Raw genomic sequence first — 57,300 nt, 5'->3', positions numbered from 1 at the left:
TGGCTGGTGGTGAGGCATCCGGTGCGGGCCGGGGTTGGCTCATGCCGGGTCGAGCAGATGCTCGCGGAACCATCCCGTCGCGGCGGCTTCTGCCTGCGGGAACTGGGCGAGATAGGGATCGAAATGCCCGCCCGGCAGCAGGGTGAGCCGCTTGGGCTGAAGCGCGCGCTCATAGGCGGCCAGCGCCAGGTCGGCGACGGTCAGCCTGTCGTCGCGGGCGACCACCAGCAGCAGCGGCGTCGGCGACACGCGGGCAATCCAGCGGCCGGGCTCATACATCCGTGCCGCCCGGGTCGAGCGCAGGGTGATCTCGTTCTCCCACAGGCCGGCAGGGAGGGGCTGCTGGTAGAACTCGACGGCATCCCGGGAGCGATAGGCGGCGGGAACCGCAGGATCGGCGCTGACCACCGCCTGCCGGCGCGGCGGCTCTCCCCGCAGCTGGGCCCTCTCATCCTCGTCGAAGGCCTGCTCCAGCGCGGGCGCGGCATCCGGCGAAACCCGGCGCAGCCCCTGCTCGTGGCCGCTGATGGTCGGAACCTGCGCCACAATGCAGCGCAGGCGGCGGTCGGTGGCGCCGAGCACGATGGCGTGGCCGCCGGCATAGCTCGACCCCCACAGGCCGAGGCGCGCCGGGTCGACCTCCGGCCGGGCCTCCAGCCAGGAGATCGCGCGCCGCCAATCCGCGATCTGCCGCCACGGATCGATGTCCCCGCGGAGGTCGCCGCCGCTGGTCCCGAAGTTGCGATGGTCGTGGACCAGCACGACGAACCCGGCCGCGGCAAACGCCCGGGCCATGCGCTCGAGGCCGTGTTCCTTGGTCCCGGCGAAGCCGTGGGCCATGGTGATGGCCGGGCAGGCCCCGGCCGTGTCCGGCAGGAACAGCCAGGCGCCCAGTTCGACGCCGCCTTCCGCCGGAATCCTGACATCGGTCTTCGAAACCAAACGGCCTCCTGGACAATAATCCGCTGTCGCCGGACCGCGACGTAGTGCGTGTGCTTGACAGCGGTTTCCGGTGCGTCGATAAATACCATATGACCGGTCGTCTTGAATTAGTCAATGAGGTTTGACGTGGACTCTCGCCCGGCCCGACGGGGCCCGAAGCCGAAGCCCGACACCCGGGCCAACCTGGTGCAGGCGGGCCTGCGGATGATCCATGCCGAGGGATACGCGGCGACCGGGATCCAGGGCATCGTCGAAGGGGCCGATGTGCCCAAGGGCTCCTTCTACAACCACTTCCCGAGCAAGGAAGCGTTCGGGGCAGCGGTGATCGATGCCTATTCCGCTCGCGGCCAGGACAAGCTGCGCGCCTTCCTGTGCGATCCCGACGTCGCGCCCCGCGCCCGGCTGGAAGCCTATTTCGACGACCGGATCGAGGCGTTCCGGGCGTCCGGCTTTGTCCGCGGCTGCCTGATGGGGAATTTCAGCGCCGAAGCGGCGGACCACAGCCCCCTCATCCGCGAGCGGCTGGCCGAGCATTTCGGGGCCTGGAGCCGGCTGTTCGAGGCCTGCATCGCCGAGGCGCAGGGGCAGGGGACGATCGGCGGCCAGTTCCCCGCGGCGCTGCTGGCCAGGTTCGTCATGAACAGCTGGGAAGGCGCGCTGCTGCGGATGCGCGTCGAGAAGAGCGACGGCCCGCTGATCGAGTTCAAGCAACTGGTCTTTGGCAGGCTTCTCGACTGAGGAGGGACGGGCGACGGATCTCCGTTGCCCGTCCACTCGACCCTCAGCGCCGGCCGAACAGGTTCCTGGTAACGGAATCGAAGAAGCTGAACAGCGCGTCGCCGGCGATGATCCCGGCGGCGACCACCTCCATCTCGCTGCGCCCCGCTTCGCCGCGCCAGCGGGTCCACAAGGCCCGGATCAGGATGCCGGCCAGCACCGCCCAGCCGGCGAGCGGCGCCGCCAGCAGCAGGCCGGTGGCGAACAGGATGCCCATCTGCCGCTTCGATCCGCCGAGGAACTGGATCAGCGCGCCGGGGATGGCCCACAGGGCGAGCGACCGGGCCACGTCGGGCGACACGCCGGCGCCGATGGTGGCGGCATAGACCCGGTCGACCGGCGGCAGCATGTCCTGGGCGAAGAAGGTCTCCCAGGAGAAGAACACCACCACGATCGCCACCAGGAAGGCGACCATCGCCGCCAGCAGCTGCTGCTGCCGGCCGTCGCGCTCGAACTCCGGGTCGGCGCCGTGGCCGCGCAGGATGTAGCCGGCCTTGAGGTCGTAGCCCATGTCGGCGAAGGCCGGGCCGGTGGCGGCGGAGAAGGCGACGAGCGCCGCCAGCGCCGTCGGTGGGAAGCCGACCAGCATGCCGATCACCAGGGTGATCAGCGCCACGGCGAAGGCCGGGAACCAGCCGGAATGCATCGCCGCCAGCCCGACGATCAGCTCATGCACGAAGGCAGCGAAGGCGGCGTAGAGGATGAAGGCGACCAGCATGCCCCAGGACAGCTCGGCCCACACCCCGCCGGCGATGGCGATCACCACCGCCAGGGCGATGTAGGCGACCGTGCCGAAGCCGAGCGCCCGCCGCAGCGAGGCATCCGACTGGGTGCGTGACGCGCTGTCGGTATCCTTGCGCAGGATGGTCTGCACCACCTGCAGCAGCGCCACCAGCCCCGCGCCGATCATCACGCCATGCGGGATATAGGCCTTGGCCAGGTCGCCGCCCGGGATGATGCCGGCAAAGGTGTCGCCGCCGAAGATCTGGGTGGAATAGCCGCGCAGCAGCAGGCCGACGCCGAACATCGCCAGCGCCCAGATGTTGCCGATGAAGGCGATGCCGAAGGCCGACATCGGGATCTTGAAGAAGGAGCCGATGGCGCCGATGGCGACGCCGAGGCCGAGCAGCACCGCCTTGCGGCCGCCCTGGTCGCCGGCCTTGATCGCCTCGGCCGCGGCCACGCCGGGCGGCCAGGCGCCGCTGGCCGGGAAAATCTTGCTGTCGAACATCCGGTACAGCATGTAGGCGTCCAGCAGCATGGCCAGGGCGATGCCGCCGAACATCGGCAGCACCAGATCCGGCCGGCCCAGCGCATAGGGGATGCCGATCGGCAGCAGCAGGCTGTTGGCGGCGCCGAAGGTGCTGGCCGAGATCGCGCTCTGCGCCAGGTTCTGGACATGGATCGAGCGGTAGCGGGCGAACAGGCCCAGCGGCACGCGCGCCAGCACCATGGCCGCCAGGGCGCCGATCAGCGAGGTGTTGGCCGAGACGCCGAGGCTGACCAGGATCTGCATGCCGATGATGGCGCCGAAGACGCAGAGCAGGATGATCAGCGCCAGCGTCGCCGGTTCGAACACGCTGGGATGCCGGCGCGGGCCGGCGGGTCGCGCGCCAGGGGAAGGGGCCGCGGCCGGATCCGCGGTCAGATCGTGCTGCATGAAACCTCCTGGAGGGGCCGCTTGTGCGCGGCCTTGATCTCGTGATCGGGTCTTGGGCGCGCCCTGTCGAGACGGGCCGCGCATTCCGGAAAATGCACGGCCCTGGTGGTCAGGCAGCCTTGGCGGCCGCTTCTGCATCCTTGGCGTCGGGCGCCGAGACCATGCCGTCGCCGATGTCGCGGTCCAGCGTGGCGCGAGGCCGTTTGGCGGGATCGCCGAAACCGGCGCCGCCGGCCAGGGTGACCTCGACGATCTCGCTTTGGCGACTCAACTGCACCAGCTCGCCGGTGCCGCAGTCGTGCAGGATCTGGCCGTCGGCGTCGCGCACGAGGCCGCGGGCCGACCCGCCCGGGGCGCCGCCGAACAGGCCGGGACTGGTCTTGCCGACGCCTTCAGGGTAGACCGCGACGAAGGTGGCCAGCCCGTCATCCGCCAGCTTGCGCAGGGACACGCGCTGGCCCAGGCCGCCGCGATGGCGGCCCGGCCCGCCGGAATCGGTGACATAGGTCTTCTCCAGCACCAGCACCGGCACCCGGGTCTCGAACAGCTCGATCGAGGTGTTGGCGGCCGAGGTCGGCCACAGCAGGCCGGACTTGCCGTCGCCATGGGACGAGGCGCCCTGGCCGCCGCCCATGAACAGCATGTCGGAATAGGTGCCGCCCTCGGCGTCGCGGCCGTAGATCGTGGCCGCCACCGGCAGGCCGGTGTTGGCCTGCACCTTGTCCGGGGCCGCCTCGGACAGCGCCCGGAAGATGTTCGGCGCGATGTACCAGCCGGTGCGGGTGCGCAGGTTCACCGCCATCGGCCGGCTGGCGTTCAGGATCGACCCTTCCGGCGCCTTGACCTGGAACGGCCGGTAGCAGCCGGCGTTGCCGCGGACATTCGGCGTCAGCATGCATTTCAGCGGATAGGTCGCATGCGCCTCGGTGTAGTTCAGGGTGCAGTTCAGCCCGCCCTGCGGCAGTTGCGCCGGGGCGCCGGCGAAGTCGAGGGTGATGCTGTCGCCCGCGATGGTCAGTGCCAGCGGATAGCGCAGCCGCTCGCCCAGCGGGTTGTTCTCGATCTCGGAGCGGTAGACGCCGTCCGGCAGCGCCGCGATCGCCTCGCGCATCGCCTTTTCCGACCGGCCCTGCACCACGGCGGCCAGGGCGCGGAGGTCCTGCATGCCGTATTCCTGCATGAAGGCGACCAGCCGTTCGGCCCCCAGCGCGTTGGCGGCGACGAAGGAGTGGACGTCGCCGGTCACCTGCCCGGGGTTGCGCACATTCTCGGCCAGCAGGCGGAACAGCGTCTGGTTGGGCCGCCCGGCCTCGACCAGCTTCATCGGCGGGATCTGGAACCCCTCCTCGAAGATCTCGCGCGCCCGCAGGCTGTCCTTGGTGCCGCCGATGTCGGAGACATGGCCGACCGTGCCCATCAGCCCGACCAGCCGCCCGTCATGGAACACCGGCGTGACCACGGCGATGTCGAACAGATGGCCAGCGCACAGCCAGGGGTCGTTGGTGATCAGCACGTCGCCGGGCTGCAGCGTCTCGGCCGGATACTCCGCCAGCAGTGCCTTCACTGCCCGTGGCAGGGTCAGGTTGAACACCGGCATCGCCCGCGGCGAATGGGCCAGGGTCTCGCCGTCAGGGTCCAAAAGCTCGCAGGCGAAATCCTGGGCCTCGGAGATCACCAGCGAGAAGGCGGTGCGGCACACCGTCAGCCACATCTCCTCGACCACGGTGACCAGCCGGCTCCACATGATCTCCAGCGCGATCGGGTCGGCCTCGATCCGGGCCACCGCCTCGGGCAGCGTCATCTCGGCCGTGACCAGCGCCTGGACCGGGGCGGCGACGCCGATGGCGATGCGCAGGTTCAGCGTCTCGTCGACCCGGACGATGTCGCCCGGCGGCACGATGGTGGTGGATTCCCGCTCCTCGATGATCGCCGGGCCCTCGATCCGGTCGCCCGGCACCAGGGCGTAGCGGTCATAGACCACGGCCTCGACGACACCATCGGCGAAGCGTGCCGAACGCGTGCCCTTGCGCTTGGCTGCGGCGTCGCCGCCGCCGGTGGCGCCGGCCAGCGACAGGGTCGGCGTCGGGCCCAGGCAGCGGACGCGGAAGTTGATCGCCTCGATCTCGGCGCCGCCATACAGTGAGGTGTAGCGGGCGGTGTAGACCGCGGCGAAGGCGGTGCGGATCGCCTCCAGGCTGCCGGCATCGATCGCGCCGGCCGGCAGCGGCACCGCGATCTCGTGCATCTGGCCGGTCAGCCGCATGTCGGCGCTGCGCTCGACCGTGACGGCCGCCGCCTCCACGCCCGCCTCGACCAGCCGGCGACGGCCTTCGTTCTCCAGCTCCGCCAGCACGCCATTGACCGCGCCAGCGTCGAACGCGCCGGAGAACCGAACGGGGAGCGACCGCACCAGCTCGAAGGACAGCGGTGCCGCCAGGAAGCCCAGCGCCGAGGCGGCGCCGGAGGCCGGCGGGATGATCACCTCGGCCACGCCCAGCACCCGTGCCACGCCGGCGGCATGGGCCGGCCCGGCGCCGCCGAAGCCGACCATGGCGTAGCGGCGCGGATCCTTGCCCTTCTCCACCAGATGGACGCGGGCGGCGGCGGCCATGCTCTCGGTCACCACCTTGTGGATGCCCCAGGCCGCATCCTCGACCGACAGGCCGAGCGGCTGCGCGACCCGGGCGACCGCGGCCTCGGCCGCCGCCTTGTCCAGCGCCATGCGCCCGCCGAGGAAGAAGCCGGGGTCGTAATAGCCGAGCACCAGATTGGCGTCGGTCACCGTCGGCTGCTCGCCGCCCTTGCCGTAGCAGGCCGGGCCGGGGTCGGAGCCGGCGGAGTGCGGGCCGACGCGCAGGAGGCCGACCTCGTCGATCGAGGCGATCGAGCCGCCGCCGGCGCCGATCTCGATCATGTCGATGACCGGCGCCTTGATCGGCAGGCCGGAGCCCTTCTTGAAGCGGTGCATGCGGCCCGCCTCCATCATCGGCGCGATCTCGGCGCGGCCGTCCTCGATCATGCACGCCTTGGCGGTGGTGCCGCCCATGTCGAAGGAGATGACGTCGGGCTTGCCGGCCAGGGCGCCGAACAGCGCCGTGGCCAGGCCGCCGCCGGCCGGGCCGGATTCGAGCAGCCGGATCGGGAAGGCGCGCGCCGTCTCCGGCGCCACCAGCCCGCCGGCCGAATGCATCAGCCGCAGCACGCCGGTGAAGCCGCGCGCCGCCAGCTCGCGCTCCAGCCGTTGCAGGTAGCGGTCCATCAGCGGCTGGACATAGGCGTTGGCGCAGGTGGTGACGCAGCGCTGGTACTCCCACAGCTCCGCCACCACCTCGGAGGACAACGACACCGCCAGCTCCGGGAACTCGGCGCGGGCGATCTCGCCGACGATCCGCTCATGCTCCGGGTTGCGGTAGGAATGCAGGAAGCAGACCGCCACCGCCTCCGCCCCCTCGGCCACCAGCCGGCGCAGCGCGGCGCGCACCGCGTCGCGGTCCAGCGGCGTGACCACGGCGCCGTCGCGGTCCACCCGCTCCGGCACCTCCAGCCGCAGCCGGCGCGCCACCAGCGGCTCCGGGTACTGCAGGAACAGGTCGTAGATGTCGTAGCGCTGCTCTGTCCCGATCTCGAGGATGTCGCGGAAGCCCTGGGTGGTGATCAGGCCCAGCTTGGCGCCCTTGCGCTCGATCACCGCGTTGGTGACCAGGGTGGTGCCGTGCACCATCTCGCCGATATCGGCCAGGCCGATGCCGGCCATCGCCACCAGCTCCTCGATTCCGATCAGCGCCGCCTCGGACGGGTCGTGCGGCGTGGTCAGCCGCTTGTGCAGCTTCACCGTCCGCCCCTCGCCGTCATAGAGGATGAAGTCGGTGAAGGTGCCGCCGATGTCGAAGCCGATGCGCCAGCGGGTGGTGAGCGACATGATGCGTCCGTTCCTTATTGTGCGGTCGGGGCCTCGGCCCCGCTGGTCCAGCTCGTGTCGCCGACCAGGGCGGCGACCTCCCTTGCCCCGGCCAGCAGCCGGGCGATGATGTCGTCCCGCTCGTCCGCCGAGACGGTGGCGATCGGATAGGCGATGCACAGGCTGACCGCCTCGCCGGTCTCGGGCGACCCGACCGCGGTGGCGATGGCGCCGACGCCGCGATTGGCCTCGTCATGGGATTCGGCGAAGCCGCGCCGGCGCACCGCTTCCAGCCGCTCGAACAGGTCCGCCATCGATTGCGGCGCGGTCGGCGACACCGGCTGCCAGGGGGCGGCGAACAGCTCGCGGATCGTCTCGTCGGGCAGCCGCGCCAGCAGCGACCGGCCGGTGGCGCTGGAATGGGCGGCCAGCGGCCGGCCGACCGGGGTGGCGACGCGCAGCGCATTGGTGCCCGGGTGATAGGTCAGGCCGGTGACCTCGCCGCCGTCGCGGATCGAGACATAGCCGGTGTGGCCGACGGCAGTGACGATCCGCGCCACCACCGCATCGGCCCGGCCGATCAGCGAGGACGATGTCCGGAACAGCTCCCCGACCGCCAGGATCAGTGCCCCCGGCCGGTAGCGCTTGCTGTCGCCCACGGTCTCCAGCAGCCCGGCGTCGCGCATCGCCCGCAGCAGGCGTGAGGTGTTGCTTTTGGGCAGCGACAGCAGCGCCGCGGCTTCCGTCACCGTGATCTCGGTGCAGGTGGTGGAGAAGCAGCGCAGGACGCCGGCGGCGGTGTCGAGTGTGGTCATCGCACCATCTGGAAAAGTTCCATTTTATGGAACACTAGTTTTATTTAATGGAAAAACTAGCATTGCGCTTGAGGAGCCTCAAGCGCGAATTATCGGGATGGCCCGAATAGGGGCTGCGATATTGGGGGCAGAGAACTGGACAACGGTTTCGACCAACCCCAGGTATCGGTCAGCGGAAGCCGGATGCCGCGACCATCCGCCCGTCGAAGGCCATAGGACATAGAACGGCCGTACCGCAGCCGCGCCGGCTCGGCCGGCCGGACACGTGGATGGAGCAGCGCATGCCAGATTATCGCAGGACCCCCGAGGCCGTCGCCGCTTTGACCGCGGAGCAATATCGCGTCACCCAGGAAAGCGGCACGGAGCGCCCCGGAACCGGCCCCCTTCTGAACAACAAGGAGCCGGGGATCTATGTGGATATCGTCTCCGGCGAGCCGCTCTTCGCGTCGTCGGACAAGTTCGAATCCGGCTGCGGGTGGCCCAGCTTCACCAAGCCGATCGAGCCTGCCCATGTGGAGGAGTTGAAAGACACCAGCCACGGCATGACCCGCATCGAAGTGCGTTCGAAATTCGGCGACAGCCATCTCGGCCACGTCTTCCCCGACGGCCCCATGGACCGTGGGGGATTGCGCTATTGCATCAACTCGGCTTCGCTCCGGTTCGTCCATCGCGACCAGATGGAGGCGCAGGGCTATGGGGCCTATCTCGACCAGGTGGAGGATATCCGATGACACAGGAACGCGCGGTTCTGGCCGGCGGCTGCTTCTGGGGGATGCAGGATCTCATCCGCCGCTATGACGGGGTGATCTCCACCCGCGTCGGATATTCCGGCGGCGACGTGCCCAACGCCACCTATCGGAATCACGGCACCCACGCCGAAGCGATCGAGATCGTCTTCGATCCGGCGATCATCACCTATCGCCGGTTGCTGGAGTTCTTCTTCCAGATCCATGACCCGACGACGCTGAACCGCCAGGGCAACGACCGCGGCTTGAGCTATCGCTCGGCGATCTACTACACCACTCCCGAACAGAAGCGGGTGGCGGAAGACACTATCGCCGATGTCGACGCCTCGGGGCTGTGGCCGGGACCTGCGGTGACGGAGGTTGCGCCGGTGGGGCCCTTCTGGGAGGCCGAAGCCGAGCACCAGGATTATCTGGAGCGCATCCCCAACGGCTACACCTGCCACTTCATCCGGCCGAACTGGGTGCTGCCGGTGCGGAAGGCTGCAGAGGAGTCGAACGCCGCGGCGTAGAGCGGCTCGATTTGCGCCGGAAGCGGCGGCTGCAGGCTCGGACACGACCCGACCTGATCGGGTCGTGTCCCTACGCCGCGCGGACGAAGTGGTTGCCGGCGATCTGGCGGATGCCGCCGGTGAGGCGGGCGGCGTCACGGGCCCGGCCGACCAGGCCGGTGTCCAGCTGCGAGGCCGCGCCGTGGAACGGCCGCTCCGGGTCCGGCACCGCCGACAGCAGCAGCTGGGTGTAGGGGTGCTGCGGCGCGTCGACCACGGCGCCGGTGTCGCCCCATTCCACGATGCGGCCGGCATACATCACCGCGATCTCCTCGGCGACGTAGCGCGCCGTGGCGATGTCGTGGGTGATGTACAGGAAGGCCATGCCGCGCTCGCGCTTCATCCGCTCCAGCAGGTTCAAGACGCCGAGCCGGATCGAGACGTCGAGCATCGAGGTCGGCTCGTCCGCCAGCACCACCTCGGCGCCGACCGCCAGGGTGCGGGCGATGTTGACCCGCTGGCGCTGGCCGCCGGACAGCTGGTGCGGGTATTTCGGCGCCGTGCTCTCGGGATCCAGCTCGACCGCCGCCAGCAGCTCCATCACCCGGCCGCGCAGCGCCCGGCGGTCGGCCAGGCCGGCATGCAGGGCCAGGGGGCGGGCGATGTGGTGGAAGATGGTGTGGGTCGGGTTCAGCGACCCGAACGGGTCCTGGAACACCATCTGCACCGCGCGGCGATAGGCCAGGGTCTCGGCCGTGCCGTGCAGCTTGGCGACATCCTCGCCCTTGAACAGCACCCGGCCCTCACTGGGCTTGTGCTGCAGCATCAGGATGCGGGCGCAGGTGGTCTTGCCGCTGCCGGATTCGCCGACCAGCGCCAACGCCCGGCCGGGATGCAGCTCGATCGACACGTCGTCCAGCGCGCGGACCGAGCCGAAGCTCTTGCCGACGCGTTCGAGGGCCAGGATCGGTTCGGCGGTCATCGGGCGGCCTCCGCGACATCCTGCAGCGCGGTGCGCCCGGCGCCGTGCAGCGAGGGGAAGGACGCCCACAGCTTGCGGGTGTAGTCATGGGCCGGGGCGCGGAAGATCTGCTGCGCCGCCCCGACCTCGACCAGCTTGCCCTTCAGCATCACCCCGATGCGGTCGCAGAACTGCACCATCAGGCTCAGGTCGTGGGTGATGAACAGGATCGAGAAGCCCAGCGTGCGGCGCAGCCCGTCGATCTGCTGCAGGATCTCGCGCTGGACCACCACGTCCAGCGCCGTGGTCGGTTCGTCCATCACGATCAGCTTCGGGTTCAGGGCCAGGCAGATGGCGATGACGATGCGCTGGCGCATGCCGCCGGAGAACTGGTGGGGATAGTCGCGCAGCCGCGCCGGGTCGATGTCGACCATGCGCATCAGCTCGACCGCCCGGTCATGTGCCACCGCCCGGCTGCAGCCGGTGTGGGTGACCAGCACGTCGCGGAACTGGGTCTCGATGGTGAGCACCGGGTTCAGCGCGTTCATCGCGCTCTGGAACACCATGCCGACCTCGCGCCAGCGGAAGCGGCGCAGCGCCTCGCCGTCCAGCCGCAGCACGTCCTGGCCGTCGAAATTGATCTCGCCCTCGCTGATCAGGGCTGGCGGCTTGTGCAGCCGGGTGATGGCGAAGGCGATGGTGCTCTTGCCGCAGCCGGATTCCCCGGCCAGGCCGAACACCTCGCCACGGCCGATGTCGAAGCTGACATCGTCGACCGCCCGGAAGTCGCCGCGGTCGCCGACATAGTCGACGGCGAGGTTGCGCACCGACAGCAGCGGGGCGCCGGGCTGAGGGGAGGGAGCGTTCACGACCGCGCCTCCCGCGCCCGGGACAGGCGCTTCCACCGCGTCATCGACCGGCCGAAGCGCAGCTGCGGGTTGGCGACCTCGTCGATCGCGAAGTTCATCAGCGACAGCCCGGCGCCCAGCAGGGCCAGGGCGGCGCAGGGGGCCAGCACCTCCCACCACGCTCCGACCACCATGGCCGAGGCGTTCTGCGCGTTGTACAGCATCATGCCCCAGGAGATGGTCTGCGGGTCGCCCAGGCCGAGGAACTCCAGCGTCGCCTCGGTGATCACGGCGTAGATCACGCTGCCGATGAAGTTGATGCCGACGATCGACACCAGGTTGGGCAGCAGCTCGACCAGCATGATCCGCCAGCGCGGCTCGCCGATCATCTCGGCCGAGCGCACGAACTCCTTCTCCCTGAGCGAGAAGGTCTGGGCCCTGGTCACCCGCGCACCCCAGGCCCAGGAGGTGGCGCCGATGATCACCGCGATCACCAGCGGGCTGGCCTGCCCGATGAAGGCGGCCAGCACCAGCAGCAGCGGCAGGTTGGGAATGACAAGGATGACATTGGTGGCGAAGTTCAGCGCCTCGTCGGTCTTGCCGCCGAGATAGCCGCCGGCGATGCCGACCGCGGTGCCGATCACGGTGATGATCAGCCCGGCGCCGAAGCCGACCGCCAGCGAGGTGCGGGCGCCATGGGTCAGCTGGGCGAACACGTCGTAGCCGTTGCGGGTGGTGCCCATCAGATGGGTGGCCGACGGCTCCTCATGCGGCCGGCCGACCCGGCGCGCCGGGTTGTAGTCGGTCAAGAGCGGCGCGATCAGGCCCATGACCACGATGATGACGACGATGGCCAGGCCGATGGCGGCCTTGCGGTTCGACAGGGCGGCGAGGATCATCCGCATGGGTCAGCTCCTGCGCAGCCGGGGGTCGAGATAGGCGTAGGCGACGTCGGCCGCGAAGTTGGCCAGCAGCATCGCCAGCGTCATGATCAACAGCTGGCCCTGGATCACCGGGTAGTCGCGCCCGAGGATCGCCTTGTAGAGGATGTTGCCGAGGCCGGGGTAGTTAAACACCACCTCGGTCACCAGCGACCCGCCCAGGATCTTGCCGATGGCGATGGCCAGGCTGGTGACGCCGGGCAGCAGGGCATTGCGGGCGCCGTACATCAGCATCACCCGCCGGTCCGACAGGCCCTTGGCCCGGCCCATGGTGACGTAGTCCTCGCCCAGCAGGTTGATCATGTTGTTGCGCATGGTGACCAGGAAGTCCCCGGTCAGCACCAGCGACAGCGTCGCGATCGGCAGGATCGCGTGGTACAGCACGCTGCCGATGAATTCGAGCGACAGGGCGGGGTCGAGGCCGGTGTCGGCGGCGTAGCCGATCGGGAACCACTTCAGGGTGAAGCCGAACACGAACAGCCCGAACAGCGACACCACCACCGCCGGGGTGGCGGTCGAGACCACCGCCGCGGTCGACACGGTGACGTCGAAGCGGCTGCCGCGGCGCCAGGCGGCGAGGATGCCCAGCAGCGTGCCCATGGTGAAGCTCAGCAGCGTCGCCCCGCCCATCAGGAACAGGGTCCAGGGCAGGGCGCGGCCCAGCACGTCGACCACGCTGATCGGGAAATACTTCACCGACACGCCGAGGTCGCCGGTGAAGACGCTGCCGAGATAGGTCAGGTACTGTTGCCACAAGGGCCCGTCGACGAAGCCGAAGGTGGCCTTCAGCGCCGCGATGTTCTCGACCGACAGGCGCGTGCCCGACTGCGAGAACATGATGTCGACCGGATCGCCCGGCATCAGCCGGGGGATCAGGAAGTTGATGCTGGCGGCGACCAGGAAGGCGACCAGGTAGAAGAACAGGCGTCGGGCGACAAAGGCCATTCCCGGTCCTCGGATGCGGGGGCAGGGACGGCGCGGGCCCGGCTTCGGCCCGCGCCGCGGCTAGGGTTACTGGACCGGGCGCAGCGCCAGCAGGTGCAGCAGCCGGTCGTGGTTCGGGTCGTAGTTCTGCGGGCTGACGAACGGGTTGTCGGCGGTGGCCCAGCCGGTGAACCGCTTCGAGTTGTATTCGTACCACAGCGGGTTGTTGTAGACCGGCACCACCGCCATGGCCTCGGCCAGGATCATCTGCGCGCCGTTCAGGATCTCCTTGCGCTTGGCGTCGTCGACGGTCTGGGTGTAGGCGTCCAGCAGCTGGTCCAGCTTCGGGTCGAAGAAGCGCTGCGCCGCGAACCGGGTCTTGCCCTTGTTGCGCGAGTTGAAGCCATCGTCGATCTGGTAGTAGGGCGTGGCGCCGACGTACCAGGAGTTCAGCGCCATGTCGAAGCTGCCGTCCAGCAGCCCCTGGCGCCACACCGCGCCCTCCGGCGTCGCCAGCTTGACGTCGATGCCGATCTGGTTCAGCCCCTCGATCGCGATCTGGGCGGTGCTGATCCAGTCGGTCCAGCCATTCGGCACGATCAGGTCGAAGGACAGCTTCTCGCCGTCCGGCGTGTCGCGGAAGCCGTCGCCGTCCTTGTCCTTGAATCCGGCCTTGTCGAGCAGGGCCTTGGCCGCCTCCAGATCATACTTGGTGTACTGCCCGAATTTCTCCCGCACCTGCGGGTCGGCCCAGCTCTCGAAGCGCTTGCCCAGCGTGCCGGGGTCGTCGTTCAGGGTGGGGTAGCCGTAGCCGGCGACGTTGACCATGGCGTCGCGGTCCATCGCCATGCTGACCGCGCGGCGGAAGTCGACATTGTCGAAGGCCTTGCGGTTGGCCGGCTTCGGGCTCTCGAAATTCATGACCACCGCGACCAGGCTGCCCGGCGGGAACCAGTAGCCGTGATGGTCCTTGTCGCTGGCGACATAGGTCTTGTCGATGTCCGGCAGGAACGATGCGAACCAGTCCAGCTCGCCGGCGTTGGCGGCGGCCAGGGCCTGGTCGTTGGTGCCGATCTGCGGGAAGCGCAGGCAGTCGACCTTCAGCGACGCCGCGTCCCAGTAATGCGGGTTGCGGCACTGCTCGTAGACCTGGGTGGTGAAGCGGGTGACCTCGGTCATCGGCCCGGTGCCGACCGGGGTCTCGTTCAGATAGGTCACCGGGTCGGCGATGTCCTTCCAGGCATGCTGCGCCACGATCGGCATCTCGACGATCTTCTCCGGCCCCAGCGCGGTCGGGGCCTGGAAGGTGAACTTGACCTGGGTCGGGCTCGTCACCTCGACGCTGCTGACCACGCCCCAGATGCTGTTGAAGTCCAGCGCCGGGAATTTCTTCACCAGGTCGAAGCTGAACTTGACGTCGTCGGCGGTGAAGGGCTTGCCGTCCGACCACAGCACGCCGTCGCGCAGGTCGAAGGTCACGCTCTTCAGGTCGTCGGCCAGGGTCATGCCCTTGGCCAGCCGGTAGTAGACCTTGTTGTCCTGCATCTTGTTGAACACGACCAGCGGCTCGTAGATGAAATCCATCGTGCTCTGGCGGTACGAGGTGCGGTTGAACGGGTTGAAGTTCCGCACCCAGCTCGACTCCTCCTCGATGTGCATCGACAGGACCGACTGGGCCAGGGCGGCGGTGCCCGACGCGCCGAGCAGGGCGGCGGCCAGCAGCGTGGCCGATATGCGGTGCCTCATCAGATTGGCCTCCATGTGTTTGATTTGTTTGTTGGTTGCGCGCCGGCCCGCGGTGGTGCGGGCCGGCGGTCGGTTCGGTCAGGCGGCGGCGAGCAGGGATTCGACCTCGGCATGCAGCGCCGGCACATCGGCCGCGGCCGATCCCAGCCGGCGCTCCGCCGCGTCCAGCCGGGCGACGGCGATGTCGCTCAGCGGCCGCGCCCGGGCGACGGCGCGCTGCATCTCCGGCAGCTCGCCATGGCAGTGCAGGGCGATGTCGCAGCCGCCGTCCAGCACCTGGGCGACGCGGTCATGCACCTCGCCGCGCAGCGAATTCATGAACACGCAGTCGGAGATCAGCACGCCGTCGAAGCCGATGCGGCGGCGGATCACCTCGTCGATCACCACCGGCGAGATCGAGGCCGGCCGGTCCGGGTCGAAGGCGCTGTAGACGACGTGGCTGACCATCGCCCAGGGCGTGTCCTTCAGCGCGGCGAAGGGCAGGAAGTCGGTGGCGTCGAGCGTCGCCGCATCGGCCTCGACCACCGGCCGGGTCTTGTGGCTGTCCTCGGTGGCGCGGCCATGGCCGGGGATGTGCTTCATCACCGGCATCAGCCCGACCTCGAGGAAGCCCTCGACCACCTCGCGGCCCAGCGCCGTCACCACGGCCGGGTCGCCGCCGAAGGAGCGTTCGCCGATCACCGCGTCGGCGCCGGGCAGCAGCAGGTCCAGCACCGGCGAACAGGCGCTGTTCAGCCCGACCTCGCGCATCATCCGGCCCATGGCGATGGAGGACAGGCGGACGGCGCGCTTGGCCGCGTCCAGGTCCTTCTCGGCCAGCCGGCCGAAGGAGCGGAAGCTGCGGAACATCGGCCAGGCGCCGGAATCGAGATGCGAGACCCGGCCGCCCTCCTGGTCGGTCAGAACCGGCGCATCGGGCCGGCCCACCGCCTCGCGGAAGGCGGTGCACAGGGCGCGCAGCTGGGCCGGGTCCTTCATGTTGCGGCGGCCGAGGAACAGGCCGTAGGGATTCGCCTCGCGGAAGAACGCCAGCTCGTCGGCCGACAGCGTCGGGCGCTGGATGCCGAGGACGAGCGCGAGCGGCCGGCCGGGCCTGGACGCAGGGGCTGCGGTCACGTCTGAGAACCTCCCGTGTTGCGGTGGGCGGGCCCGGTGCGATGCCGGCCGCGTCCCCTCCCGATCAATCCGTCTTGGACCGTATCATGCCGTGGTATAGACCACCTGTGGAACCCGGAATCTGCGTCGCGCCGACGATTTTCTCGTAGAAGGCGATCGGGCCGGCGGCACCGATGATGGCGTAGGCGTGGCCCTGGTGGCGCATCGCCTCCAGCGTCTCGCGCAGCAGCGCCTCGCCGATGCCCTTGCCGCGGTGGTCGGGGTCGACGGCGGTGGGGCCGAAGAAGCCGCGGGCGGTGGCGTCGTAGCAGCCGAAGCCCAGCAGCGCGCCGTCGCGCACCGCCACCAGGCAGCTCACCGGCAGGCGGGCGAAGGCGACCTCGACCTCGCTGGCCCAGCCGTCGCCGAAGCGCTCCGCCACCCAGTTGGCGACGGCGCGCTTCTCCGGCCCGATGGCGGGGCGGATGGTGACGCCGGCCGCGGCCATGGCGGCGCGCGAGGCCGTCGGCGCCTCGAGCGCGTAGAGCTTGACCAGCAGATCGGTCATATCGCCTCCCTTATTCCGCAATTGCGATACATGTACCGTTATTGCGTTCCGGCAGCTAAGGCCGAGAACGCGGCGGCGTCAATATGAAAGGAGGGGAGGGGGCGGCGCCAAGACCCCAGCGCTGCTCCGCCGCTCGATCAGCGCGAAGGGCAGGGTGATGTCGCCGCCGGTGCCGGGTTCGCCGGCGATGCGGCGGCCCAGCAGGGCGGCGGCCTCGGCCCCCATGCGGCGGCGCGGCTGGCGGATGGTGGTCAGCGGCGGCTCGTAGGTGCCGGCGAACTGGATGTCGTCGAAGCCGACCACCGCCATGTCCCGCGGGGCGTCGCGCCCGGCGGCTCGCAGCGCCCGGATGGTGCCGATCGCCATCTCGTCGTTGCTGCAGAACACCGCCGTGGGCGGGTCGGCCAGGGCCAGCAGCGCCGCCATCGCCGACTCGCCGCTCGGGATGGTGAAGTCGCCGCTGCGGATCAGCGCCGGATCCTCGGCCAGGCCCGCCGTCCGCAGCCCGGCGCGATAGCCGGCCAGGCGCTGTCCGGTCAGGATGTTGGCGGCGGGGCCGGCGACATGGGCGATGCGGCGGTGCCCTCGCCCGGCCAGATGCGCCACCGCCGCGGCCGCGGCGCCGGCATTGTCGATGCCGACCACCGGCAGGACGCCGCCGGGAATCGCCTCCGACACCGCCACGATCCGGCCGTGGTGCCGGCGGTCGCGCTGCAGGCAGGGCGGCAGCCGGCCGTTCAGCAGGATCATGCCGTCGACCGCGCCGGTCAGCAGCTGCACGGCGTGCCGGTCCTCGCGCGCCGGATCCTTGGCGGTGTTGCCGACCAGCATGCTGAAGCCCAGGGCCGCCGCGGCCTCCTCGATCCCCAGCAGCACCTCGGAGAAGAACGGGTTGCCGATGTCGGGCACCAGCACCAGGATCTGGCGCGCCTCCTGCCGCCGCAGGCCGCGCGCCAGCGGGTTCACGGCATAGCCGGTCTGGCGCACCGCCGCCTCGACCCGCTCGCGGGTCTCCGCCGTCACCCGGGGGGAATCGGCCAGCGCCCGGCTCACTGTCGCCACCGAAACCCCGGCCAGCCGGGCGATGTCGACCATCTTGGTGCGGCCGCGATCCTTCGCAGGTCTGGGCAATATTCACTCCCGGATTCGACGGTTGACGGCTCAATGTAATCGATTGTACGATCCGGTCAAAATACGGATTGCGCTGCTGCGCAAGTGTTCATCGGTCGTTATAGGCCGGTGATGGGTCCGATGAGCCAAGGCTCGAATAAAGCGAGGGAGGAACCCTATGCGTTTTCCCCAGAAGCTCCTGTTGTCTGCGGCTTTTTGCAGTGCAATAGCGGGGCCGGGAGTGATTGGGTCTGGTGCGGCTTCGGCCCAGACCGTGGATGTGATCCACTGGTGGACCAGCGGCAGTGAATCCAAGGCGATCGGCGTGTTCGCCGAGGAGTTCAAGAAGCGCGGCGGCACCTGGATCGACAGCGCCGTGGTCGGCGGCACCGCGGCGCGGCAGGCGGCGATGAACCGGATCGCCGGCGGCGACGCGCCGGGTGCCATCCAGTGGAACATCGGCGTCGCCGTCACCAACCTGGCGAAGGAAGGGCTGCTGGCCGATCTCGACGACCTCGCGGCCGCCGGCAAGTGGCAGGAGAAGCTGCCGCCGCTGATCGTCAAGAACGCCTCCTATGACGGCCACTTTTACGCCGTGCCGACCGATATCCACGGCGACAACTGGCTGTGGTACTCGACCAAGATCTTCCAGGAGGTGGGCGCCGAGCCACCGAAGACCTGGGACGAGTTCTTCCTCCTCGCCGACAAGATCAAGGCCAAGGGCTACGTCGCGCTCGGCGTCGGCGGCGAGCCGTGGCAGGAGGCGCTGCTGTTCCGCTCCGTCCTGATCGGCGCCGGCGGCAAGGAGATCTACCGCAAGGTCTATGTCGACCACGACGCCGCGGCCGCGGGCGGGCCGGAGATGGTCAAGGCCTTCGAGACCTTCGGCAAGCTGCGAGCCTATGTCGACCAGGGCAGCGCCGGCCGGAAGTGGAACGACACCACCACCATGGTCGCCACCAACAAGGCGGCGATGCAGATCATGGGCGACTGGGCCAAGGGCGAGTTCGCCGCCGCCGGCCTGGCCCCGGGCAAGGAGTTCGGCTGCGCCCGGCCGCCGGGCAACCAGGACGCCTATGTCCTGACCGTCGACGTCTTCGCCTTCCCGAAGCTGGACGATGCCGAGAAGACCAAGGCCCAGAAGCTGCTGGCTGAGGTGATGATGGACCCGGCCACCCAGGTCGCCTTCAACAAGTTCAAGGGCGCCCTGCCGCCGCGGACGGATGCCGATGTCGGCACCCTCGACATCTGCTCGCAGGAAGGCCAGAAGGTGATGTCCAAGGTCGAGAACCAGCTGCCGAACACGGCGCTGGCCTTCAGCAACGACGTCGAAGGCCAGTTGCAGGACCTGATCACCCAGTTCTGGACCAGCCCGGAGATGAAGCCGGAGGACGCGGCCAAGCAGTTCTCCGAGATCGTCGCCAACGCCGACATCTGACCGACCACCTCAACCGGACCGTTCCGCCGCCGTGGCGGGGCGGTCCCCGGGAGGGATCATGGCTGCGCTCCGCATCCGATACCTGACGGCCAAGGCCGTGGTCGCGCCGACCGTGCTGGTCATGGCCACGTGCTTCTACGGCGCCATCCTCTGGACCATCTACATCTCCTTCACCCGGTCCAGCCTGGTGCCGAACTATGATTTCGCCGGCGTCGCCCAGTACGTCCGGCTGTTTAGCACCGCGCGCTGGTATACCGCCTTCGGCAACATGTTCGTGTTCGGCGGGCTGTTCATCGCCCTGGCCCTGGTGCTGGGCACGCTGCTGGCGGTGCTGATCGACCAGAAGGTGAAGGGGGAAGGGGTGTTCCGCACCATCTTCCTGTATCCGCTGTCGATGTCCTTCATCGTCACCGGCCTGGCCTGGCAGTGGTTCCTGAACCCGGCCATGGGGCTGCAGGACTTCGTCCGCGGCCTGGGCTGGGAAAGCTTCGCCTTCGACTGGATCGTCGACCGCGACCGAGCCATCTACACCCTGGTGCTGGCTGCGGTCTGGCACTCCTCCGGCCTCATCATGGCGATCATGCTGGCCGGGCTGCGCGGCATCGACGGCGAGATCTGGCGCGCCACCCGGATCGACGGCATCCCGCGCTGGCGCACCTATGTCTCGGTGGTGCTGCCGATGCTGCGGCCGCTGATCGTCACCTGCGTGGTGCTGCTGTCGATCGCGGTGGTCAAGAGCTACGACCTGGTCGTCGCCATGACCCGGGGCGGCCCGGGCAACGCCACCGACATGCCGGCCAAGTTCGTGGTCGACCTGACCTTCGAGCGGGCCAATATCGGCCTGGCCTCGGCCGGCGCCGTGGTCATGCTGGTCGCCGTCCTGGCGGCGCTGGCGCCCTATCTCTACATCGAGCTGTCACGGAGGAACCGATGACCGACGCCGTCGCCGGCGCGATTCCCCGCGCCGCCCGCCGCCCCGGGCGCGGCCAGTCCGTCACCGCCGGCCGGGCCGGGCTCTACGCCGTGCTGGTCCTGGCCGCGCTGTTCTTCGCCATCCCGCTGCTGATCGTGCTGTCGACCTCGCTGAAGCCGATGGACGAGATCCGCGAGGGCTCGATCTTCGCCCTGCCGATGGCGCCGACCCTGGAGCCCTGGGCCAAGGCCTGGCTGTCGGCCTGCACCGGCCTGTTCTGCGACGGACTGCATGTCGGCTTCTGGAACTCGATCCGCATCCTGGTCCCGAGCGTGATCCTGTCGGTGCTGGCCGGGGCGCTGAACGGTTATGCCCTGGCGCAGTGGCGCTTCCGCCATGCCGACAAGATCCTGACCGCGCTGATGCTGGGCGCCTTCATCCCCTACCAGGTGATCCTGTACCCGCTGGTCAAGATCTTCTCCAACATGGGCCTCTACGGCACCCTGCCCGGCATCGTGCTGATCCACGTCATCTTCGGCCTGCCGACGCTGACCCTGATCTTCCGCAACTTCTACGCCGGCCTGCCGGAGGAACTGGTGAAGGCGGCGCGGGTCGACGGCGCCGGCTTCTTCCGCATCTTCCTCCAGATCATGCTGCCGATGTCGGTCAACATCCTCATGGTCGCCCTGATCCTGCAGGTCACCGGCATCTGGAACGACTACCTGCTGGGCTACATCTTCGCCGGCCGCGACAACCTGCCGATGACGGTCCAGCTCAACAACATCGTCAACACCACCACCGGCACGATCGAGTACAACGTCAACATGGCGGCCACGGTGCTGACCGCGCTGCCGCCGCTGCTCGTCTACTTCCTCTCCGGCCGGTATTTCGTCCGCGGCATCGCCTCGGGCGCCGTGAAGGGGTAACGCACATGTCCACCGGCATCCAGATCCGCAGCCTGAACAAGTCCTACGGCGCGCTGCACGTGCTGCGCGAGATCGACATCGAGGTCGATCCCGGCGCCTTCACCGTGCTGCTGGGCCCGTCCGGCTGCGGCAAGTCCACCCTGCTGAACGCCATCGCCGGCCTCGACGACGTCGATTCCGGCGAGATCGTGATTGGCGGCGTCGACGTCACCGACACCGAACCCAGCGCCCGCGGCCTGGCGATGGTGTTCCAGTCCTACGCGCTGTACCCGACCATGACGGTGCGCCGGAACCTGTCCTTCGGCCTGCGCGTCAACCGCACCCCGCAGGCGGAGGTGGAGAAGCGCGTCGCCTGGGCGGCCGACCTGCTGCAGATCCGCGAGCTGCTGGACCGCAAGCCGGGCCAGCTGTCCGGCGGCCAGCGCCAGCGCGTCGCCATCGGCCGGGCCCTGGTGCGCGACGCCAAGGTGTTCCTGTTCGACGAGCCGCTGTCCAACCTCGACGCCAAGCTGCGCACCGAGATGCGGGTCGAGATCAAGCGCCTGCACCAGGAACTCGGCACCACCATCGTCTACGTCACCCACGACCAGATCGAGGCGATGACGCTGGCGACCCGGATCGCGGTGATGAAGGGCGGGCAGGTCGAGCAGTATGCCGACCCGCAGACCCTGTACGAGAAGCCGGCGACCCTGTTCGTGGCCGGCTTCGTCGGGTCGCCGGCGATGAACTTCCTGCCCGCCACCGTGGTCGGCGGCGGCGGCGTCACCGCCCGGATCGAGGGCCACGACCTGCCGCTCGCCGGCTATCCCTTCCTGGCCGAACCCGCGGCGGGGGACGAGATCGTGCTCGGCTTCCGCCCCGAGGATATCGGCTTGGCCGAGGACGGCGCGCCGGGCGTCACGGTCGACGCCCCGCTGGTCTTCACCGAGCCGATGGGCGCGGACACGCTGGCCTGGTTCGACCTGGCCGGCAAGCGCCTGTCTGTCCGCCTGCCGCCGCAGCGGGCGCGGGCCCTGTCGGGCGGCGCCCGGCTGGCGCTCGACCTGTCCAAGGCCTCCCTGTTCAGCACCCAGACCGAGCGCCGGCTCTAGGGCCGGCTTCAACCCACGAGGAAGCGATGTCCACTCCGGATGTGATCTCCATCCAGCTCTACAGCCTCCGCAACTACGGCGATCTCGACAAGCAACTCGACGCCGTGGCCACCGCCGGCTACCGCCATGTCGAGACGATCCAGTCGCATTTCGACGATGCGGCCGGCACAAGGCGCAAGCTCGACGCCCGCGGCCTGACTGCGTCCTCCGGCCATGTCGGTCTGCCGGCGCTGCGCGAGCGGCTGGACTGGGTGGTCGACGGCGCCAAGGCGGTCGGCCTGACCCAGCTGTTCATGCCGGCGCTGCCGAACGAGGAGCGCAAGGGCGGCGGCGCGCATTGGCACAAGGCCGGGAAGGAGCTGGGCGAATTCGCCGCCAGGCTGGCCGACCGCGGCATCAAGCTGGGCTACCACAACCACCATTGGGAGCTGGAGGCGGCAGAGGATGGCCGCCCGGTGCTGGCGCATTTCTTCGAGGGTGCGAACGGCCACCCGCTGGCCTGGCAGGTCGACGTCGCCTGGCTGGCGCGCGGCGGGGCCAACCCGTCGGAATGGCTGGTGCAGCAGAAGGACCGCGTGATCTCCGCCCATGTGAAGGACATTGCCCCGGCCGGCCAGAAGACCGACGAGGATGGCTGGACCGATGTCGGCACCGGCACACTGGACTGGCCGCGGCTGTGGCGCGAATGCCGCGCGGCCGGCGCGGAGTGGATGGTGGTCGAGCACGACAACCCGAAGCACCCCGACGCCTTCGCCAAGGTCAGCTACGACTTCCTCAAGCACCTGCCGGCCTGACCGACACTCCCCGGAGACTCCATTCATGAACCCCGTCATCCTCGGCATCATCGGCTGCGGCAACATCAGCGATGCCTATTTCAACGGCGCCGCCCGGTCCGGCCTGGTGCGCGTCAAGGCCTGCGCCGACCTGCGGCGCGAGGCCGCCGAAGCCAAGGCCAAGCAGTTCGGCGTCGCTGCGTTCTCGATCGACCAGCTGCTGGCCGACCCCGAGATCGAGATCGTCATCAACCTGACCGTGCCGCTGGCCCATGCCGCCGTCGGACTGCAGGTGATCGCCGCCGGCAAGCATGTCTATTCCGAGAAGCCGCTGGCCGCGACCCTGGCCGACGCCCGCGCTTTGGCCCAGGCCGCGGCGGCGGCCGGCCTGCGGGTCGGCTGCGCCCCGGACACCTTCCTCGGCGGTGCCCATCAGGCTTGCCGCCGGGTGATCGACGAGGGCCGCATCGGCCAGGTCGTCGGCGGCGCCGCAGCGGTGATCTCGCGCGGCATGGAAAGCTGGCATCCGAACCCGGAATTCTTCTTCAAGCCGGGCGGCGGGCCGATCCTCGACATCGGGCCGTACTACGTCACCCAGCTGATCAATCTGCTGGGGCCGGTGAAGCGGGTGGCGGCGGTCGCCACCAAGGGCTACCCGACCAGAAAGGTCACCAGCGAGCCGCTCAACGGCCAGATCATCCAGGTCGAGGTTCCGACCACGGTGAACGGGGTGCTGGAGTTCGAGAGCGGCGCCAACATCGCCCTGACCGCTTCCTGGGACGTGTGGAAGAACAAGCGCATCCCGTTCGAGATCTACGGCACCGAAGGCTCGCTGCTGGTGCCCGATCCGAACTTCTTCGGCGGCGCGCCGCAGGTCACCGCCCAGGGCGGCGACTGGCAGGATGTCGACATCGCGGCCCATCCCTTCGGCGTGCCGAACCGGCCGACCAAGGACGGCCGGTCGGTGGCGGATTACCGCATCATCGGCGCGCTCGACATGGCGATGGCGATCCGCGAAGGCCGTCCGCACCGCGCCTCGGGCGACCTGGCGCTGCACGCGCTGGAGGTGATGGAGGCGTTCTCGCTCTCCTCGACCGAAGGCCGGCATGTGACGATCGAAAGCGTCTGTCAGCGGCCGGAGCCGGTGCCGCTGGGCACGGATGAGTCGGTGTTCGTGACGGCGCGCAAGGCGGCTTGAGGGGAGAGGGGGCAAGGGTTCATTCCTTGTCCCCGCCTCTTTTTCACGGTCATCCTCGGGCTTGACCCGAGGATCCAGGGGCCACGGAGAGCGGCTCTGGCCGCCCCTGGATGCCACGGTCGAGCCGTGGCATGACAAAGGGGAGCGTGCCATTCTCGGCCGCGACAGACCGAGAGTGCCATGACCGCCCCATCTCCCCTCGATCCCGAATTCCTCGCCCGTCTCGACGCGCTGCTCGGCCCCGCCGGCGTCCAGGAGGCGGCAGCACTGGCCGGGCTCGATCCTGGCTACCACCCGGACAACCTCGCCGCCGGCGTCCAGGCCTCGCCGCGCAGCGTGGCGGAGGTCTCGGGCCTGCTGGCCCTGTGCCACGGCGCCGGCGTCTCCGTGGTGCCGCAGGGCGGCCGCACCGGGCTGGTCGGTGGCGGTGCCACGCATTCCGGGCAGGTCATCCTCAGCACCCGCCGGCTCGACCGCGTGGTCGAGATCGACACCGCCGCCCGGCTGGCGGTGGTCGAGGCCGGGGTGACGCTGCAGCGGCTGCAGGAGGCGGCGGCCGAACACGGCCTGACCCCCGGCATCGACCTCGCCGCCCGGGGCTCCGCCACCATCGGCGGGCTGATCGCCACCAATGCCGGCGGCATCGAAGCGTTCCGCCGCGGCACCATGCGCGACCGGGTGCTGGGCCTGGAATTCGTGCGCGCCGACGGCACCGTCGTCTCCGACCTGGTACGGGTGCTGAAGAACAACACCGGCTACGACCTGAAGGATCTGATCGCCGGGTCCGAGGGCACGCTCGGCATCGTCACCCGCGCCGTGATCCGGCTGGAGCGGCTGGTGCCGCCGGCAGCGACGGCGTTCATCGGCTGCGCCTCGGCCGACTCCGCCCTGGTCGCGGCCGGGCGGCTGCGCGACCGCTTCCCCGGCCGGCTGCGGGCGTTGGAGATCCTGTGGCACGACTACGCCGCGACGGTCGCCCAGGAGCACGGCCAGTCCCTGTCCGGCTTTGGCCTGGACCCGGCGCCGGTCTACCTGCTGACCGAGGCCGAACAGGACCCGGATCTCGACATTGCCACGGCGATGGAGGCGGAGATCGGGGCGCTGTGGGAGGAGGGGGCGGTGACCGGCGCGGCCCTGGCCCAGAACGAACGGCAGCGCGAGCTGTTCTGGCGCATCCGCGACGATTCCGATGCGGTCAGCCGGCCCTGCCCGGATGCCAAGACCTTCGATGTCTCGGTGCCGCTGTCGGCGTTGCCCGCCTATGTCGCGCGCATCCGCGCTGATCTCGCCGCCGCCTTCTCGCCTGACATGCGGGTCTATGTCTTCGGCCACCTCGCCGACGGCAATTTGCACATTATGGTCGGCGACCGGCCGGCAGGATCGATGGGCCGGATCGAGGCGATCCTGTATGACGGCCTCGCCGCCCTCGGCGGCTCCTTCTCGGCCGAACACGGCATCGGGCTGGAAAAGCAGGACGCCTTCCGCCGCTACGGCGACCCGGCCCGGCGGGCGGCGATGGCCGCGATCAAGGCCGCGCTGGACCCGACCGGGATCCTCAATCCGGGGAAGATCCTGTCGTAGGTTCGTGTTGCCTCTCCCGCTTGCGAGACCTTTTCGGAGCTCCCAACCCGTCATCCCCGCGAAAGCGGGGATCTCGCTATGCTTTGACCACAAAGAGATTCCCGCTTTCGCGGGAATGACGGCAAAGGGATGGGTCGGTGTTCTGAAAAGGTCCCGTTTACGGGAAAGGCAACGCAGAAGGGCCGGCGGCCTACTTGACCTTGGAGAAGGCGGTCGGCTTCAGGATGGCGTTGGTGATGTGGGAGACGATCGGGCCATCGCGCTCGGTGCCGGCGCGCTTCTCCAGCCAGTCCGGATCGGTGGCGAAGGCGGTCCATTTCTGTTCCCGCTCGGCCAGCGACTCCCATTCCAGCAGGTAGTACAGGGCCTGGTTGCTCTCGCCGATCTCGACGGTCCAGAAGCCGGCCTGGCGGATGCCGAAGCGCTCCCAGATCTTCAGGGTGATGGTGTCGAAGCGGTTCAGCAGCGCGGGCAGCTTGCCCGGCATGCAGTGATAGACGCGCAGCTCGTGAATCATTCGATTCCTCCTGAAAGGGGATCGAACTCTGGCCCCGCCGTCGCCCGATTGCAATCGTCGGGCATAAACCGGCCAGGCTGCGGCCTCAGTCCTTGTCGGCGTAGGGGTTCTTGGGCTGGCGCAGCACCACCCGGATCGGCACGCCGTTGAGCTTGAAGCTCTCGCGCAGCCCGTTGACGAGATAGCGCAGGTAGCTGTCCGGGAATTCCTCGGCCTGCGACACGAACAGGGCGAAGGTCGGCGGCCGGGCCTTGACCTGGGTGATGTAGCGGATCTTCAGCCGGCGGCCGCGCACCAGCTGCGGCGGATGCGCGTCCAGCATCGCTGGCAGCCAGCGGTTCAGCGGCCCGGTGCGCACCCGGCGGTTCCACACCTTGTGGATGTCCAGCACCGCGTCCATCAGCTTGTCCAGCTTCTGGTTGCGCAGCGCCGACATCGTCACCGTCGGCACGCCGCGCACCTGGGGCATCGAGGTCTGCAGCTTGTCGCTCAGCTGCTGCAGCGCCTTGGCGTGGTCCTCGACCGTGTCCCATTTGTTGATGGCGATGACGAGGGCGCGGCCCTCCTCGATCACATGGCGGGCGATGGTCAGGTCCTGCTTGTCCATGATCGCGCCGGCATCGAGCACCAGGACGCAGACATGGGCCAGCCGGATCGTCTCCAGCGTGTCGCCGACCGACATGAACTCCAGCTTGTCGTCGATCTTGTCGATCCGCGCCTTGCGGCGCAGCCCGGCGGTGTCGACCAGCTTGATCACCTGGCCGCGCCACGACCAGTCGACCATGATCGCGTCGCGGGTGATCCCGGCCTCGGGGCCGGTCAGCACCCGGTTCTCGCGCAAGAGCGCGTTCATCAGGGTCGATTTGCCGACATTCGGCCGGCCGATGATGGCGAGGCGGATCGGGCGGTTGAGCTCGACCTCGGGGTCGACCACGTCGCCTTCGCCTTCCTCTTCCGGCATCACCTGGTCGTCATCGTCGACCAGGGAGTCGTCCTCGCCCGCATCCTCCGGCATCAGCGGCCGCAGCGCGTCGAGCAGGTCGACCAGCCCTTGGCCGTGGGCGGCGGAGATCGCCACCGGCTCGCCCAGGCCCAGGGCCCAGGCCTCGTGCATCCCCGCCTCGGCGGCGCGGCCCTCGCATTTGTTGGCGACCAGGATGACCGGCCGGCCCTGGCGGCGCAGCCAATTGGCGAAATGCGCGTCCAGCGGCGTCACCCCGGCGCGGGCGTCGATCATCATCAGCGCGACGTCGGATTCCTGCAGCGCGATCTCGGTCTGCTGCCGCATCCGCGCCTCGAGGCTGTCGTCGAAGGCCTCCTCCAGCCCGGCGGTGTCGATGACGCGGAAGCTCAAATGCGCCAGCTGCCCGTCGCCGATGCGGCGGTCGCGGGTGACGCCCGGCAGGTCGTCGACCAGCGCGGTGCGCTTGCCCACCAGCCGGTTGAACAGGGTCGACTTGCCGACATTGGGTCGGCCGATGATGGCAATGGTAAAGGGCATCCGGGACTTTATGGGCTCAGCGATAGGCGGTCAGGTAACCGTCCGTCCCCAGTATATACAGGGTTCCGTTGGCGATGACCGGGGCAATCCGCGTCTCCGGGGTCTCGAAGTTTCCGGTGATCTCGCCGGTCTTGGGCGAGATCAGCACGCCCTGGCCGGTCGAACTGGTCAGGATCAGGGTGTCCTTGGCCAGGACCGGGCCGGTCCAGCTGATCGGCCCGGACTTGTCCTCGGGGTCGGTCCAGCGGTCCAGCTCCCGCGTCCAGCGCACCTTGCCGGTGTTGCGCGCCAGGGCCACGACCACGCCGTCGAGGGTGACGAGATAGACCGTGTCGCCCGCGATCCACGGCATCTGGGTGCCGCTGATCGGCTGTTCCCAGACATTGATGCCGGACCGCATGTCGATGCCGACCGCCTGGTTGCCGTGGCTGACCGCGACCACCAGGTCGCCGTCGATCGCCGGCAGGGCGGTGATGTCGGCCAGGCCCGCCAGCGCGCCGGCGGCGCGGGTGCTGCCGCCGCCGACATTGGCCGACCACACCGGCCGGCCGTTCTCGATGCGCAGGCCGAACAGCTCGCCCGAGGAATAGGGGACGACCACCACGCCGTTGTCGACCGCGGCGCTGCCGGCGCCGAGCAGGGCGGAGGATTCAGAGATGCCGGCATGGTTCCAGACCTTGGTGCCGGTCTTGGCGTCCAGCACTTCGGTCTGGTTGTCGATGGTGATGGCGATGACGCGGCCCTGGGTCACGGTCGGCGCGCCGCGCACCGGCCCGGCCAGCTTGGTCCGCCAGATCAGGCCGCCGTTCTTCGGGTCGACCGCGACCGCCTCGCCGAAGCCGGTGGTGACGTAGACCGTGCCGTCGGCATAGGCGGCGCCGCCGCCGATCGGCACGCTGTCCTCCTCGGGATCCGCCACCTGCACCCGCCACTGCGAGCGGCCGGTCTCGGCATCGAAGGAATTCAGCCGGCCGGAGGCATCGGTGACGTAGACATGGCCGTCGGCGATCACCGGCCCGGTCAGCAGGGCCGTGGTGCTGCTGTTGCCGCTGCCGACGCTGCTGCTCCAGATCCGCTGGAACGGGATGTTGAGGGCGAGGTTGCCGTCGACATGGTTGACCGCGCCGCCGGGGTTGCGCCAGTCGGGGTTGGTGCGCACCCCCGGCAGGGCGGCCGGTTGGCCGGCATCGGGCGCGACCTCGAGCCCCTCGGTGCGGCTGAGCACCGAGATCCGTTCGCCCGGAAGGGGCACCTTGTCGTCGCCGCCGAACCAGCCGCAGGCGCTGAGGAACCCGGCAAGCGCGAGGATGGAGATCCGGGGCAGCAGATGGCGTCGCCGCATAGGGAGGTCCCTCAATTGCTCGAAACGCTGAGGAGTTGGTCGGCCCGGCCCCGCACGCCGGGAGGGGCGGCGGGGTCCTTCGACAGGGCACTGAAGATCTCGCGGGCCTTGGCCGAGTCGGCCTGCCGCAAGGCCAGCAGGCCCTGCTGCTCGCGCGCCAGGAAGCGCCAGGGCGAGGTGTCGGCGGCCAGCGGGGCCAGCTCGCCCGCCAGCGTCGCGGGATCGCCGTCGTCCAGCCGGGCCATCACCGCATACAACTTGGCGAGGTCGCGGATCGCCGGGTTGACGCCGCTGTCGCCGGCGATCTGCTGGTACAGGTCGCCCGCTGCGTCGCGCTTGCCGGCATCGAGATCGGCGCGGGCTTCCAGCAGCCGCGCCAGCGCGGCGTGGTCGGCGTTGCTATCGGCGGCGACGGCGGCATAGGCCGCCACGGCGTTCTTCGGGTCGGCGACGGCCTGCGCCTGGGCCTGCACCAGGGCCCGGGTCTGGGATTCCGCCTGGCTCTGGCTATAGCTGCGCCAGCCGACATAGGCGCCGGTCGCGGCCACCACGGCCACCGCCCCCGCGATGATCAGCGTGCCGTAGCGGCTCCAGATCGCCTTGACGCGATCTTCGCGCAGGGCTTCGTCGACTTCGCGGAAGATATCGGTCATCGATTGGTTCCGAACAGGGCACGGCCTCGGCCAGGCGTCTCGCCGAGCCGCCTTACCTAGACGATTGATCCCTGGAAGACAATCGAACGGTGTGGCAACGGTATGGCGGCGAGGGGTGCGTCGACGCGACCGGCTGGACGCGCGGCCGGATTTGTCCAACACTTGGCCGACCGACTCACCCATGTCGAGGCATGGCTTCCGGCGGCATGTCGAAGGTTCTCGATCTCACCCAGCAGCGGCGGCGTCGCGGCCGCGTCTACTTCAACCGCAGCGAGCTGGCCCAGCTCCTCGGCCTCTATTTCGACCGCGTCGCCTCGGGCGAATGGCGCGACTACGCGATCGACCACGGGGTCGGCATCGCCGTGTTCAGCGTGTTCCGGCACAGCCAGGACAAGCCGCTGTACGGAATCGCCAAGGTGATGGAGGCGCAGGAGCCGGAATACTGCGTCTATGAGGGCCGGCATCGGGTCCGCCGCGGCCGGACCCTGGCCGATGTGCTCGACCTGTTCGAGCGGCGGCTGAAGCTGGTCCGCGACTGACCGCGCCCCTTTTTCCTTTCCAGGCAGATCCCATGACCGAGACCACGCTCTATTCCAGCCTGCAGGACCGTGCGGTGCTGATCACCGGCGGCGGCTCCGGCATCGGCGCGGCGCTGGTCGAGCATTTCGCCCGTCAATACAGCCGGGTGGTGTTCTGCGACATCGACATGGATTCGTCCCGGGCGTTGGTCGAACTGCTGAAAGAGGACGGGCTGGCGGCACCGACCTTCCTGCCCTGCGACCTGCGCGATATCGATGCGCTGCGCGCGATGGTGCGGGCGGCGGAGGCGGCGGTTGGCCCGATCCGGGTGCTGGTCAACAACGCCGGCCACGACCAGCGCCACAGCATCGACGAGGTGACGCCGGACTATTGGGACGAGCGGCTGGCGGTCAACCTGAAGCACCAGTTCTTCACGGTCCAGGCGGTGCGGGCGGCGATGCGCGACGCCGGCGGCGGCTCGGTGATCAATTTCGGCTCGATCTCGTGGCGGGCCGGGATGGGCGGGATGCCGGCCTACACCACCGCCAAGGCGGCGATCGAGGGCCTGACCCGCAGCCTGGCGCGCGATTTGGGGGCCGAGGGCATCCGAGTCAATTGCGTGCTGCCCGGCGCGGTGAAGACCGAACGGCAGGTCAAGCTCTGGTACACGCCCGAATACATCCAGAAGGTCATGGATGCGCAGTGCATCAAGGCCTTCGTCGAGCCGATCGACATCGCCCGCATGGTCGCCTTCCTGGCCTCGGACGACGCCCGCATGTGCACGAGCCAGACCTATGTGGTGGACGGGGGGTGGATTTAACGGAGCGGCTGCGTGAGATCGCGAGTCCGGTATTTTTTTGTCATTGCCCGGCTTGACCGGGCAATCCAGGGCCATCGAGAACTGCTCTTGCCGCCCCTGGATGCCACGGTCAAGCCGTGGCATGACAGCTAAATAAACTGTGTCCCCTCAACACTTCTCTCACTGATTGTCCTGGCCAGAACTCGCCCGTATTGAGCCGCCGAATGGTGTCGTCATCGCGGAGCCTCACGCCTGCGACGAATACCCTCCATCCACCGGGATTGCGGCGCCGGTGACGAAGTCAGAGGCGCGGCTCGACAGGTAGACCGCGGTGCCGGCCAGGTCGTCGGGCACGCCCCAGCGGCCGGCGGGGGTGCGGGCCAGCACCCGCTCGTTCAGCCCGGGCACCTGGACGCGGCCCTGTTGCGTCAGCTCCGTGTCGATCCAGCCGGGCAGGATGGCGTTGACCTGGATGCCGTGCTCGGCCCAGGCGGTGGCGCAGGCCTTGGTGAACTGCACCACGCCGCCCTTGCTGGCGCTGTAGGGCGCGGCGAAGGAGGCGCCGAAGATCGAGGTCATCGACCCGATGTTGACGATCTTGCCGGCGCGCTGGCACTGCAGGGTGGGGAACACCGCCATCGAGGCCAGGAAGGTGCTGGTCAGGTTGGCGTCGATCAGCGCCCGCCACTCCTCCAGCGAATAGTCCTGCGGCGGCTTGCGCCAGTTGGTGCCGGCGTTGTTGACCAGGATGTCGATGCGGCCATGGCGCTGCAGCGCCGCCTCGGCGAAGCCCCGGCAATCCGCCTCGACGGTCACGTCGGCGATCGCCGCCGAGGCGGTGGCGCCGGTGGCCGCCAGTTCCGCCACCGCCCGCTCGGTCTTCGCGGCGTCCCGGCCGACCAGCATCAGCGCCGCGCCGGCCGAGGCCAGGCCGCGGGCGATGCCCAGGCCGATTCCGCCGTTGCCGCCGGTGACGATGGCGACTTTCCCCGAGAGGTCGAACATGAGTCCTGCTGCTCCTGAAACCGTCATGGGCCTGCGGGCGCGCCCGCCTGCTCCTCGAGGATGCGTTGCTTGATGATCTCGCGCAGGGTCTGCGCCAGGTTCGGGGTGGCGCTCGAGCACATCACCATGATCACGCATGGGGCATCGCCGACCGAGAGGTAGCCGTGCTTCATAGTGCTGTCGAGATAGACGCTGTCGCCGGGTTCCAGTTCGATCGGCTCGTAATAGTCGCTGTAGAGGCGCATCCGCCCCTGCAGCACCTCCACGAACTCCTCGCCGACATGCGAGCTCAGGCCCCCCATCTGCTCGGGCTCGGTGGCGCGCACCTCGATGCGGATCGGGATGATCCGCTTGTGGGCGACGTCGGAGCACAGATAGGTGTAGCTGTAGAATTCGGTGTCCAGCCGCTGGCCCTCATGCTGGCGGCTGACGCTGCGCCGGGCCACCACCACGGGCGGGCTGCTGGCCTCGCCGGGCGAGAACAGGTCAGCGATCTCCACGCCCAGGCCGCGGGCCAGCTGCAGGATCTTGTCGTAGGTCGGCGACAGCAGGCCGTTCTCGATCTTCGACAGGGTCGAGGCGGCGATGCCGGTCATCCCAGCCACCTCGGCCAGGGTCCAGCCGTGATGGGCGCGGCGTTCGCGCAGCAGGCGGCCGAGCGGCGGCAGGTCGTCGGTCATGGCGCGGCCTCGATCATCCGGTGGAGAATCCCTCCAGGGTTCCTGGCGGCTCATCGGCGGGCCGCCATGCTGTCCTTCAACGATAGCGCGCCCAGCACCGCAAGCGACATCGTCGCCAGCAGCACCAGCGACACCAGGGCGTTGACCTCGGGGGTGAAGCCCACCCGCATCATCGCCCACAGCCGGATCGGCAGGGTGGCGTCGCCGCCGACCAGGAAGAAGGTCACCAAAGTCTCGTCGAAGGACAACGTGAAGGCCAGCAGCGCGCCGGTGACGATGGCCGAGCGCAGCTGCGGCAGCACCACGAACAGGAAGGTCTGCAGCCCGGTGGCGCCGAGGTCGAGCGACGCCTCGATCTGGCTGGCCTCCAGGCTGTCCAGCCGCACCGTGACCATGCGGTAGATGATCGCCAGCACCAGCACCGTGTGGCCGATGGTGACGGTGATCAGGCTGCGCTCGATGCCCAGCTCGCGGAATGCCACCAAGAGCGAGATGCCGGTGATGATGCCGGGCAGCACGAAGGGCAGGAAGATCACGAACTCGACGTAGGGCCGGCCGCGCCGGGTCCCGGTCTTCATGTACCAGGCCAGGCCGAGGGCCAGGACCAGCGCCATCAGCACCGCCGCGGCGGCGACCAGCAGGGTGTGGCCCAGCGCCGCCAGCATCCCCGGGTTGTCGGTCAGCCCGGCATACCAGTGCAGGCTGAAGCTGGACCAGTCGATCGACTGGCCCTTGAGGTCGAAGAACGAGCTCAGCACCACCGCCAGCGCCGGCCCGTACAGCACGGCGAAGACCAGGGCGGCCACCAGCCACAGGGCGGCGATGGCGATCCGTTCCGGCGCGGTCATTTCACCCTCGCACGGCGGGACACGAGCGCGGCGGCGCCGATGATGGCGACCACGGCCAGCAGCAGCACCACGGCCAGCGCGGCGCCGAACGGCCAGTTGAAGGCCATGCCGAACTGGCTCCAGATCGCGCGGCCGAAGGTGAAGCCCTGGTTGCCGCCGACCATCTGCGGCGTCAGGAAGTCGCCCAGCGCCAGCACCATCACGAACAGCCCGCCGACGATCGATCCCGGCAGGCTCAGCGGCAGGACCACGGTCAGGAAGGTCTGGCCCGGCCGGGCGCCGAGATCGGCGGAGGCTGCGGCCAGCGATGGCGGGATCCGCTCCAGCGACAAGAAGATCGGCAGGATGGCGTAGGGCAGGTAGATCACCGCCATGGTGATCATCACCGCGGTCTGGTTGAACAGGAACAGCTTGCTCGGCGCGTCGAGGATGCCGGTCGTCACCAGGGCCCAGTTGAGGAAGCCGTTGTAGCCCAGGATGCCGCGCATCGCGTAGATCTTGACGATGTAGTTCATCGCCAGCGGGATCACGCTGAACAGCAGCATGAAGTAGCGGATCCGGCCCTCCAGCCGCCAGATCAGATAGGCGATGATGTAGCCGAAGACGAGGCCGACCGCGGCGACGATGCCGGCCAGTTGCAGGGTGCCGAGGAAGACCCTGATATAGCTCGGCTGCGCCAGGAAGGCGGCGTAGTTGCCCAGGGTGAATTCATGCTCGACCTGGCCGTCGGCCATCGACCAGAAGCTGGTGGTCAGGAAGGCGACCAGCGGCGCCAGGATCAGCAGCGCCGGCAGGCCGTAGACCGCCAGCCGCGGCAGCCAGCGACCCAGGGTACGAACGGTGGGCGAGGTGGCGCGCAGCGGGTCGTGGCGGCCCGAGGCGGGAAGGGCGTCGGCCATGGCCATCCTCACGCGCCCAGCACGCTGACATCGGCGTCGGACCAGAACACCGAGATCGGGTCGCCGACATCGGCGCGGCCGTCGAACTCCGGCGTCGGCAGGCGGATCTTGACGCTGTGCGCCTGATCGCCACCGAGGCGCACCACGATCTGGGTGGTGGCGCCCAGGAAGGTCAGGCTCTCCACCGCGCCGGTCGCCGACCGCCGTTCCGCGCCGGGTCGCAGGCTCAGGCTCTCCGGCCGGATGGCGACGGCGGTCGGGCGACCGGTCGCCGCCAGCACGTGCCGGCCCAGCGGGCTGTCGACCGCCGATCTGCCGGCGGCCTGGGCCGGCAGCAGGTTGTTCTCGCCGAAGAACCTGGCGACGAACTCGCTGCGCGGCCGGTAGTAGATCTCCTTCGGCGTGCCGACCTGCTCGACCCTGCCATGGTCCATGACCACGATGCGATCGGACATGGCGATCGCCTCCTCCTGGTCATGGGTGATGAAGACGAAGGTGGTGCGGATGCGGCGCTGCAGGTCCTTCAGGAACTCCTGCATCGACCGGCGCAGCCCCGCATCCAGCGCCGCCAGGGGCTCGTCCAGCAGCACCACGCGCGGCTCGCAGATGATGGCGCGGGCCAGCGCCACGCGCTGGCGCTGGCCGCCGCTCAGCTCGCCGGGATGGCGGCCGGCCTTGTCGGCCAGGCCGACCACCGCCAGCGCCTCGGCCACCCGCCGGTCCACCTCCGCCTTCGGCCGGCGCCGCATGCGCAGCCCGTAGCCGACATTGCGGGCCACGGTCATATGCGGGAACAGCGCATAGTCCTGGAACACCGTGTTGAACGGCCGCCGGAAGATCGGCGTGTCGGTGATATCCGTCCCATCAAGCAGTATCCGGCCGGTGCTCGGGGCGGTGAAGCCGCCGAGCATCCGCAGGATCGTGGTCTTGCCCGAGCCGGACGGGCCCAGGATGGTCAGGAACTCACCGTCGCCGATCTCCAGGTCGAAGGGCTGCAGCACGGTGACCGCGCCGTAGGATTTGCCGATGCCGGCAAGGCGGATGAGGCTTCGGAATGTCATGGCGGCCCTCTCTGACGGCCCAGGCGTGACGATCAGTTGGCCGGCGTGGCCTTGATCTCGTTCCACAGGTCGATGCGCTTGGAGAAGCTTTCCGGCGCCTGCAGGAACACCAGCTTGTCGGCATAGGTCAGGCCGATCGCGGCATTCGCCGAGGCGTCGGTGGTGTTGCCGTAGCCGGTCTTCTCGCTGATGTAGGTGCCGACCCGGCTGTCCAGCATCGCGTCGATCCAGGCGTGGGCCAAGGCGGGGTCGCGGGCGCCGGCGCTGATCGCCCAGCAGTCGATCCAGCCGATCGCGCCCTCTTTCGGGATCACCAGCGCGGCGTCGATGCCCTTCTTCTGCAGCTGCGGCACCTGCGGCTCGCCCATCGACATCATCAGGTCGATGCCGCCCTGGGCGAAGATGCTGACGCCGTCGTCGAAGCCTGCATAGTAGGACAGCACGGTGCGCTTCTGGTCGATCAGCTTGGCCTTGATCGCGGCGAACTGGTCGTCGGTCAGGTTGAACGGGTCCTTGTAGCCCAGGGCCAGCGCCGTGGTGACGATGGCGTTGTTGGCGTCGTCCATCGCCAGCACCCGGCCGGCATATTTGTCGTCCCACAGCACCGACCAGCTGTCGGGCGGGGTCGGGAACGCCTTCTTGTCGTAGATCAGCGGGATCGAGCCCCAGGCGAAGGGCACGGCATAGGTCTTGCCGTCGAACACGATGGCCGAGACGTCGCGGAAGGCCGGCAGCAGGTTGGCGGCGTTGGGGATCTTCGACAGGTCTACCGGCTGGACCAGCTTCTCCTGCACCAACCGCTTGTAGGATGAGGTCTCGATGGCGATGACGTCGTAGTCGTCGCCCTTGCTGGCGGTCATCTTGGCGAAGATCTCGTCGACGCTGCCGGTGTAGGTGATCTTCACCGTGGCGCCGGTCTTCTTCTCGAAGGCCTCGACCCAGGGGGCGTCGGCATAGCCCTCCCAGGTCAGGATGCGCAGCTCCTTGTCCGCCGCCAGGGCAGGCAGGGCCGGGAGTGCGCTCAGCGCCGTGAGGATGCCGGCGCCCAGGACGAGGTTGCGTCTGTGCATGATGGTGCCTCCTGTTCGGTTTTTCTTGTGGTCCGCGTCAGATCGCGGCGGCGCCGAGCGGATGGTCGGCGTCGGCGTAGTTCACCGGCGTGCGGTGCCAGCCGGCGGCATGCTTCTCCCAGTACAGGCTCTTCAGCCGGGTGCTGACCGGCCCGGGCCGGTCGTTGGCCATGATGTGGCCGCCGACCCGCGACACCGGCATGACGCCGCCGGCGGTGGTGGTGCAGAACATCTCGTCGGCCTGCAGCAAATCCTCGCGGCGCAGCGGCGCGATCCGGGCGGGCAGGCCGATCTCTTCGCACAGCTCCAGCACCGACCAGCGGGTGATGCCCTCCAGCGAGCCGCGGTCGGGGGTCGACACCACGCCGTCGCGCACGGTGAAGACGTTGAAGCCCGGGCCTTCGGTGACGAAGCCTTCGGCGTCCAGCAGCACCGCGGTGTCGGCGCCCTGGTCATGGGCCTCCAGCAGGCCGCGGGTCAGGTCGCCCCACTGGTAGTTCTTCACCGTCGGGTCGACCGAGGCAGCGCCCACCCGCGGGATCGAGGCGATGTGCAGATGCGCCCCGCGCTCCTGCACCGCCGGCGGGATCACGTCGATCCAGGGGATGGCGTAGGCGACGAAGGCGTTGTCGCAATCGGCCGGCCGGCGCGACCCGAAGACACGGGGCCGGCCGCGGGTGCAGATCATGGCGACATAGGCGTCGCGCAGCCCGGACAGGGCGACGCAGCGCGCCACGATGGTGGCGATCCCCGCCCGGTCATGCGGCGGCGCCAGCCGCATCGCGGCCAGCGACCGTTCGAACCGGTCGAGATGGTCGGCCAGGCGGAAGAAGCCGCCATCCCGCACATGCACCACGTCGTAGGTGACGTCGGACCGGGTGAAGCCCCAGTCCAGCACCGAGATCCTGGCCTCGGAAGCCGGCACATAGGCGCCGCCGACGAAGGCCGCGCCGCCCGAGAAATCCTGTCCGCCCGTCGTCATCGCCGCCCCGCTGCCGTCCTTCGATTTCGTGCAGCATGCGCAACGAATATCTCATTGGCAATGAAAATTTCGTATACGAACTTTCCATTGACTCTTCGGAAATCGGCGTCACAGTCTGCCGACCGATCGACGGCAAGAAGCAGGGAAGCGCACAGATGGTGGCAGCAACGGACACGGCCAGGCTGGGCCCGACAGGGCTGACGGTGACGCGGCTCGGCCTCGGCACGGCGCCGCTCGGCGGGCTCTACGCGCCGGTCGAGGAAGGGCAGGCGGAGGAGACCATCGCCAAGGCCTGGGACCTCGGCCTGCGCTTCTTCGACACCGCGCCGCAATACGGCAACGGACTGTCGGAGCGCCGGCTGGGCCGCTTCCTGGCCGGCAAGCCGCGCGACAGCTACGTGCTGGCGACCAAGGTCGGCCGGCTGCTGCGGGTGCCCGAGCGGGCGGAGGGCGAGGACGCCTACTACAAGGGCACTCCGCCGGAGCGCCCGGTGTTCGATTTCAGCTATGACGGCGTGATGCGGTCGCTGGAGGAAAGCCTGGAGCGGCTGGGCACCGACCGGGTCGACGTGCTGCACATCCACGATCCCGACAGCCACTACGACGACGCCATCGACGGCGCCCACCGGGCCCTCGACAAGCTGCGCGCCGATGGGGTGATCGGCGCGGTCGGCGCCGGCATGAACCAGGCCGAGATGCTGGCCCGCTTCGCCCGCGCCGGCCGGTTCGACTGCTTCCTGCTGGCCGGCCGCTACACGCTGCTGGAGCAGGACTCGCTCGATGATTTCATGCCGCTGTGCGAGGCGCGCGGCATCGGCGTGATCATCGGCGGCGTCTACAACAGCGGCATCCTGGCCAACCCCAATGCCGGGGCGAAGTTCAACTATCAGGACGCCGACCCGGCGCTGATCGTCCGGGCCCAGGCGCTGGACGCGGTGTGCCGGCGCCACGACGTGCCGCTGAAGGCCGCGGCGATCCAGTTCCCGACGGCGCATCCCGCCGTCGCCTCGATCCTGACCGGCGCCCGCACCGCGGCCGAGCTGGTCGAGAACGAGGAGCTGTTCCGCCACCCGATCCCGGCCGACCTGTGGGCCGAGCTGCGCGCCGAAGGCCTGATCGCCCCGGGCGCGCCCACGCCATGAACCACCCCCATCGAGACGAAGGATCGACCCCATGCTGATCGGAATCGACCCCATTCTGGGGCCAGACATCCTGCACGGCCTGCGCGCCATGGGGCATGGCGACGAGCTGGTGATCGCCGATGGCAGCTTCCCGGCCGAGACCGTGGCCCGGCGGCTGGTGCGGATGGAGGCGGCGGACCTCAAGAGCATGCTGCGGGCGGTGCTGAGCGTGCTGCCGATCGACGACTCCGAGCCCGACCCGGTGCTGGGCATGGAGGTGATCGGCAACCCGACGGAGGTGATGCCGGCCCACACCCTGATCCGCGACGCGCTGGGCCGGGTCGCGGGCGGGCACCGGCTGGCGCTGCTGGAGCGCTTCGCCTTCTACGACCGGGCCAAGCAGGCCTCGCTGGTGATCGCCACCGGCGAGCGGCTGTTCTACGGCAACGTCATCATCCGCAAGGGCACCGTGGCAGCCTGATACGCCATTCGCGCCGCAGCCCCGTCGCCGGTCGCGATGGGGCTGCGTTTTTTGGATTCAGATCTGGACAGATCGATCCGGAACAACCATCTTCGGCTTATGGCAAGACCCAAGGAATTCGATCGCGAGACGGTGCTGCTGCAGGCCATCAAGGTCTTCTCCGACCATGGCTATGAGGGCACCTCGACCGACGCGCTGCTGCACGCCATGGGGATCAGCCGGCAAAGCCTGTACGACACCTTCGGCGACAAGCGGCGGCTCTATCTCGAGGCGCTCCAGCACTACAATGCGGGCAGCGTCACAGAGATCCTGCGCACCCTGAACACCGGCACGTCGCCGCTGCAGGGGCTGGAGGCGGCGCTGGTCGCCTTCGCCTCCCGCCCGGCGGCCGAGGCCCCGCTGGGCTGCATGGGCGTCGGCGCGGTCTGCGAATTCGGCCGCTCCGACCCCGAGATTACCCTGCTGGTCGAGGCTTCGGGGCGGGTGCTGCTGACCGCGTTCGAACGCCTGGTCGCCGACGCCAAGGCGGCGGGCGAGGTCGGCGCCGATGTCGACGGGCGGGCGGCGGCGCAGTTCCTCACCGCCACCCTGTCCGGCATCAAGATCGCCGCCCGCGGCGGCGCCTCGCCGGCGGTCCTCCACGACATCGCCCGGATGGCCATCCGCAGCCTGCGATAGGCGCAACGGCGGAAGGCCGGCCGGTTCTGCTTGCTTGATTATAGACTGATCTATCCAGAATAGACATCACCACAAGGATCGGAACCATGAAAGCCATCGTGATCGAAGCCCATGGCGGGCCAGAGCAACTCCGGCTGCAGGACCGCCCGTCGCCCCGGCCGGGCCCCGGCGAGGTGCTGGTCGACATCGCCGCCGCGGCGTCAACTACATGGATGTCGGCACCCGCGTGGGTTTCCTCAGCCGGGTCGTGGCCCTGCCCCTGACGCCGGGCGTCGAAGGCGCCGGCCGGATCGCGGCGGTGGGGGACGGCGTCACCGACCTGCACGTCGGCGACCGCGTCGCCTGGTACTACGCCTGGGGCAGCTATGCTGCGCAGGTCGTCGCCCCCGCGGCGGCGATGGTGCCGCTGCCGGATGACATCGACTTCGAGACCGCGGCCGCCCTGATGATGCAGGGGCTGACGGCCAGCCACTTCGTGTCCGAGACCTATGCCGTCAAGCCGGGCGACACGGCGCTGGTGCATGCCGCCGCCGGCGGGGTCGGCCTGATGCTGACGCAGATGATCAAGCGGCTCGGCGGCCGGGTCATCGGCGTGGTGTCCAGCCCCGACAAGGTCGCGATCGCCCAGGCGGCCGGGGCCGACGAGGTCATCGTCTCCACCCCCGGCGAATTCGCGGCGGAGGTGCTGCGCCTGACCGGCGGCGAGGGCGTGCATGTCGCCTATGACGGCGCCGGCGCGGACACCTTCTGGGGGTCGATCGCCGCGCTGCGCCACCACGGCGTGCTGGCCTACTACGGCCTGCTGATCAAGCACCTGCCGCCGATCGACATCACCCATCTGCCGAAGAGCGTGCTGGTCAGCTACCCCACCGTCCTCGACCACGTACGGACGCGCGAGGCGCTGCTGGCCCGGTCGAACCGGCTGTTCGACTGGGTCCGCGACGGCAGCCTCAAGCTCCGCATCGGCGGGCGCTATCCGCTGGCCGACGCCGTCGGCGCCCATCGGGACCTCGAATCCCGCCGTACCACCGGTAAGCTGCTGCTGCTGCCATAGCGGCTGCCGGGCCGGGCTGGGCCTCAGCCCGGCCCGTGCCGCACCGGAGACCGTTTCGAAATTCGCTGGCGTGAGTCGGCTGGCGGTGGCTTCGAGAACCGGCGCGCAGCGGACTTAACGTCCGTGAGCACCGGAAGCGCAGAAGCCGCCGTCAGACGGCCACGCCAGTAGAATTTCCAGACGGTCTCTACGCCGCCATGCCGGCCAGCAGCACGTACTTCATCTCCACGAACTCCTCGATGCCGTGGTGCGAGCCTTCGCGGCCGAGGCCGGATTCCTTGACCCCGCCGAACGGCGCGACCTCGGTGGCGACGACGCCGGCATTGACGCCGACGATGCCGTAATCCAGCGCCTCCGCCACCCGGAACACCCGGCCCAGGTCGCGGGCGTAGAAATAGGCGGCCAGGCCGAAGGGCGTGGCATTGGCCTGGGCCACCACATCCGTCTCGTCGCGGAAGCGATAGATCGGGGCCAGCGGGCCGAAGGTCTCCTCCTGCGTCACCACCATCTCGGTGGTGGCGCCGGACAGCACCGTCGGCTCGAAGAAGGTGCGGCCCAGCGCGTGGCGGTGGCCGCCGGTCACGACGGTGGCGCCCTTGGCGGTGGCATCGGCGATGTGGCGCTCGATCTTCTCCACCGCTTCCATGGTGATCAGCGGGCCCTGGACGACGCCGGGCTCGGTGCCGTTGCCGACCGGCATCGCCTTGACCTTGGCGGCGAAGCGGGCGACGAAATCGTCATACACCGCGTCCTGGACGTAGATCCGGTTGGCGCAGACGCAGGTCTGGCCCATGTTGCGGAACTTCGAGGCCAGCGCGCCTTCGACCGCCGCGTCGATGTCGGCGTCGTCGAACACGATGAAGGGCGCGTTGCCGCCCAGCTCCAGCCCGACCTTCTTCACCGTGTCGGCGGCCTGGCGCATCAGCAGCTTGCCGATCTCGGTCGACCCGGTGAAGCCGACGAACTTCACGGCCGGGTGGCCGGTCAGCACCTTGCCGATCTTCGGCGCGTCGCCGGTGATGACGTTCAGCACGCCGGCCGGCACGCCGGCGCGCACCGCCAGCTCGGCCAGGGCCAGGGCGGTCAGCGGCGTCTCCGGCGCCGGCTTGATCACGGCGGTGCAGCCGGCGGCCAGCGCCGGCGAGACCTTGCGGGTGATCATCGCCGCCGGGAAGTTCCACGGCGTGATCGCCGCGACCACGCCGATCGGCTGGCGCAGCACCAGGATGCGGGCATCGGCGCGGTGGCTCGGGATGGTCTCGCCGTAGATGCGCTTGGCCTCCTCGGCATAGAACTCGACGAAGGAGGCGGCGTAGTCGACCTCACCGCGCGCCTCGGCCAGCGGCTTGCCCTGCTCGCTGGTCATGATCAGGGCGATGTCCTCGCGGTTCGCGATGATCAGGTCGAACCAGCGGCGCAGGATGACGGACCGCTCCTTGGCCGTCTTCTTGGCCCAGGGGCCGAAGGCGGTCTCGGCCGCCTCGACGGCGTCGGTGGTCTCGCGCTCGGCGAAGCGGGGCACGCGGCCCAGGGTCTCGCCGGTGGCGGGGTTGACGACGGGGTCGACGGCCTCGCCGATCCAGGCGCCATCGACCAGGCACTGGCTCTTCAGCAGGGTCGGGTCGTTCAGGGACAATGTGGTCACGGTCGACATGGGGACCTCACGGGGTCACGGAACAGGATGGCGCCGGTTGGGGCGCACTTGGTGTCAGGGTCTGTGCCGCTGCTTTTTGCTCTGTCATCCTCGGGCTTGACCCGAGGATCCAGGGGCCATCGAGAGCGGCGCTTCGTGGCCCCTGGATTGCCCGCCTTGGACTTGATCCGAGGGCAAGCCGGGCAATGACGGTGAAAAGAGAGAAGGCTCAGCCCGCCGCCAGGGCCGTCTCCAGCACATCCAGCCCTTCGTCGACGATGGCGTCGCTGGCGGTCAGCGGCACCAGGATGCGGATGACGTTGGCGTTGACGCCGCAGGACAGCAGCACCAGGCCGTTCTCATAGGCCTTCTGGGTCACCCGTTTGGTGGCCTCGGCATCGGCGTCGTGGGTGCCGCGCGACTTGACGATCTCGAAGGCGACCATGCCGCCCAGGCCGCGGATCGACGCGATTGGCAGCAGGTCGTTGCGCCGCGACAGCGTCTCCAGTCGTGCCTTGATCCGGGCGCCGATGGCGTTGGACCGGTCCAGCAGCTTCTCTTCCTTGAACACCTCCAGCACCGCCAGCGCCGCGGCGCAGGACAGCGGGTTGCCGGCATAGGTGCCGCCCAGCCCGCCCGGGTCGGCCGCGTCCATGATCGGCGCCCGGCCGATCACGCCGGACAGCGGGAAGCCGCCGGCCAGGCTCTTGGCGACGCAGATCAGGTCGACCTCGACGTCGTAATGCTCCATCGCGAACATCTTGCCGGTGCGGCCGAAGCCGGTCTGGACCTCGTCGGCGATCAGCACGATGCCGTGCTCGTCGCAGATCCGGCGCAGCGCGCGCATCAGCTCGGGCGGCACCTCGTAGAAGCCGCCTTCGCCCTGCACCGGCTCGAGGATGATCGCGGCGACGCGCGACGGGTCGACATCGGCCTTGAACAGGAAGCCCAGGTGCCGCAGCGAATCCTCGACCGAGACGCCGTGATGGGCGACCGGGAACGGCACGTGCCAGACATCCGGCAGGGTGGGGCCGAGGCCCTTCTTATAGGGCACGACCTTGCCGGTCATGGCCGAGGCCAGGATGGTGCGGCCGTGGAAGGCGCCGGTGAAGGCGATGACGCCGGACCGGCCGGTGGCGGCGCGGGCGATCTTGATCGCGTTCTCGGTCGCCTCGGCGCCGGTGGTCAGGAAGATCGACTTCAGCGGGCCGGAGATCGGGGCCAGCGCGTTCAGCTTCTCGGCCAGCTCGATATACGGCTCGTACATCAGCACCTGGAAGCAGGTGTGGGTGAAGTTCTCCATCTGCGCCTTGACCGCGGCGATCACCTTCGGGTGGCAATGCCCGGTGTTGACCACGGCGATGCCGCCGGCGAAGTCGACATAGCGCTTGCCCTCGACGTCCCAGACCTCCGAGTTCAGCGCGCGGGCGGCGGAAATCGGTGTGGTGTGCCCGACTCCGCGTACGATTGCGGCGTTGCGGCGGGTGAGAAGCTCGGCATTGGTGGTCATGCGTGTCCTCGAATCTGGGGCTCAGGTCCGGACCGCGTCCCGGGATCGGGCGGTCCCATACAGAGTCGGTGCGGCAGGGCCGCTGCACAATCGCCTAGTTTGAACCCATCCGGTGTCTTTTAGGCACCATTTGCGGCCGGCGTGGCGAACAGCTCGCGCAGCCACTGCCGCAGCAGCACCAGATCGGCATCGTCCCAGCGCGCCGCCGCGGCCAGGAAATGATAGCCGCCGAGGCGGATGTCGGAGGGCACGACCTCGACCAGCGCCCCGGTCGCGACATCCTCGCCGGCCAGCACCGCATTGGCCAGGGCCACGCCCTGGCCCAGCCGCGCCGCCTCGATCGCCAGATGGGCGTGCCACAGCCGCGGCCCCCGCAGCGGCGGCACCTCGGCCACTCCGGCCCGGCACAGCCAGCGCTCCCACTGCTCGGTGGATTCCTCGTGGATCAGCGGCAGGTGCAGCAGGTCGGCCGGCGCCGCCACTTCAGGATAGCGGGCGCGGAAGGCGGCGCTGGCCACCGGGAAGACGCGCGGGCTGGACAAGAGCTCGGCGCGCACCCCGTCGGCCGGTTCGGCCCGCTCGAGATAGATGATCTCCGCATCGGCCCCGTCGGGCCCTAGCCCGGCGCGGGAAAAATCCGGCCGGGTCAGGGTCGGCAGCAGGGTGATTTCCTGCTCCGGCAGGCGGGCCTCAAGCTCCGGCAGCCGCGGCAGCACCCGGCGCGAGGCGACGCCGGGGGCGCACCAGATGGTCAGGGTCCGGCGCCGGGCCGCGGACAGCTCGGCGGTGGCGCGCTCGATCAGGTCCAGCGCCTGGGCGACCTGGACCAGGAAGCGCGTGCCCTCGGGCGTCAGGGCCAGGCCGCGGCCGGCGGGGCGCAGCAGCCGGGCGCCGATGCGCTGCTCCAGGTTGCGGACATGGCGCGACACCACGGTGTGGCTGACCGCCAGCTCCTCCCCGGCGGCGCGCACGCTGCCGAGGCGGCCGACGGCCTCGAAGGCGCGGAGCGCGACGAGCGGGGGAAGGCGGCGGGCCATGGCGGTCTCGGGGCAGCGATCGACAGCGCGCGAGCCTAGCACGGGCGGGGGTGCGGGGTCGGAGAGACCGTGTGAATTTCGCGCGAATGCGCCGAATCCGCATTGCCGAGCGTGATCGGACGATGGCTAAGATGATGGGAACGAATGCCGCAGGCTGGGACAACATCGGCCGGGGCATCGTGACCAGAAGGGGGAAATCATGGCGGTGTTCAGGGGCACGGCGGCGGCCGACCGGATTTTGGGCGGCGCCGAGGCGGACCAGATCCTCGGGCTGGAGGGCAATGACCGGCTCTACGGCATGGCCGGGAATGACGTGCTGTATGGGGGCGCCGGCGACGACGCCATGGTCGGCGGCGCGGGCGACGACACCTATGACGTCGATTCCACCGGCGATGTCGCGGCCGAACTGCCCAACGAGGGCATCGACCGGGTGCGGGCCTCGGTCAGCCACCATCTCGGTGCGAACATCGAGATCCTGATCCTGACCGGCTCGGCAGACCTTGTCGGCGCCGGCAACGCGCTGGACAACACCATCGTTGGGAATGCCGGGGCCAACACCCTGGCCGGCGCTGCTGGCGACGATGTGCTGATCGGGGGCGCCGGGAACGATGTCTACGATGTGGATTCGGCCGGTGACCAGGCGGTAGAGCGCGCCGGCGAGGGTCACGACCGGGTGCGGGCCTCGGTCAGCTTTATCTTGGGCGCCAATGTCGAGGAACTGGACCTGGGCGGCACGGCCGGCATCAATGGGACCGGCAATGGGCTGGCCAATCGGATCGTCGGGAATGCCGGGGCGAACCTGCTCGACGGTGGGGCCGGTGCGGATGTTCTGATCGGCGGCGGCGGCGATGACATCTACTTGGTGGATTCCGCCGGCGACCAGGTGGTCGAGGCCGGAGGGCAGGGGACGGATCTGGTTCGCGCCTGGGTCAGCTATGCGCTGGCAGGCAACGTCGAAATCCTGATGCTGATGGGCGTCGGCAACATCGGCGGCATCGGCAACGCTCAGGACAACACGATCTTCGGGAACGCCGGCGCCAATGCGCTGGATGGCGGCGCCGGGGATGATGTGCTGATCGGAGGGGCGGGCAACGACACCTACTACCTCGATTCGGCCAACGATCAGGTTGTCGAGGCCGCGGGTGGCGGGGCTGACCGGGTTTTCACCTCGGTCAGCCATGTCCTAGGCGCCAATGTCGAGGCGCTGACACTGACGGGCTTCGCCAACCTCAGCGGTACCGGCAACGCGCTGGACAACACCATCATCGGCAATGCCAGGGCGAACGCGCTGGATGGCGGCGCCGGCGATGATGTGCTGACCGGCGGCTCCGGGAACGACGTCTACACGGTAGACTCGGTCGGCGACAGGGTCGTCGAAGCGGCCGGTGAAGGCGTCGACCAAGTGCAGGCGTCGGTCAGCTACCGTCTCGGCGCCAATATCGAGACCTTGATCCTGATCGGCATTGCCGACATCAACGGGGTCGGCAACGATCTGGCCAACGCCATCACCGGCAATGCCGGGGCGAACGTGCTGAATGGCGGTGCCGGCGACGACACGCTGATCGGCGGTGCCGGGGACGACATCTATATCGTCGATTCCAGCCAGGATCGTGTGATCGAGACGGCCAATGGGGGAGTCGACTGGATTCGCTGTACAGGAGACTACGAGCTGGGAGACAATGAAGAAAATCTAATGTTGATCGACAATATGGTAATCACTTTGCTAACTGGAAATAGCTTGGATAATATTATTGTCGGAAATTCTGGATTTGATTGGATGCATGGCGGCGCCGGAAACGACACCCTGATTGGAAATGCCGGCCGCGATATACTCCGCGGTGAAAGCGGAAACGACATCATGCTCGGCGGGGCCGGTGACGATCAATATGATGTGGAGTCGACAGGTGATCTAGTGAAGGAGTTGGCTGGCGAGGGAATCGATCTCGTTCATTCCTACGTCAATTATAAACTCACAGATAACGTTGAAAATTTAAGTCTGGAAGGCTATGAGAATATCAGAGGGACCGGAAATGCATTGGACAACGATATAGTTGGCAACTCTCGCAATAACATTCTTTGTGGAAGTGGCGGTGCCGATCGTCTCACGGGCGACAGCGGTACTGACTGGTTTCTATTTGTTAGCACCTCTGACGGGCTGGATACCATAACCGATTTCAACAGATCTGAGGGAGACAAGCTAGTTTTCCATGGCTTACAACATGGCACTTTTGCCTATATCGGAGGGTCGGCATTCACTGCCGGGGGGCACAGCGAGGCACGGTTCGCGGGCGGACAGGTGTTCGTCGACACCGATGGCGATGGCACTGCCGAAATCACCGTCAACGTTACCGGGAACTATTACCTTCAGGCCTCGGATTTCGTGTTCTCCTGAAGCCGAGGTCGCGTAGGCGCATGAGCCTCCCGGGCGGCCAGCCTGAGAGATGGGCTGCGACCCGATGTGAATTTCCTCGAACGCGTCGTGTCGGGGGTTGCGGAGCGCGGACTAGGTTGAATCAGGCGCCGAATGGCCGAGGGAACATCGGCCGGGCGCGCCACGAATGGGGAAGGGGGGCATCATGGCGATATTCAGAGGCACGGCGGCGGCCGACCGGATTTTGGGCGGCGCCGAGGCGGACCAGATCCTCGGGCTGGAGGGCAATGACCGGCTCTACGGCATGGCCGGGAACGACGTGATCTATGGCGGCCCTGGCGACGACGGCATGGTCGGCGGGGCGGGCGACGACACCTATGACGTCGATTCCACCGGCGATGTCGCGGCCGAGTTGCCCGGCGAGGGCATAGACCGGGTGCGGGCCTCGGTCAGCCACCATCTCGGTGCCAACATCGAGATCCTGATCCTGACCGGGACGGCGGACCTGTTCGGCATCGGCAACGCCCTGGACAACACCATCGTTGGCAACGCCGGGGCCAACACCCTGGCCGGCGGTGCCGGCGACGACGTGCTGATCGGGGGCGGCGGCAACGACGTCTACGAAGTGGATTCGACCCGGGACCGGGTGGTGGAGGCGGCGGGCGAGGGCGACGACCGGGTGCGGTCCTCGGCCAGCTACGCCCTCGACGCCAACATCGAGACCCTGATGCTGACCGGGACGGCGGACCTCAACGGCTTCGGCAATGCGCTCGACAACACCATCGTTGGTACGGGCGGGGCCAATGTGCTGAACGGTGGTGCTGGCAATGACCTGCTGATCGGAGGTGCCGGCAACGATGTCTACGACGTGAATTCGTACGATGACGTGGTGGTCGAGCGTGCTGGCGAGGGCTATGACCGGGTGCGGGCTTCGGGCGGCTATCAACTCGGCGCCAATGTCGAGGAACTGAACCTGATGGGCAACGCCGACACCAACGGTTCGGGCAACGCGCTGGACAACACTATTGTCGGCAATGTCGCGGCCAATCTCCTGAGCGGCGAAGGCGGCAATGATGTGCTCATCGGTGCCGGCGGAGACGACCAGCTCAGCGGCAATGCCGGCAAGGACTCGCTTTTCGGCGGGGACGGCAACGACACCCTTTACGGTGACGAGGGAGATGACGTCCTGCGCGGCGAGGCCGGTGCGGATCGTCTGGTCGGCGGGGTCGGAAATGACATAATGGCTGGCGGCGCCGGCGATGATGTCTACGATCTGGTCGCCCCGGGCGATATCATCGTCGAGGCTGCGGGGGGCGGTATCGACGAGGTGATCGTCGGTTACGACTATACTCTCGGCGCCGAACTCGAAAATCTGACGCTGACGCAGTATGTGCGCGGAATCGGCAATGCGCTGAACAATGTCATGCGGGGCGGCACCTATCTCGACGGCGGGGCCGGGGATGACACGCTGATCGGTGCCGACACCTATGTCGTGGATTCCGTCGGCGATGTGGTCATTCACGAAAACAGCGGCTTTGCCAGCGGCACCATCAGGGCATCCGTCAGCTACACTCTGCCGGATTACGTCAAGACCCTGATCCTCACCGGCTCCGGCAATATCAACGGTACGGGCAATGCCCTTGATAACCAGATCTTCGGAAATGCGGGATTGAACATCCTGAATGGCGGTGCGGGCGACGATACGATCAACGTGAAGCCCGGGGATATTGTGGCCGGTGAATCGTACATCGGCGGTGCCGGTTGGGATGAACTATACGTGCCGTTCAGCTTCGGGCCCCTCGACGCTTCCGGCCCAGTGGATTTTACGCAGGTCTCGCTGTCCGGCATCGAGGTTCTTGGGCTGAATTTTCAGAGCGCGACCCTGACGTCGGCCCAGCTCGATGTGTTCAAGAGCCTGGATTCCATGTTTACGATTTCCATCGCGAATGGCGGAGTCGTGAACCTGTCCGATGCGATTTCGGTGGTGGTCAGCCAGTTCCAGCTGTCCGATAGCGGCAACATCCTCATCCTCCCGGGTGGGAGCGCCATGTTCACCACCACTGTCAAAGGCGGCGCGGGCAATGACGTGGTCATTTCCACTGCAGACAGAGGAGGGTTCTACGGCCAGGGCGGTGACGATGTGCTAAGTGGAACCGGCACCGCGGAGCACTGGTTCGACGGCGGGACCGGAAACGATCGCATGACCGGTGGAAGCGGCAACGATCACTATGAGGTCGACTCGTCGGGCGATCGGGTGGTCGAACTCGGGGGCGGTGGAAATGACGAAGTCTATTCCGCCGCAAGCTTTACCCTAGGTGACAATATCGAGACCCTGGTGCTGACGGGAAACCTGGCGATCAACGCTGTGGGCAGCGCGCAGAACAACCTGATCGTCGGAAACGATGCGGCCAACACCCTCCGCGGTGCAGCCGGCGATGACACACTCACGGGGCGCGGCGGTGCCGACATTCTGATTGGCGGTACGGGGGCCGACCTCTTCGACCTCCGGGACGGAAACGGGGACACTGTGGTGGATTTCAGCCATGCCCAGGGCGACAAGCTTGCCTTCGTGTGGAGCGGGAGCACCTCCTACCTCGGAGGTGGGGCATTCACGGCCGAGGGCAGTAGCGAAGTCCGGTTCGCCGCCGGACAACTGTTTGTGGATCAGAATGGTGACGGCGTCTCAGACCTCACGATCAACATGACAGGGATCACCTCTGCATCCCAGCTACAGGCGTCCGACTTCACCTTCCTGGGGTTCTGAACGACAGGCGGGGTGAGCGGTCTCGTTCCCCCCGCATTTCCCGAATGCTGCATTGCAGCATTCGTATGACAATTCGGCATCCTCAGCGCGCATCCTGAGGCGGTATCCCGTCACCCGGATTCCGCCTCCATGCCGCTGCCGCTCTTTGCCCTGGCCGTTGCCGCGTTCGGCATCGGCACCACCGAATTCGTCATCATGGGGCTGCTGCCCGACGTGGCGCGCGACCTCGGCGTCTCGATCCCGGCGGCCGGCATGCTGGTCTCGGGCTATGCGCTCAGCGTTACCATCGGCGCGCCGATCGTCGCCATCCTCACCGCGAAGCTGCCGCGCAAGCTCACGCTGATCGGGCTGATGGGCGTGTTCATCCTCGGCAACCTGCTCTGTGCCCTGGCGCCGAGCTACTGGACCCTGATGGCGGCGCGGGTGCTGACCGCGCTGTGCCACGGTGCCTTCTTCGGCATCGGCGCCGTCGTCGCCGCCAACCTGGTGCCGCGGCACCAGCGGTCGCGCGCCATCGCGCTGATGTTCTCCGGCCTCACCCTGGCCAATGTGCTGGGCGTGCCGTTCGGCACCTGGCTGGGCCATGCCGCCGGCTGGCGCGCCACCTTCGGCGCCATCGTGCCGATCGGCATCGCCGCTGCCATCGCCATCGCCGCCGTGCTGCCGCGCGACCGCGAGGCGCCGCCGGGCAGCCTGCTCAGCGAGTTCTCGGTGCTGCGCAAGCCGCAGGTGCTGCTGGCCATGGCGCTCAGCATCCTGTCCTCGGTCAGCCTGTTCAGCATCTTCACCTACATCACCCCGATCCTGGAGACCGTCTCCGGCCTCACGCCGCAGGGCGTCACCACCGCGCTGCTGCTGTTCGGCGTCGGCATCACCGTCGGCAACCTGTTCGGCGGCCGGCTGGCCGACTGGAGGCTGATGCCGGCTGTCATGGCCAGCTTCGCGGCGCTGGCCGTGATCTGCACCGTGTTCGGCCTGGCTGCGCCGATGATGGTGCCGGCGGTGGCCGCCATGGTGCTGTGGGGCGTGGTCCAGTTCAGCCTCGGCGCGCCGCTGCAGACCCGGGTGGTCGACCAGGCGCATGAGGCGCCGAACCTGGCCTCGACCCTGAACCAGGGCGCCTTCAACCTCGGCAATGCCGGCGGCGCCTCGCTGGGCGGCGCCGCGATCGCCGCCGGCATGCCTTATGGCCAGCTGCCCTATATCGGCGCCGCGGTGGCGGTGGTGGGGCTCGGCGTCGCCGTGCTGTCCTACGCCATGGAGCGGCGCAGCCGGGTGCCGGCGCTGGCTTAAGCCGCCGATCTGCGGGCGCGCGGGCGGACGATGCGCACGCTGCCCTCGACCAGCCGCAGCACCTCCGCCTCGGTGTCGATGCGGGCGAACTCCGCGGCCAGGCGCCGGGCGTGGTCGCGGTGGCGGGGCCCGTCCAGCACCGTGCGCACCGCGTCCCGCAGCGCCTCCGGCGTCGGAGTGTTGGTGGCGAGGTTGATGCCGGCGCCGGACCAGGCGATGCGGGCATTGATCTCGGTCTTGTCCTCGGTCATGCCGGCCCCCACCAGGGGAATCCCCGCCTTCAGCGCCAGGTTGACGGTGCCGTAGCCGCCATTGGTCACGATCACGTCGACCCGCGGCAGCAGCCGGTCGAACGGCAGGAAGGTGGCGGTGCGGGCATTGGCCGGGATCGGCCCGGGGATCGACGACACCGGCGCGCCGCCCGTGGTCGCCAGCACCAGCACATCCGGCTCGTTGGCCAGCCCGGCCAGGGTCGGGCCGATCAGCTGGCCGAGGTCGTAATTGGCCAGCGTCCCCTGGGTCACCAGCACCACGCGGCGCGAGCCGTCGAGGTCGCCGATCCAGTCCGGGTCCGGGGCGCGGGAGGGCGACAGCGGCAGCGTGCCGATGAAGCGCACATTCGGCGGCAGGGTGCGGCGGGGATATTCGAAGCCGGGCACCGTGGTCTGCAGGAACACGTCCGGCACGCTGACCACCGTGTCGAAATAGGGCAGGGTGGTCGCGGCGATGCCCTGCTCCGCCAGCCGGCGGTCGAGCCGGGCCTTCAGCGGGTCCAGGCAGGCGGCGTCAACCGCGGCGCGGATGGCGCGGTACTCGTCGCGCTGCGCATCGGTCTCGGCCGGCGGCAGGCCCGGGCCGTGCGGTGCCCCGTCGTCGCGCTCGGTGAACAGGAAATGCGGGCAGCTGTAGAGGATCGCCGGCCGCGGGCCGGGGCCGAGCAGCAGCGGGATGGTGCCGTGGAACATGGCGTCGGAGACGATGATGTCGGCCGGGAACTCCGCCAAAATCTGCCGCAGCCCCGCCACCTGCTGCGGCAGCGGCTCGATCAGGAAGTCGCCGACCTGGGCCTCGACCAGGCGCGGCCCGGGCGGGATCGCCCGGTGGCCGGGGTGCACGGCGAACATGTCGCGGGAATCGAAATCGGCGCCGGGCAGCAGCGGCACGAAGGACGCCCCGCTGGCCTCGACGGTGTCGCGCAGGAAGCTGCCGGTCGTCACCACCACCTCATGGCCGCGGGCCATCAGGATGCGGCCGATGGCCAGCACCGGGTTCAGATGCCCAACGAAGGGCGGTGCGGAGATCAGGACTTTCATCGGCGGGATCCTCTGCAGCCGCCCTCGCCGGCGGGCCGGAGCCTGGGGCGAGAGCCGATGCTGCACCCTAGGGGCGCGCGGATTGCCGAACGATGTCAGGGATTTGAAGATGGGCTACGGCCGTAACTGCCGCCTCGTGGCCAGACCGTCTCAGGCCCGTTTCCAGCTTTGCAGCGCCTGGGTCAGGCGGCCGAGGGCGAGGTCGACCAGCACCGCCAGGGTGCCGACCACCAGCGCGCCCTGGATGACATAGGCCAGGTTGTTGCCGTTCAGCCCGACGATGATCGGCGTGCCCAGGGTGCGGGCGCCGACGGTCGAGGCGATGGCGGCGGTGCCGATGTTGATGGTGACCGAGGTGCGGATGCCGGCCATGATCACGGGCGCCGCCAGCGGCAGCTCGACCGAGACCAGCCGCCGGGTCGCGCCCATGCCCATGCCCTCGGCCGCCTCGAGCGCCGCGGGCGACACCTGCTCCAGCCCGGCGATGGTGTTCTCCAGCACCGGCAGCAGCCCGTACAGCGACAGCGCGATCAGCGCCGGCCAGGCGCCGAAGCCCAGCAGCGGCACCGCGATCGCCAGCACTGCCACCGGCGGGAAGGTCTGGCCCATGGTGGTCACGGTCTCGACCAGGCCGCGGAACTCGGCGCCGGCCGGGCGGGTGACGAAGATGCCGGCGGCCACGGCGACCACGATGGCGATGGCGCTCGACGCCCCGACCAGCACGACGTGGGCCACCACCAGCGCCGGGAAGCTGTCGGCCTCGTAGAGCGGGCGCTCGAGCTGCGGGAACCAGGCGGCGAAGATCGGCTTGGCCCAGGGCAGGCCGAACACCAGCACGGCGAAGCCGAGGGCGAGCCACAGCAGCGGGTCGCGCCAGGGCCGCCAGCCCGGCCGCGGCGGCGCCAGGGCGGCAGGCGGGGCGGCCAGGGTCACTTCCGCACCAGGTCGTCGAGATGCAGCGCGCCCAGCGGCTGGCCATCGGCCGCGGTCACCGGCGCCCGCTCCGCGCCGCGCGCCACCAGGATCGACAGGGCGGTGCGCAGCGACGCCTCGGCGGCGATCGGCGCGCCCTCGGCGGTCTCGCCGGGATGGACCCGCTGGGCCACGGTCTCGATCGACAGCAACTTCAGGCCCAAATCGTCGCGGCCGATGAAGTCGCGCACGAAGTCGTTGGCCGGCGCGCTCAGGATCTCGCGCGGGGTGCCCAGCTGGATCAGCCGGCCATGGTCGAGGATGGCGATCTGGCTGGCCAGCCGCAGCGCCTCGTCCATGTCATGGGTGACGAAGACGATGGTCTTGCCGGTCTCGCGGTGGATCCGCGCCATCTCGGCCTGCAGCGTGTCGCGGGTGATCGGGTCCAGCGCGCCGAACGGCTCGTCCATCAGCAGCACCTCGGGGTCGGCCGCCAGGGCGCGGGCGACGCCGACCCGCTGCTGCTGCCCGCCGGACAGCTGGTGCGGGTACTTCTCGGCGAAGCGGGGGTCGAGCTGCAGCAGGTCGAGCAGCGCCCGCACCCGGTCGTCGACCTTCTGCTTCGGCCAGCCCAGCAGGGCCGGCACTGCGGCAATGTTGCGGGCCACGGTCCAGTGCGGGAACAGGCCGATCGACTGGATGGCGTAGCCCATGCGCCGGCGCAGGGTCTCGACCGGGATCTGGGTCACGTCCTCGCCATTGACCCGGATGGTGCCGCTGGTGTGCGGGATCAGCCGGTTGATCATCTTCAGGCTGGTCGACTTGCCCGAGCCGGAGGACCCGATCAGGGCGCAGAACGCACCCTTCGGGATGGTCAGGGTCAGGTCCTCGACCGCGGCGTAGCTGTCGAAGATCTTGCTGACATGGTCGAACTCGATCACGCGGCTCTCCCCGGCGAAGACGGTGTCTGCAGGGCGGCGACCAGGATGCGGAACAGCGCATCGACCAGCACCGCCATCAGGATGATCGGCAGGGCGCCGAGCAGGACGAGGTCGAGGGCGTTGGCGAACAGCCCCTGGAACATGATGGCGCCCAGCCCGCCGGCGCCGATCAGCGCCGCCACCGCGGCCAGGCCGATCGACTGGATCAGGGTGATGCGCAGGCCCGACAGGAACACCGGCAGGGCCAGCGGCGCCTCGACCTTGCGGAAGATCTGCCGCCTGGTCATGCCGATGCCGCGGGCGGCGTCGATCACTCCGGCATCGACCTGGTCCAGCCCGGCCGTGGTGTTGCGGGCGATCGGCAGCAGCGAATACAGGCACAGCGCGATCACCGCCGGGGCGGTGCCGACGCCGCTGATGCCCAGCCACGGCAGGGCGGCGGACAGCGCCGACAGGGGGGCGATCAGCAGGCCGAACAGGGCGATCGACGGCACCGTCTGGATGATGCCGAGGATCGAGAAGATCGGCGCGCGGGCGGCATCCGAACGGTGGGCGGTGATGCCCAGCGGGATGCCGATCAACAGTGTCGGCAGCAGCGCCATGCCGACCAGCACCAGGTGGCGCAGCACCTGCGGGCCGAACACGCCGTGCTGCTGCACGTATTCTTTCATCAGCGACAGCTGGTCCAGCGCGCCGCCGGCGATCAGCGCCGCCACCGGCAGGGCCAGCAGCAAAGCGGGGCCGAGCCGGGCGAGCGGCGGCAGCCTCAGCCGGCGGCTGGCATCGGCTGCGGCCAGCAGGGCGGTCAGCGCCAGCAGCCAGAAGCCGGCGCCGAGCGAGGTGCGGGCGGAGGAACGGGCGCCGACGGCCAGCAGATCGGCCTGGGCGCCGGCCAGCCACAGCAGGCCGATGGCGATGCCGATGCCGATCAGCATCTGCGCCACCAGCGCCGCGCGACGCGGCGGCACCAGGGCGCCGGCCAGCAGCAGCGCTGCGGCGGCGACCACCAGCGGCCCCCAGGGCCCGGCGAGGTCCAGCGCGGCGATCGGCCGGCCGGACAAGAGGCGGTTGGGGGCGTTGGTCAGCAGCGGCAGCGCCAGCACCCCGGCCAGCGCGACCACGCCCAGCACCAGCAGCACCCGGTTGCGGATGACGGTCATGGCGGTCCCCATCCTGAGGGGCCGCTGCTGTTCGAGTCCCCCCTCCCCCTGCGGGAGGGGGATAGGGGGAGGGGGTTGCCGCAGCCCGAGCCGGCCGACGATGGCGTGACGGCGCGAACCCCCTCCCCCTGGCCCCCTCCCACGAGGGGAGGGGGGACTAGGGAAGGAGCTGGCGTGGTGGGCACCGGCCTTTCCGTCCCGGACCGTCTTACTTCACGAAGCCCTTGGACTTCAGGTACTCCGCAGCCACCGCCTGCGGGTCCTCGCCATCGACGGCGATCTTGCCGTTCAGCTCCTGCAGGGTCTTGAGGTCGAGCGAGGCGAAGACCGGGGCCAGCGCGTCCTTGATCTTCGGGTTCTTGGCCAGGCTGTCGGCGCGGATGGTCGCCGCCGGCTCATAGACGATCTGGGCGCCCTTGCTGTCGTCCAGCACCACCAGGCCCACCGAGGAGATGGCGCCGTCGGTGCCGTACACCATGGCGGTGTTGACGCCGGAGGTCTGCTCCGCCGCGGCGCGGATGGTCGCGGCGGTGTCGCCGCCGGCCAGGGTGACGATCTGGTCCTGCTTCAGCTTGAAGCCGTAGGTCGACTGGAACGACGGTAGGGCCGCCGGGCTTTCGACGAATTCGGCCGAGGCGGCCAGCTTGACCCCGCCGCCGCCATTCACCCATTTGGAGAAATCCTCGAGCGTCTTCAGCTTGTTGCTGTCGGCCACCTCCTGGCGCACCGCCAGGGCCCAGGTGTTGTTGGCCGGCGACGGGGTCAGCCAGATGATCTTGTTCTGGGCCTCGTCCAGCTGCTTGACCTTGTCGTAGCCGGCGGCGCCGTTCTTCCAGGCCGGATCGGTGTCGATGTTGAAGAAGAAGGCGCCGTTGCCGGTGTATTCCGGATAGACGTCGATCTCGCCGGCCAGCAGGGCGCTGCGCACGATCTTGGTGGTGCCCAGCTGCAGCTTGTTCTCGGTGGCGATGCCGTTGGCGTCCAGCACCTGCAGGATGATGCTGCCCAGCAGCCGGCCCTCGGTGTCGATCTTCGAGCCGACGCGGACCGCATCGGCCGCCATGGCGCCGGACGCGCCCAGCAGCCCGGCGCCGATCGCGGCGCCCAGTGCGGCCGTTTGGAGGATGCGCTTGAACGGACGGGTGGTCATGACGCTGTGCCTTCTCTGTTCGGCCCGGGCGGGATGGGGAGGCGGTGCCGCCTCTTCACCAATATCCCACAGGCTGGCTGGTTCCGATGCGGCGAGCCAGCAGATTAAATGACGCTTCGTTGGCGTCAATTGAGGATTAAAAATCGCGCAGATTTTGTGGAAATGGGGTGGGAAGGGCCGGCGCGGGGGCACCATCGCCCGCTTCGCCGTCGGGCAGCCTTTCGCGTCGCCGCTCCTGCGTGGCGGGACCTTTCGGAATTCCCAACACCGTCATTGCGAGCGTAGTGAAGCAATCCATCGGGCCGCTCATGCGGCCCGATGGATTGCTTCGTCGGCTTCGCCTCCTCGCAATTGTCTGTTGGAAAGAGGGTAGAAAGGATCATTCCGCGAGAGCGGGATGCCCCGGTCCGGGTGGCCACCCGGACCGGGGCGCGGAAAGACAGACCGCCTCGCAATCGGGCTCGACGCCCGTCGTCATCCGGGTCGTCTTTCCGCTTCCCTGGCCACGCTTGATGAGTTGAAGGGGCCTCTTCGTCCCACCGGCGAACGCCCGCAGACAATCACAAG

The 57,300-nt window shown here is 68.9% G+C and carries 50 protein-coding genes; 19 read left to right on the top strand and 31 right to left on the bottom strand.

Translation table 11 applies throughout. From position 1 onward, the window contains the following. Positions 1 to 39: 39 nt before the first annotated feature. Positions 40 to 942, bottom strand: coding sequence for an alpha/beta hydrolase (locus AB4112_RS23095; RefSeq protein ID WP_309794017.1), 903 nt, complete (start codon positions 940 to 942; stop codon positions 40 to 42). Between the two features lie 126 nt (positions 943 to 1,068). Here AB4112_RS23095 and AB4112_RS23090 point away from each other — a divergent pair, with 126 nt between their 5' ends. Continuing rightward, positions 1,069 to 1,680: a TetR/AcrR family transcriptional regulator gene (locus tag AB4112_RS23090; protein ID WP_309794018.1), complete on the top strand. Its 612-nt coding sequence runs from the start codon at positions 1,069 to 1,071 to the stop codon at positions 1,678 to 1,680. A gap of 43 nt (positions 1,681 to 1,723) precedes the next feature. On the opposite strand, the gene AB4112_RS23085 is transcribed toward AB4112_RS23090, so the two are convergent. The 3 genes from AB4112_RS23085 to AB4112_RS23075 form a co-directional block, all read right to left on the bottom strand. After that, the gene (locus AB4112_RS23085; protein WP_309794019.1) at positions 1,724 to 3,379 is read right to left on the bottom strand and encodes an OPT/YSL family transporter; all 1,656 of its coding nucleotides are present in this window, start codon (positions 3,377 to 3,379) and stop codon (positions 1,724 to 1,726) included. A 109-nt stretch (positions 3,380 to 3,488) separates the two neighbouring features. Beyond that, complete coding sequence (locus AB4112_RS23080; protein WP_441723266.1) at positions 3,489 to 7,298, bottom strand: hydantoinase B/oxoprolinase family protein; 3,810 nt, start codon at positions 7,296 to 7,298, stop codon at positions 3,489 to 3,491. A 14-nt stretch (positions 7,299 to 7,312) separates the two neighbouring features. Beyond that, entirely contained in the window at positions 7,313 to 8,092 is a 780-nt protein-coding gene (locus tag AB4112_RS23075; protein WP_441723264.1) for an IclR family transcriptional regulator, read from the bottom strand. Between the two features lie 269 nt (positions 8,093 to 8,361). Between AB4112_RS23075 and msrB the strand changes: the two genes are divergently transcribed. Next, positions 8,362 to 8,823: a peptide-methionine (R)-S-oxide reductase MsrB gene (gene msrB, locus AB4112_RS23070; RefSeq protein ID WP_441723262.1), complete on the top strand. Its 462-nt coding sequence runs from the start codon at positions 8,362 to 8,364 to the stop codon at positions 8,821 to 8,823. Beyond that, on the top strand, positions 8,820 to 9,347 hold the full coding sequence (gene msrA, locus AB4112_RS23065; protein WP_309794023.1) for a peptide-methionine (S)-S-oxide reductase MsrA: 528 nt from the start codon (positions 8,820 to 8,822) through the stop codon (positions 9,345 to 9,347). Before msrB ends, msrA begins: the two co-directional genes overlap by 4 nt. Before the next feature lie 70 nt (positions 9,348 to 9,417). On the opposite strand, the gene AB4112_RS23060 is transcribed toward msrA, so the two are convergent. From AB4112_RS23060 to AB4112_RS23025, 8 genes are all read right to left on the bottom strand, one after another. Beyond that, complete coding sequence (locus tag AB4112_RS23060; RefSeq protein ID WP_441723260.1) at positions 9,418 to 10,308, bottom strand: ATP-binding cassette domain-containing protein; 891 nt, start codon at positions 10,306 to 10,308, stop codon at positions 9,418 to 9,420. Beyond that, positions 10,305 to 11,156, bottom strand: a complete 852-nt coding sequence (locus AB4112_RS23055) for an ABC transporter ATP-binding protein (RefSeq protein ID WP_309794025.1) — start codon at positions 11,154 to 11,156, stop codon at positions 10,305 to 10,307. The genes AB4112_RS23060 and AB4112_RS23055 overlap by 4 nt, the downstream gene beginning before the upstream one ends. After that, positions 11,153 to 12,040 carry an ABC transporter permease gene (locus AB4112_RS23050; RefSeq protein WP_309794026.1) on the bottom strand — a complete coding sequence of 296 codons (888 nt, stop codon included), beginning with the start codon at positions 12,038 to 12,040 and terminating at the stop codon, positions 11,153 to 11,155. The genes AB4112_RS23055 and AB4112_RS23050 overlap by 4 nt, the downstream gene beginning before the upstream one ends. Positions 12,041 to 12,043: 3 nt before the next feature. Beyond that, the gene (locus AB4112_RS23045; RefSeq protein ID WP_309794027.1) at positions 12,044 to 13,021 is read right to left on the bottom strand and encodes an ABC transporter permease; all 978 of its coding nucleotides are present in this window, start codon (positions 13,019 to 13,021) and stop codon (positions 12,044 to 12,046) included. Between the two features lie 66 nt (positions 13,022 to 13,087). Then, the gene (locus tag AB4112_RS23040) at positions 13,088 to 14,746 is read right to left on the bottom strand and encodes an ABC transporter substrate-binding protein (protein ID WP_309794028.1); all 1,659 of its coding nucleotides are present in this window, start codon (positions 14,744 to 14,746) and stop codon (positions 13,088 to 13,090) included. Positions 14,747 to 14,824: 78 nt separating this feature from the next. Next, the gene (locus AB4112_RS23035) at positions 14,825 to 15,862 is read right to left on the bottom strand and encodes a glycoside hydrolase family 3 N-terminal domain-containing protein (RefSeq protein ID WP_441723256.1); all 1,038 of its coding nucleotides are present in this window, start codon (positions 15,860 to 15,862) and stop codon (positions 14,825 to 14,827) included. Between the two features lie 64 nt (positions 15,863 to 15,926). Then, a complete protein-coding gene (locus AB4112_RS23030) occupies positions 15,927 to 16,409 on the bottom strand; it encodes a GNAT family N-acetyltransferase (protein WP_441723254.1) in 483 nt (160 codons plus the stop codon). 78 nt (positions 16,410 to 16,487) lie between these two features. Next, positions 16,488 to 17,540, bottom strand: coding sequence for a LacI family DNA-binding transcriptional regulator (locus AB4112_RS23025; RefSeq protein ID WP_309794031.1), 1,053 nt, complete (start codon positions 17,538 to 17,540; stop codon positions 16,488 to 16,490). Positions 17,541 to 17,793: 253 nt separating this feature from the next. Here AB4112_RS23025 and AB4112_RS23020 point away from each other — a divergent pair, with 253 nt between their 5' ends. The 7 genes from AB4112_RS23020 (at position 17,794) to AB4112_RS22990 (ending at position 25,439) form a co-directional block, all read left to right on the top strand. Then, positions 17,794 to 18,957 carry an ABC transporter substrate-binding protein gene (locus AB4112_RS23020; protein ID WP_441723251.1) on the top strand — a complete coding sequence of 388 codons (1,164 nt, stop codon included), beginning with the start codon at positions 17,794 to 17,796 and terminating at the stop codon, positions 18,955 to 18,957. A 58-nt stretch (positions 18,958 to 19,015) separates the two neighbouring features. After that, positions 19,016 to 19,891: a carbohydrate ABC transporter permease gene (locus AB4112_RS23015; protein WP_309794033.1), complete on the top strand. Its 876-nt coding sequence runs from the start codon at positions 19,016 to 19,018 to the stop codon at positions 19,889 to 19,891. Next, entirely contained in the window at positions 19,888 to 20,796 is a 909-nt protein-coding gene (locus tag AB4112_RS23010) for a carbohydrate ABC transporter permease (RefSeq protein WP_309794034.1), read from the top strand. Before AB4112_RS23015 ends, AB4112_RS23010 begins: the two co-directional genes overlap by 4 nt. Positions 20,797 to 20,801: 5 nt before the next feature. After that, complete coding sequence (locus AB4112_RS23005) at positions 20,802 to 21,887, top strand: ABC transporter ATP-binding protein (RefSeq protein ID WP_309794035.1); 1,086 nt, start codon at positions 20,802 to 20,804, stop codon at positions 21,885 to 21,887. A 26-nt stretch (positions 21,888 to 21,913) separates the two neighbouring features. Next, positions 21,914 to 22,681, top strand: a complete 768-nt coding sequence (locus AB4112_RS23000; RefSeq protein WP_309794036.1) for a sugar phosphate isomerase/epimerase family protein — start codon at positions 21,914 to 21,916, stop codon at positions 22,679 to 22,681. A gap of 25 nt (positions 22,682 to 22,706) precedes the next feature. Beyond that, positions 22,707 to 23,858 (top strand): Gfo/Idh/MocA family protein, encoded by a 1,152-nt coding sequence (locus AB4112_RS22995; protein ID WP_441723248.1) that lies wholly within the window; start codon positions 22,707 to 22,709, stop codon positions 23,856 to 23,858. A gap of 180 nt (positions 23,859 to 24,038) precedes the next feature. Next, on the top strand, positions 24,039 to 25,439 hold the full coding sequence (locus AB4112_RS22990) for an FAD-binding oxidoreductase (protein ID WP_309794038.1): 1,401 nt from the start codon (positions 24,039 to 24,041) through the stop codon (positions 25,437 to 25,439). A 190-nt stretch (positions 25,440 to 25,629) separates the two neighbouring features. Here the strand turns inward: AB4112_RS22990 and AB4112_RS22985 are convergent, their stop codons facing one another. From AB4112_RS22985 to AB4112_RS22970, 4 genes are all read right to left on the bottom strand, one after another. Then, entirely contained in the window at positions 25,630 to 25,956 is a 327-nt protein-coding gene (locus AB4112_RS22985; protein ID WP_088157077.1) for an NIPSNAP family protein, read from the bottom strand. Positions 25,957 to 26,041: 85 nt separating this feature from the next. Then, complete coding sequence (gene der / locus AB4112_RS22980; protein ID WP_309794039.1) at positions 26,042 to 27,457, bottom strand: ribosome biogenesis GTPase Der; 1,416 nt, start codon at positions 27,455 to 27,457, stop codon at positions 26,042 to 26,044. Between the two features lie 16 nt (positions 27,458 to 27,473). After that, a complete protein-coding gene (locus tag AB4112_RS22975) occupies positions 27,474 to 28,799 on the bottom strand; it encodes an outer membrane protein assembly factor BamB family protein (RefSeq protein WP_309794040.1) in 1,326 nt (441 codons plus the stop codon). A gap of 11 nt (positions 28,800 to 28,810) precedes the next feature. Next, entirely contained in the window at positions 28,811 to 29,452 is a 642-nt protein-coding gene (locus AB4112_RS22970) for a tetratricopeptide repeat protein (protein WP_309794041.1), read from the bottom strand. A gap of 206 nt (positions 29,453 to 29,658) precedes the next feature. On the opposite strand from AB4112_RS22970, the gene AB4112_RS22965 reads away from it, so the two are divergent. Both AB4112_RS22965 and AB4112_RS22960 read left to right on the top strand, forming a co-directional pair. Then, positions 29,659 to 29,991, top strand: a complete 333-nt coding sequence (locus AB4112_RS22965; RefSeq protein WP_309794042.1) for a DUF2794 domain-containing protein — start codon at positions 29,659 to 29,661, stop codon at positions 29,989 to 29,991. Between the two features lie 32 nt (positions 29,992 to 30,023). Continuing rightward, positions 30,024 to 30,791 carry an SDR family NAD(P)-dependent oxidoreductase gene (locus AB4112_RS22960; RefSeq protein WP_309794043.1) on the top strand — a complete coding sequence of 256 codons (768 nt, stop codon included), beginning with the start codon at positions 30,024 to 30,026 and terminating at the stop codon, positions 30,789 to 30,791. 225 nt (positions 30,792 to 31,016) lie between these two features. Here AB4112_RS22960 and AB4112_RS22955 read toward each other — a convergent pair whose 3' ends face one another. Genes AB4112_RS22955 through AB4112_RS22925 form a run of 7 tightly spaced genes read right to left on the bottom strand, consistent with a single transcriptional unit; the run spans position 31,017 to position 37,315 of the window. After that, positions 31,017 to 31,775 (bottom strand): SDR family NAD(P)-dependent oxidoreductase, encoded by a 759-nt coding sequence (locus AB4112_RS22955; protein ID WP_309794044.1) that lies wholly within the window; start codon positions 31,773 to 31,775, stop codon positions 31,017 to 31,019. 23 nt (positions 31,776 to 31,798) lie between these two features. Then, entirely contained in the window at positions 31,799 to 32,455 is a 657-nt protein-coding gene (locus AB4112_RS22950; RefSeq protein ID WP_309794045.1) for a helix-turn-helix domain-containing protein, read from the bottom strand. A 50-nt stretch (positions 32,456 to 32,505) separates the two neighbouring features. Further along, complete coding sequence (locus tag AB4112_RS22945) at positions 32,506 to 33,303, bottom strand: ABC transporter permease (RefSeq protein ID WP_309794047.1); 798 nt, start codon at positions 33,301 to 33,303, stop codon at positions 32,506 to 32,508. Further along, entirely contained in the window at positions 33,300 to 34,202 is a 903-nt protein-coding gene (locus tag AB4112_RS22940; RefSeq protein WP_309794048.1) for an ABC transporter permease, read from the bottom strand. Before AB4112_RS22940 ends, AB4112_RS22945 begins: the two co-directional genes overlap by 4 nt. Positions 34,203 to 34,210: 8 nt before the next feature. Next, complete coding sequence (locus AB4112_RS22935; RefSeq protein WP_309794049.1) at positions 34,211 to 35,263, bottom strand: ABC transporter ATP-binding protein; 1,053 nt, start codon at positions 35,261 to 35,263, stop codon at positions 34,211 to 34,213. A gap of 32 nt (positions 35,264 to 35,295) precedes the next feature. Then, positions 35,296 to 36,333 carry an ABC transporter substrate-binding protein gene (locus AB4112_RS22930; RefSeq protein WP_309794051.1) on the bottom strand — a complete coding sequence of 346 codons (1,038 nt, stop codon included), beginning with the start codon at positions 36,331 to 36,333 and terminating at the stop codon, positions 35,296 to 35,298. Positions 36,334 to 36,370: 37 nt separating this feature from the next. Beyond that, complete coding sequence (locus AB4112_RS22925) at positions 36,371 to 37,315, bottom strand: aminotransferase class IV (RefSeq protein ID WP_309794053.1); 945 nt, start codon at positions 37,313 to 37,315, stop codon at positions 36,371 to 36,373. A gap of 155 nt (positions 37,316 to 37,470) precedes the next feature. Between AB4112_RS22925 and AB4112_RS22920 the strand changes: the two genes are divergently transcribed. The 4 genes from AB4112_RS22920 to AB4112_RS22905 all read left to right on the top strand — a co-directional run bounded on the left by AB4112_RS22920 (position 37,471) and on the right by AB4112_RS22905 (position 40,649). Beyond that, a complete protein-coding gene (locus tag AB4112_RS22920; RefSeq protein ID WP_309794054.1) occupies positions 37,471 to 38,457 on the top strand; it encodes an aldo/keto reductase in 987 nt (328 codons plus the stop codon). Positions 38,458 to 38,488: 31 nt separating this feature from the next. Continuing rightward, entirely contained in the window at positions 38,489 to 38,917 is a 429-nt protein-coding gene (locus AB4112_RS22915; RefSeq protein WP_441723242.1) for an RbsD/FucU family protein, read from the top strand. 99 nt (positions 38,918 to 39,016) lie between these two features. Then, on the top strand, positions 39,017 to 39,595 hold the full coding sequence (locus tag AB4112_RS22910; RefSeq protein WP_441723240.1) for a TetR/AcrR family transcriptional regulator: 579 nt from the start codon (positions 39,017 to 39,019) through the stop codon (positions 39,593 to 39,595). 52 nt (positions 39,596 to 39,647) lie between these two features. Then, a complete protein-coding gene (locus tag AB4112_RS22905; RefSeq protein WP_441723371.1) occupies positions 39,648 to 40,649 on the top strand; it encodes a quinone oxidoreductase family protein in 1,002 nt (333 codons plus the stop codon). 187 nt (positions 40,650 to 40,836) lie between these two features. Here the strand turns inward: AB4112_RS22905 and AB4112_RS22900 are convergent, their stop codons facing one another. The 3 genes from AB4112_RS22900 to AB4112_RS22890 all read right to left on the bottom strand — a co-directional run bounded on the left by AB4112_RS22900 (position 40,837) and on the right by AB4112_RS22890 (position 44,829). After that, positions 40,837 to 42,303 carry an NAD-dependent succinate-semialdehyde dehydrogenase gene (locus AB4112_RS22900; RefSeq protein WP_441723238.1) on the bottom strand — a complete coding sequence of 489 codons (1,467 nt, stop codon included), beginning with the start codon at positions 42,301 to 42,303 and terminating at the stop codon, positions 40,837 to 40,839. A gap of 208 nt (positions 42,304 to 42,511) precedes the next feature. Then, positions 42,512 to 43,792, bottom strand: coding sequence for a 4-aminobutyrate--2-oxoglutarate transaminase (gene gabT, locus AB4112_RS22895; protein WP_441723236.1), 1,281 nt, complete (start codon positions 43,790 to 43,792; stop codon positions 42,512 to 42,514). 119 nt (positions 43,793 to 43,911) lie between these two features. Continuing rightward, positions 43,912 to 44,829, bottom strand: a complete 918-nt coding sequence (locus AB4112_RS22890) for a LysR family transcriptional regulator (protein WP_441723234.1) — start codon at positions 44,827 to 44,829, stop codon at positions 43,912 to 43,914. A gap of 199 nt (positions 44,830 to 45,028) precedes the next feature. On the opposite strand from AB4112_RS22890, the gene AB4112_RS22885 reads away from it, so the two are divergent. From AB4112_RS22885 to AB4112_RS22875, 3 genes are all read left to right on the top strand, one after another. After that, positions 45,029 to 47,221 (top strand): calcium-binding protein, encoded by a 2,193-nt coding sequence (locus AB4112_RS22885; RefSeq protein ID WP_309794067.1) that lies wholly within the window; start codon positions 45,029 to 45,031, stop codon positions 47,219 to 47,221. Between the two features lie 184 nt (positions 47,222 to 47,405). Beyond that, complete coding sequence (locus AB4112_RS22880; RefSeq protein WP_441723231.1) at positions 47,406 to 49,964, top strand: calcium-binding protein; 2,559 nt, start codon at positions 47,406 to 47,408, stop codon at positions 49,962 to 49,964. A gap of 129 nt (positions 49,965 to 50,093) precedes the next feature. After that, the gene (locus tag AB4112_RS22875; protein ID WP_441723229.1) at positions 50,094 to 51,257 is read left to right on the top strand and encodes an MFS transporter; all 1,164 of its coding nucleotides are present in this window, start codon (positions 50,094 to 50,096) and stop codon (positions 51,255 to 51,257) included. Here AB4112_RS22875 and AB4112_RS22870 read toward each other — a convergent pair. The 5 genes from AB4112_RS22870 to osmF form a co-directional block, all read right to left on the bottom strand. Beyond that, positions 51,254 to 52,570: a glycosyltransferase gene (locus AB4112_RS22870; protein ID WP_441723227.1), complete on the bottom strand. Its 1,317-nt coding sequence runs from the start codon at positions 52,568 to 52,570 to the stop codon at positions 51,254 to 51,256. The two genes, AB4112_RS22875 and AB4112_RS22870, sit on opposite strands and share 4 nt — an antisense overlap. 150 nt (positions 52,571 to 52,720) lie before the next feature. Beyond that, positions 52,721 to 53,503, bottom strand: a complete 783-nt coding sequence (locus AB4112_RS22865; RefSeq protein WP_309794073.1) for an ABC transporter permease — start codon at positions 53,501 to 53,503, stop codon at positions 52,721 to 52,723. After that, positions 53,500 to 54,423, bottom strand: coding sequence for an ABC transporter ATP-binding protein (locus tag AB4112_RS22860; RefSeq protein ID WP_309794075.1), 924 nt, complete (start codon positions 54,421 to 54,423; stop codon positions 53,500 to 53,502). The genes AB4112_RS22865 and AB4112_RS22860 overlap by 4 nt, the downstream gene beginning before the upstream one ends. Continuing rightward, complete coding sequence (locus AB4112_RS22855; protein ID WP_309794076.1) at positions 54,420 to 55,583, bottom strand: ABC transporter permease; 1,164 nt, start codon at positions 55,581 to 55,583, stop codon at positions 54,420 to 54,422. Before AB4112_RS22855 ends, AB4112_RS22860 begins: the two co-directional genes overlap by 4 nt. 208 nt (positions 55,584 to 55,791) lie before the next feature. Then, positions 55,792 to 56,733 (bottom strand): glycine betaine ABC transporter substrate-binding protein OsmF, encoded by a 942-nt coding sequence (osmF, locus tag AB4112_RS22850; RefSeq protein ID WP_309794078.1) that lies wholly within the window; start codon positions 56,731 to 56,733, stop codon positions 55,792 to 55,794. Positions 56,734 to 57,300: the final 567 nt, after the last annotated feature.

Origin of the sequence: Inquilinus sp. 2KB_23, assembly GCF_052115705.1 — a bacterium.
GTDB classification, from domain to species: domain Bacteria; phylum Pseudomonadota; class Alphaproteobacteria; order DSM-16000; family Inquilinaceae; genus Inquilinus; species Inquilinus ginsengisoli_A.
This window is presented reverse-complemented; position numbering and strand designations above follow the sequence as displayed.

Coding starts and splice junctions, on each gene's coding strand:
- AB4112_RS22945 (WP_309794047.1), bottom strand. CDS start 33,303: ATGACCGCGCCGGAACGGATCGCCATCGCCGCCCTGTGGCTGGTGGCC.
- AB4112_RS23085 (WP_309794019.1), bottom strand. CDS start 3,379: ATGCAGCACGATCTGACCGCGGATCCGGCCGCGGCCCCTTCCCCTGGC.
- msrB (WP_441723262.1), top strand. CDS start 8,362: ATGGAGCAGCGCATGCCAGATTATCGCAGGACCCCCGAGGCCGTCGCC.
- AB4112_RS22855 (WP_309794076.1), bottom strand. CDS start 55,583: ATGACCGTCATCCGCAACCGGGTGCTGCTGGTGCTGGGCGTGGTCGCG.
- AB4112_RS23000 (WP_309794036.1), top strand. CDS start 21,914: ATGTCCACTCCGGATGTGATCTCCATCCAGCTCTACAGCCTCCGCAAC.
- osmF (WP_309794078.1), bottom strand. CDS start 56,733: ATGACCACCCGTCCGTTCAAGCGCATCCTCCAAACGGCCGCACTGGGC.
- der (WP_309794039.1), bottom strand. CDS start 27,457: ATGCCCTTTACCATTGCCATCATCGGCCGACCCAATGTCGGCAAGTCG.
- AB4112_RS23030 (WP_441723254.1), bottom strand. CDS start 16,409: ATGACCGATCTGCTGGTCAAGCTCTACGCGCTCGAGGCGCCGACGGCC.
- AB4112_RS23010 (WP_309794034.1), top strand. CDS start 19,888: ATGACCGACGCCGTCGCCGGCGCGATTCCCCGCGCCGCCCGCCGCCCC.
- AB4112_RS22920 (WP_309794054.1), top strand. CDS start 37,471: ATGGTGGCAGCAACGGACACGGCCAGGCTGGGCCCGACAGGGCTGACG.
- AB4112_RS22935 (WP_309794049.1), bottom strand. CDS start 35,263: ATGACATTCCGAAGCCTCATCCGCCTTGCCGGCATCGGCAAATCCTAC.
- AB4112_RS23005 (WP_309794035.1), top strand. CDS start 20,802: ATGTCCACCGGCATCCAGATCCGCAGCCTGAACAAGTCCTACGGCGCG.
- AB4112_RS22995 (WP_441723248.1), top strand. CDS start 22,707: ATGAACCCCGTCATCCTCGGCATCATCGGCTGCGGCAACATCAGCGAT.
- AB4112_RS22930 (WP_309794051.1), bottom strand. CDS start 36,333: ATGCACAGACGCAACCTCGTCCTGGGCGCCGGCATCCTCACGGCGCTG.
- AB4112_RS22960 (WP_309794043.1), top strand. CDS start 30,024: ATGACCGAGACCACGCTCTATTCCAGCCTGCAGGACCGTGCGGTGCTG.
- AB4112_RS22870 (WP_441723227.1), bottom strand. CDS start 52,570: ATGAAAGTCCTGATCTCCGCACCGCCCTTCGTTGGGCATCTGAACCCG.
- AB4112_RS22965 (WP_309794042.1), top strand. CDS start 29,659: ATGTCGAAGGTTCTCGATCTCACCCAGCAGCGGCGGCGTCGCGGCCGC.
- AB4112_RS23050 (WP_309794026.1), bottom strand. CDS start 12,040: ATGCGGATGATCCTCGCCGCCCTGTCGAACCGCAAGGCCGCCATCGGC.
- AB4112_RS22890 (WP_441723234.1), bottom strand. CDS start 44,829: ATGGCCCGCCGCCTTCCCCCGCTCGTCGCGCTCCGCGCCTTCGAGGCC.
- msrA (WP_309794023.1), top strand. CDS start 8,820: ATGACACAGGAACGCGCGGTTCTGGCCGGCGGCTGCTTCTGGGGGATG.
- AB4112_RS22900 (WP_441723238.1), bottom strand. CDS start 42,303: ATGTCGACCGTGACCACATTGTCCCTGAACGACCCGACCCTGCTGAAG.
- AB4112_RS22910 (WP_441723240.1), top strand. CDS start 39,017: ATGGCAAGACCCAAGGAATTCGATCGCGAGACGGTGCTGCTGCAGGCC.
- AB4112_RS22925 (WP_309794053.1), bottom strand. CDS start 37,315: ATGACGACGGGCGGACAGGATTTCTCGGGCGGCGCGGCCTTCGTCGGC.
- gabT (WP_441723236.1), bottom strand. CDS start 43,792: ATGACCACCAATGCCGAGCTTCTCACCCGCCGCAACGCCGCAATCGTA.
- AB4112_RS22970 (WP_309794041.1), bottom strand. CDS start 29,452: ATGACCGATATCTTCCGCGAAGTCGACGAAGCCCTGCGCGAAGATCGC.
- AB4112_RS22990 (WP_309794038.1), top strand. CDS start 24,039: ATGACCGCCCCATCTCCCCTCGATCCCGAATTCCTCGCCCGTCTCGAC.
- AB4112_RS22975 (WP_309794040.1), bottom strand. CDS start 28,799: ATGCGGCGACGCCATCTGCTGCCCCGGATCTCCATCCTCGCGCTTGCC.
- AB4112_RS23045 (WP_309794027.1), bottom strand. CDS start 13,021: ATGGCCTTTGTCGCCCGACGCCTGTTCTTCTACCTGGTCGCCTTCCTG.
- AB4112_RS22915 (WP_441723242.1), top strand. CDS start 38,489: ATGCTGATCGGAATCGACCCCATTCTGGGGCCAGACATCCTGCACGGC.
- AB4112_RS22880 (WP_441723231.1), top strand. CDS start 47,406: ATGGCGATATTCAGAGGCACGGCGGCGGCCGACCGGATTTTGGGCGGC.
- AB4112_RS22985 (WP_088157077.1), bottom strand. CDS start 25,956: ATGATTCACGAGCTGCGCGTCTATCACTGCATGCCGGGCAAGCTGCCC.
- AB4112_RS22940 (WP_309794048.1), bottom strand. CDS start 34,202: ATGGCCGACGCCCTTCCCGCCTCGGGCCGCCACGACCCGCTGCGCGCC.
- AB4112_RS23075 (WP_441723264.1), bottom strand. CDS start 8,092: ATGACCACACTCGACACCGCCGCCGGCGTCCTGCGCTGCTTCTCCACC.
- AB4112_RS23080 (WP_441723266.1), bottom strand. CDS start 7,298: ATGTCGCTCACCACCCGCTGGCGCATCGGCTTCGACATCGGCGGCACC.
- AB4112_RS23040 (WP_309794028.1), bottom strand. CDS start 14,746: ATGAGGCACCGCATATCGGCCACGCTGCTGGCCGCCGCCCTGCTCGGC.
- AB4112_RS22950 (WP_309794045.1), bottom strand. CDS start 32,455: ATGACCGACGACCTGCCGCCGCTCGGCCGCCTGCTGCGCGAACGCCGC.
- AB4112_RS23015 (WP_309794033.1), top strand. CDS start 19,016: ATGGCTGCGCTCCGCATCCGATACCTGACGGCCAAGGCCGTGGTCGCG.
- AB4112_RS22955 (WP_309794044.1), bottom strand. CDS start 31,775: ATGTTCGACCTCTCGGGGAAAGTCGCCATCGTCACCGGCGGCAACGGC.
- AB4112_RS23060 (WP_441723260.1), bottom strand. CDS start 10,308: ATGACCGCCGAACCGATCCTGGCCCTCGAACGCGTCGGCAAGAGCTTC.
- AB4112_RS22885 (WP_309794067.1), top strand. CDS start 45,029: ATGGCGGTGTTCAGGGGCACGGCGGCGGCCGACCGGATTTTGGGCGGC.
- AB4112_RS22875 (WP_441723229.1), top strand. CDS start 50,094: ATGCCGCTGCCGCTCTTTGCCCTGGCCGTTGCCGCGTTCGGCATCGGC.